Annotated in this window: 48 protein-coding genes and 1 riboswitch (2 of these 49 running past the window's edge); of the genes, 13 read left to right on the top strand and 35 right to left on the bottom strand. The window is 64.4% G+C overall.

Annotated elements, in window-relative coordinates; genetic code table 11:
* From GRI47_RS13465 to GRI47_RS13450, 4 genes are all read left to right on the top strand, one after another.
* On the top strand, window positions 1-205 hold the final stretch of the coding sequence (locus GRI47_RS13465; RefSeq protein ID WP_160661844.1) for a TonB-dependent receptor plug domain-containing protein. 1,727 nt of this gene lie to the left of the window's left edge; the window shows 205 of its 1,932 coding nt (coding positions 1,728-1,932); its start codon lies beyond the left edge, outside the window; the stop codon is at window positions 203-205.
* A gap of 11 nt (window positions 206-216) precedes the next feature.
* Window positions 217-771, top strand: a complete 555-nt coding sequence (locus GRI47_RS13460; RefSeq protein WP_051749615.1) for a hypothetical protein — start codon at window positions 217-219, stop codon at window positions 769-771.
* A 1-nt stretch (window position 772) separates the two neighbouring features.
* A complete protein-coding gene (locus GRI47_RS13455; RefSeq protein ID WP_037447548.1) occupies window positions 773-1,702 on the top strand; it encodes a cobalamin-binding protein in 930 nt (309 codons plus the stop codon).
* Window positions 1,703-1,805: 103 nt separating this feature from the next.
* Window positions 1,806-2,006, top strand: a riboswitch (cobalamin riboswitch).
* Window positions 2,007-2,188: 182 nt separating this feature from the next.
* Window positions 2,189-2,437: a hypothetical protein gene (locus tag GRI47_RS13450; protein ID WP_119587874.1), complete on the top strand. Its 249-nt coding sequence runs from the start codon at window positions 2,189-2,191 to the stop codon at window positions 2,435-2,437.
* Between the two features lie 367 nt (window positions 2,438-2,804).
* Here the strand turns inward: GRI47_RS13450 and GRI47_RS13445 are convergent, their stop codons facing one another.
* The 3 genes from GRI47_RS13445 to GRI47_RS13435 all read right to left on the bottom strand — a co-directional run bounded on the left by GRI47_RS13445 (window position 2,805) and on the right by GRI47_RS13435 (window position 7,376).
* Window positions 2,805-3,743, bottom strand: coding sequence for a HEPN domain-containing protein (locus GRI47_RS13445; RefSeq protein WP_119587875.1), 939 nt, complete (start codon window positions 3,741-3,743; stop codon window positions 2,805-2,807).
* A gap of 383 nt (window positions 3,744-4,126) precedes the next feature.
* Complete coding sequence (locus tag GRI47_RS13440; RefSeq protein WP_160661843.1) at window positions 4,127-5,419, bottom strand: tyrosine-type recombinase/integrase; 1,293 nt, start codon at window positions 5,417-5,419, stop codon at window positions 4,127-4,129.
* Window positions 5,420-5,825: 406 nt separating this feature from the next.
* On the bottom strand, window positions 5,826-7,376 hold the full coding sequence (locus GRI47_RS13435) for an SLC13 family permease (protein WP_337190699.1): 1,551 nt from the start codon (window positions 7,374-7,376) through the stop codon (window positions 5,826-5,828).
* 183 nt (window positions 7,377-7,559) lie between these two features.
* Between GRI47_RS13435 and GRI47_RS13430 the strand changes: the two genes are divergently transcribed.
* A complete protein-coding gene (locus tag GRI47_RS13430) occupies window positions 7,560-9,764 on the top strand; it encodes a TonB-dependent receptor (protein ID WP_160661842.1) in 2,205 nt (734 codons plus the stop codon).
* Between the two features lie 72 nt (window positions 9,765-9,836).
* On the opposite strand, the gene GRI47_RS13425 is transcribed toward GRI47_RS13430, so the two are convergent.
* The 8 genes from GRI47_RS13425 to acs all read right to left on the bottom strand — a co-directional run bounded on the left by GRI47_RS13425 (window position 9,837) and on the right by acs (window position 20,357).
* Window positions 9,837-10,295: a DoxX family protein gene (locus tag GRI47_RS13425; RefSeq protein ID WP_160661841.1), complete on the bottom strand. Its 459-nt coding sequence runs from the start codon at window positions 10,293-10,295 to the stop codon at window positions 9,837-9,839.
* Between the two features lie 45 nt (window positions 10,296-10,340).
* Entirely contained in the window at window positions 10,341-11,525 is a 1,185-nt protein-coding gene (locus tag GRI47_RS13420; RefSeq protein WP_160661905.1) for a saccharopine dehydrogenase family protein, read from the bottom strand.
* A gap of 59 nt (window positions 11,526-11,584) precedes the next feature.
* Window positions 11,585-12,139: a dCTP deaminase gene (gene dcd / locus GRI47_RS13415; protein WP_160661840.1), complete on the bottom strand. Its 555-nt coding sequence runs from the start codon at window positions 12,137-12,139 to the stop codon at window positions 11,585-11,587.
* Window positions 12,140-12,194: 55 nt separating this feature from the next.
* Window positions 12,195-12,722 carry a hypothetical protein gene (locus GRI47_RS13410; protein ID WP_160661839.1) on the bottom strand — a complete coding sequence of 176 codons (528 nt, stop codon included), beginning with the start codon at window positions 12,720-12,722 and terminating at the stop codon, window positions 12,195-12,197.
* 53 nt (window positions 12,723-12,775) lie between these two features.
* Window positions 12,776-15,943: a bifunctional proline dehydrogenase/L-glutamate gamma-semialdehyde dehydrogenase PutA gene (gene putA, locus GRI47_RS13405; protein ID WP_202387534.1), complete on the bottom strand. Its 3,168-nt coding sequence runs from the start codon at window positions 15,941-15,943 to the stop codon at window positions 12,776-12,778.
* A gap of 90 nt (window positions 15,944-16,033) precedes the next feature.
* On the bottom strand, window positions 16,034-17,527 hold the full coding sequence (glpD, locus tag GRI47_RS13400; RefSeq protein ID WP_160661837.1) for a glycerol-3-phosphate dehydrogenase: 1,494 nt from the start codon (window positions 17,525-17,527) through the stop codon (window positions 16,034-16,036).
* Between the two features lie 2 nt (window positions 17,528-17,529).
* On the bottom strand, window positions 17,530-18,411 hold the full coding sequence (mtnP, locus tag GRI47_RS13395) for an S-methyl-5'-thioadenosine phosphorylase (protein WP_160661836.1): 882 nt from the start codon (window positions 18,409-18,411) through the stop codon (window positions 17,530-17,532).
* Window positions 18,408-20,357, bottom strand: a complete 1,950-nt coding sequence (gene acs / locus GRI47_RS13390) for an acetate--CoA ligase (RefSeq protein ID WP_160661835.1) — start codon at window positions 20,355-20,357, stop codon at window positions 18,408-18,410. The genes mtnP and acs overlap by 4 nt, the downstream gene beginning before the upstream one ends.
* A 128-nt stretch (window positions 20,358-20,485) precedes the next feature.
* On the opposite strand from acs, the gene GRI47_RS13385 reads away from it, so the two are divergent.
* Entirely contained in the window at window positions 20,486-21,961 is a 1,476-nt protein-coding gene (locus GRI47_RS13385) for a helicase HerA domain-containing protein (protein WP_160661834.1), read from the top strand.
* 261 nt (window positions 21,962-22,222) lie between these two features.
* On the opposite strand, the gene GRI47_RS13380 is transcribed toward GRI47_RS13385, so the two are convergent.
* The 11 genes from GRI47_RS13380 to GRI47_RS13330 all read right to left on the bottom strand — a co-directional run bounded on the left by GRI47_RS13380 (window position 22,223) and on the right by GRI47_RS13330 (window position 36,800).
* Complete coding sequence (locus GRI47_RS13380) at window positions 22,223-23,758, bottom strand: hypothetical protein (RefSeq protein ID WP_067505644.1); 1,536 nt, start codon at window positions 23,756-23,758, stop codon at window positions 22,223-22,225.
* 146 nt (window positions 23,759-23,904) lie between these two features.
* Window positions 23,905-24,639 (bottom strand): nucleotidyl transferase AbiEii/AbiGii toxin family protein, encoded by a 735-nt coding sequence (locus GRI47_RS13375; RefSeq protein ID WP_067505642.1) that lies wholly within the window; start codon window positions 24,637-24,639, stop codon window positions 23,905-23,907.
* The gene (locus GRI47_RS13370) at window positions 24,620-24,958 is read right to left on the bottom strand and encodes a hypothetical protein (RefSeq protein ID WP_067500445.1); all 339 of its coding nucleotides are present in this window, start codon (window positions 24,956-24,958) and stop codon (window positions 24,620-24,622) included. Before GRI47_RS13370 ends, GRI47_RS13375 begins: the two co-directional genes overlap by 20 nt.
* 85 nt (window positions 24,959-25,043) lie before the next feature.
* The gene (locus GRI47_RS13365) at window positions 25,044-25,535 is read right to left on the bottom strand and encodes a hypothetical protein (RefSeq protein WP_067576217.1); all 492 of its coding nucleotides are present in this window, start codon (window positions 25,533-25,535) and stop codon (window positions 25,044-25,046) included.
* Entirely contained in the window at window positions 25,516-27,513 is a 1,998-nt protein-coding gene (locus GRI47_RS13360) for a hypothetical protein (protein WP_067505637.1), read from the bottom strand. Before GRI47_RS13360 ends, GRI47_RS13365 begins: the two co-directional genes overlap by 20 nt.
* Window positions 27,510-29,021: a hypothetical protein gene (locus GRI47_RS13355; RefSeq protein WP_067505634.1), complete on the bottom strand. Its 1,512-nt coding sequence runs from the start codon at window positions 29,019-29,021 to the stop codon at window positions 27,510-27,512. Before GRI47_RS13355 ends, GRI47_RS13360 begins: the two co-directional genes overlap by 4 nt.
* A 199-nt stretch (window positions 29,022-29,220) precedes the next feature.
* Complete coding sequence (locus tag GRI47_RS13350; protein WP_160661833.1) at window positions 29,221-30,492, bottom strand: tyrosine-type recombinase/integrase; 1,272 nt, start codon at window positions 30,490-30,492, stop codon at window positions 29,221-29,223.
* A 124-nt stretch (window positions 30,493-30,616) separates the two neighbouring features.
* Window positions 30,617-32,698: a ribonucleoside-diphosphate reductase subunit alpha gene (locus GRI47_RS13345; protein ID WP_160661832.1), complete on the bottom strand. Its 2,082-nt coding sequence runs from the start codon at window positions 32,696-32,698 to the stop codon at window positions 30,617-30,619.
* A gap of 470 nt (window positions 32,699-33,168) precedes the next feature.
* Window positions 33,169-34,068 (bottom strand): alpha/beta fold hydrolase, encoded by a 900-nt coding sequence (locus GRI47_RS13340; protein ID WP_160661831.1) that lies wholly within the window; start codon window positions 34,066-34,068, stop codon window positions 33,169-33,171.
* A 15-nt stretch (window positions 34,069-34,083) separates the two neighbouring features.
* Entirely contained in the window at window positions 34,084-35,676 is a 1,593-nt protein-coding gene (gene nadB / locus GRI47_RS13335; protein ID WP_160661830.1) for an L-aspartate oxidase, read from the bottom strand.
* 173 nt (window positions 35,677-35,849) lie between these two features.
* The gene (locus GRI47_RS13330) at window positions 35,850-36,800 is read right to left on the bottom strand and encodes an ABC transporter ATP-binding protein (RefSeq protein ID WP_160661829.1); all 951 of its coding nucleotides are present in this window, start codon (window positions 36,798-36,800) and stop codon (window positions 35,850-35,852) included.
* Window positions 36,801-36,875: 75 nt separating this feature from the next.
* Here GRI47_RS13330 and GRI47_RS13325 point away from each other — a divergent pair, with 75 nt between their 5' ends.
* From GRI47_RS13325 to GRI47_RS13310, 4 genes are all read left to right on the top strand, one after another.
* Entirely contained in the window at window positions 36,876-37,136 is a 261-nt protein-coding gene (locus GRI47_RS13325) for a zinc-finger domain-containing protein (RefSeq protein ID WP_160661828.1), read from the top strand.
* A 294-nt stretch (window positions 37,137-37,430) separates the two neighbouring features.
* Window positions 37,431-38,852 carry a metalloprotease TldD gene (tldD, locus tag GRI47_RS13320; protein WP_160661827.1) on the top strand — a complete coding sequence of 474 codons (1,422 nt, stop codon included), beginning with the start codon at window positions 37,431-37,433 and terminating at the stop codon, window positions 38,850-38,852.
* Between the two features lie 88 nt (window positions 38,853-38,940).
* Window positions 38,941-39,345 carry a hypothetical protein gene (locus GRI47_RS13315; protein ID WP_160661826.1) on the top strand — a complete coding sequence of 135 codons (405 nt, stop codon included), beginning with the start codon at window positions 38,941-38,943 and terminating at the stop codon, window positions 39,343-39,345.
* A gap of 6 nt (window positions 39,346-39,351) precedes the next feature.
* A complete protein-coding gene (locus GRI47_RS13310; RefSeq protein WP_160661825.1) occupies window positions 39,352-39,903 on the top strand; it encodes a DUF924 family protein in 552 nt (183 codons plus the stop codon).
* Here the strand turns inward: GRI47_RS13310 and GRI47_RS13305 are convergent.
* The 8 genes from GRI47_RS13305 to GRI47_RS13270 all read right to left on the bottom strand — a co-directional run bounded on the left by GRI47_RS13305 (window position 39,893) and on the right by GRI47_RS13270 (window position 48,344).
* Window positions 39,893-40,549, bottom strand: a complete 657-nt coding sequence (locus GRI47_RS13305; RefSeq protein WP_160661824.1) for an endonuclease III domain-containing protein — start codon at window positions 40,547-40,549, stop codon at window positions 39,893-39,895. The genes GRI47_RS13310 and GRI47_RS13305 overlap by 11 nt on opposite strands.
* Before the next feature lie 3 nt (window positions 40,550-40,552).
* Complete coding sequence (locus tag GRI47_RS13300) at window positions 40,553-41,686, bottom strand: alkene reductase (protein ID WP_160661823.1); 1,134 nt, start codon at window positions 41,684-41,686, stop codon at window positions 40,553-40,555.
* A gap of 58 nt (window positions 41,687-41,744) precedes the next feature.
* Window positions 41,745-42,389, bottom strand: coding sequence for an endonuclease III domain-containing protein (locus GRI47_RS13295; RefSeq protein WP_237452802.1), 645 nt, complete (start codon window positions 42,387-42,389; stop codon window positions 41,745-41,747).
* 62 nt (window positions 42,390-42,451) lie between these two features.
* A complete protein-coding gene (locus GRI47_RS13290) occupies window positions 42,452-42,676 on the bottom strand; it encodes a hypothetical protein (RefSeq protein ID WP_202387532.1) in 225 nt (74 codons plus the stop codon).
* A complete protein-coding gene (gene guaA / locus GRI47_RS13285) occupies window positions 42,667-44,241 on the bottom strand; it encodes a glutamine-hydrolyzing GMP synthase (protein ID WP_160661822.1) in 1,575 nt (524 codons plus the stop codon). The genes GRI47_RS13290 and guaA overlap by 10 nt, the downstream gene beginning before the upstream one ends.
* 389 nt (window positions 44,242-44,630) lie before the next feature.
* Window positions 44,631-46,187, bottom strand: coding sequence for a class I adenylate-forming enzyme family protein (locus GRI47_RS13280; protein WP_160661821.1), 1,557 nt, complete (start codon window positions 46,185-46,187; stop codon window positions 44,631-44,633).
* Window positions 46,188-46,263: 76 nt separating this feature from the next.
* On the bottom strand, window positions 46,264-46,965 hold the full coding sequence (locus GRI47_RS13275; RefSeq protein ID WP_160661820.1) for a ZIP family metal transporter: 702 nt from the start codon (window positions 46,963-46,965) through the stop codon (window positions 46,264-46,266).
* Window positions 46,959-48,344, bottom strand: a complete 1,386-nt coding sequence (locus tag GRI47_RS13270; protein ID WP_160661902.1) for an L-serine ammonia-lyase — start codon at window positions 48,342-48,344, stop codon at window positions 46,959-46,961. Before GRI47_RS13270 ends, GRI47_RS13275 begins: the two co-directional genes overlap by 7 nt.
* Before the next feature lie 122 nt (window positions 48,345-48,466).
* Here GRI47_RS13270 and gyrB point away from each other — a divergent pair, with 122 nt between their 5' ends.
* The gene (gyrB, locus tag GRI47_RS13265; RefSeq protein ID WP_160661819.1) at window positions 48,467-51,013 is read left to right on the top strand and encodes a DNA topoisomerase (ATP-hydrolyzing) subunit B; all 2,547 of its coding nucleotides are present in this window, start codon (window positions 48,467-48,469) and stop codon (window positions 51,011-51,013) included.
* A gap of 65 nt (window positions 51,014-51,078) precedes the next feature.
* Window positions 51,079-51,810, top strand: a complete 732-nt coding sequence (locus GRI47_RS13260; protein ID WP_160661818.1) for a M50 family metallopeptidase — start codon at window positions 51,079-51,081, stop codon at window positions 51,808-51,810.
* A 7-nt stretch (window positions 51,811-51,817) separates the two neighbouring features.
* Here the strand turns inward: GRI47_RS13260 and GRI47_RS13255 are convergent, their stop codons facing one another.
* From GRI47_RS13255 to GRI47_RS13235, 5 genes are all read right to left on the bottom strand, one after another.
* Complete coding sequence (locus GRI47_RS13255) at window positions 51,818-52,483, bottom strand: hypothetical protein (RefSeq protein WP_160661817.1); 666 nt, start codon at window positions 52,481-52,483, stop codon at window positions 51,818-51,820.
* A gap of 100 nt (window positions 52,484-52,583) precedes the next feature.
* The gene (locus tag GRI47_RS13250) at window positions 52,584-53,177 is read right to left on the bottom strand and encodes a DUF1295 domain-containing protein (protein WP_160661816.1); all 594 of its coding nucleotides are present in this window, start codon (window positions 53,175-53,177) and stop codon (window positions 52,584-52,586) included.
* Window positions 53,167-53,808, bottom strand: coding sequence for a lysophospholipid acyltransferase family protein (locus GRI47_RS13245; RefSeq protein ID WP_337190698.1), 642 nt, complete (start codon window positions 53,806-53,808; stop codon window positions 53,167-53,169). Before GRI47_RS13245 ends, GRI47_RS13250 begins: the two co-directional genes overlap by 11 nt.
* Window positions 53,809-53,840: 32 nt before the next feature.
* Window positions 53,841-55,448, bottom strand: a complete 1,608-nt coding sequence (locus GRI47_RS13240; RefSeq protein WP_160661815.1) for a carboxyl transferase domain-containing protein — start codon at window positions 55,446-55,448, stop codon at window positions 53,841-53,843.
* Window positions 55,445-56,614, bottom strand: coding sequence for an acyl-CoA dehydrogenase family protein (locus GRI47_RS13235; RefSeq protein ID WP_160661814.1), 1,170 nt, complete (start codon window positions 56,612-56,614; stop codon window positions 55,445-55,447). The genes GRI47_RS13240 and GRI47_RS13235 overlap by 4 nt, the downstream gene beginning before the upstream one ends.
* A 132-nt stretch (window positions 56,615-56,746) precedes the next feature.
* Between GRI47_RS13235 and GRI47_RS13230 the strand changes: the two genes are divergently transcribed.
* Window positions 56,747-57,671: the 5' portion of a sensor histidine kinase gene (locus GRI47_RS13230; protein ID WP_160661813.1), read on the top strand. The gene runs 614 nt beyond the window's last position; the window shows 925 of its 1,539 coding nt (coding positions 1-925); its start codon is at window positions 56,747-56,749; its stop codon lies beyond the right edge, outside the window.

The following is a 57,671-nucleotide window of genomic DNA, read 5'->3' as shown; positions in this document are numbered from 1 at the left end:
CGCTTTCATCGATCCCTCGTTCGTGCCGGTTCGCGTGCAACTGGACGACTACTTTCTGCTGAACGTCAACGCCGACGTGAGGGTGATGGATAATGTCGAGCTGTTCGGCCGAGTCGAGAATTTGACGGCCGCCGATTACGAGGATGTCTTCAGTTTCGCGACGCCCGGACGCTCGTTCGCCATTGGCGCGCACGCGCGTTTCTAAGGAGAATTTCGATGACGGATGAAATGATAGCAAAGTCCGACATTGCGAGGTTCGCATGGCCTGTCACACTTGCCTTGGCGACGGTGGGCGGATCGCTGGTTGCCGCCTGCATGATGCCGTTCGTGGCTGTTACGATCGTGACCGCCGCGACCATGCGCCGCTCGCTCGCGTTAACGACGATCCTCGCGATCTGGGCGACCAACCAGTTGCTGGGGTTCACCGTCCTCGGCTACCCGCACACGGGATATGCGTTCGCCTGGGGCGGTGCGCTGGGCATCGCATCTATTCTCGCCATGCTCGCCGGTGCCATCATCATGGGAGAACAAAACGAGCTGAGCACCCTTCGGACATTTGGCGCCTTTCTGATCGGCTTCGCTGTTTACGAGGCTGCGCTATTCGGGTTTGCTTTGGTGGTAGGCGGGACAGAGACTTTCACGATGGCGATCGTGGGACAGATCTTCGCGAACGATGCATTATGGTTCGCAGGACTGTTGTTGGCGTCCTGGCTCCTCGCCAGAGCCGCTCCCACGCTATTCGGACCTTCTCCGCGAATACGGTTCGCCTGACATGGCGCAGCCGCGCATCGTGTCCCTCCTGCCGAGCGCGACCGAAATCGCCGTCGCACTCGGATTGGGAGAGAGCCTCGTCGGTCGCTCGCACGAATGCGATTATCCGCTTTTCGTAAAGGCATTGCCGGTCGTCACGTCGACCAGACTCGAGAAAGGACTGACGTCGCGGCAGATCGACGACCGGATCCAGGAAATCGTGAGGCAAGGACTGTCGGTATACGAAGTCGATACCGCGCTTCTGCGGGACTTGCGGCCCGACCTCATCTTGACCCAATCGCAATGCGCGGTCTGCGCGGTCACCCCTGCCGATCTGGAAGAAGCACTCGGCGACTGGATCGGAACCGCCCCGACGCTGCTGTCGCTGGCACCCGATACATTGGAAGATGTATGGAGCGATTTCGCTAAGGTCGCCGAAGCGGCGGGAATTCCCGAGCGTGCATCATCGGTCGTCGGTGACTTGAAGGAGCGGATGTCAGGGCTATCCCGAAGTAGCGCGGAGAGGATGGATCGCCCGCGTGTCGCCGCGATCGAATGGATCGATCCGCTGATGGCCGCAGGAAACTGGGTACCCGAACTAATCGAGGCGGCCGGCGGTCACCCATTGTTCGCGCGAGCCGGAGAACATTCCTCGTGGCTGAATTGGGACGACTTGATTGCCGCCGATCCCGATCTGATCGTTGCGATGCCCTGCGGATATCTGTTGCCACAAACGCTCGCCGATCTGGGGTCGCTCGTCGACCACTTCGGTTGGAAAGACCTTACCGCGGTTCGCAAAGGGAAGGTCTTTGCCGTTGATGGCCACCATCTTTTCAATCGTCCTGGCCCACGACTCGTCGAGTCGGCTGAACTGATCGCGCAGTTGGTTGGGGCGACGCCAACACAGGCATTGGAGATGGGACGGGATTGGATCTCCATCGATGGGGTTTGACGATGTTTTTCGCGCTATTCGACGCGAAACGAGCGCATCAGCCCTTGTTTTCAAAGCTGCGTACCGATACTCAAAATCAGCTGCATGCAAAGTTGCGCGCATTCAGCTTCAAGTTCGCACCGCTAACGGGAACACAGTGAGGTCCTCCAAGGTCAAATCTGCGGCTGTCCCTGCAACTGTAAGCGGCGAGCGAGAAATACTGGCGGGTCACTCCGCAACCACTGGACTGATTGTTTGGTTCGGGAAGGTGTATTTCAAGTGATGACCCGCGAGCCAGGAGACCGACCGGGGCGAGTCGCTCTTGCCTGATTCATGGGATTGGTCGGGCGCGGAATCATTTTCGTCGGAGCGACGATAAGCGGCTTGGATTGCTCCGAGCACGCCCGGTCGGCGTATCGCGTCCGTTGACCAGGCTGCTCGGCCGAGGTCCGGAGATCCAAGCCACTATATCGGCGTGAAGGGCTCAGAGCCCACGGAGAAAATACCATGTTCAAAACTAAAACGAAGGTTCTGGCACTCTCGGCTGCAATCGCATTTGGCTCTTCTGCCGCGGTTGCTCAGCAAACGGATATCGGGCCATTTCTACCCGAAGTGGGACAGGCCATAGCTGCGGCCGAGCAAGGTGCGCAAAACATCTGTGCTTCGAATGGCGGTCTGGCATCTTTCAACGTCATTCGCATAATCCAGAACGCCGGTTATTTCGCGGCGCAATTTGAGTATTCATGCAACGGTTGATTCTCAGGCCACTTCGCATTGAATGAGAACGATGAACGGCGCTGGCTTAAACCCGGCGCCGTTTTCGACTGCGGTTCGCGACCGCCCTTTTGTCGACCGCTGACATTCTGAATTTTTCGCGACGATTTGTTGTGTCTCGGAGAGTGTAGCGCGTAGCTGCCGCTATACGATCAACTGTTTTTGGGCGTTCAGATCTCGTACCAGAATGGCTGGGATTGAGGCGCGTTACCAACGACAACCGGTTCTTCATGAACGACCGCTTTTGGCGATAGGTCGAATGCGCTGCTACCACCGAAATGGGGTCGATAGCCGAAGGTCTGCTTCCGGCAAGCCAGATCGATAAGCTGCCGGCCAATCAAATCGGCGTCTACTGCTTATCCGGGCACGATTTGGCATCGGCTTGAAGCTTTTCGAGGCGTTCTGTGCATACATCGTGGACGACGCGACCCAGCTCTTCGACTTGCTCACCGAGCCAATCGAGTTCTTCCTTGTTGATGCGGTAGTGCTTCGAGTAGCGCGCCTTCACGTAAGCTTCCTTGAGCTTCTCGAAGCGTGCGCGATCACGCTTCGTTTCACGCGGCCAGACGTAAGTAAGACGCGGGTCGATCCGTTCAGCCTGGGTGCGCAGGAATGCAAGATTGTGGTTATGCGGCGTATAGAAGGTGCAAACGAGCAGAACGCAGTGATAAAGGCGCTCAGCCGCTTGGTGCAGTTCAAACGCTGCTTTCTTGTTCCAGCCTCTTTTCGTGGCCTCGTTCCCCTGGATGAGAAACTGCTCGGCTGACGGCATCCACTCGTCAAAATACTCCTGAGCCATCGCCAGCGCCTGTTCCAGCGTCTTCGGCTTGGGCGTATGCAGGTCGGTGTCGTCGGATTGGTAGAGCGCAACCCCGTCCTCCTTCACATCCATGAAGAAGTAGCGCCCATGTGCCAGCCCGTTATTCACCTCTTGCAGGGTATGCACGATAAAATTGACCGGCGTCTGGAGCGTACCGGTAACGCCATATTCGCGCATTAGCCGGTCATCGAGCTTCGCCCAGTACTTCACCCTGTCAGTGAGTCGCTTGTCGTTGACGATGATCAGAAGATCAAAGTCGGAGCGGTATCCCTTGGCCGTGTGAGGCTCGTCGACCCAGGTCCCGCGAGCATAGCTGCCGTAAAGAATGACCTTAAGTATCCGCCCGGCCTTCTTCCACTCATGCTTAGCGAGCGCGAAGGCATCGTCGAATTCTTCGAAGATAAGCTGCACGACGCGCTCGATCTCGCGCTGCTTTTGCGGGGGAAGATGATCGAGGTCGGTCTTCATCGTTTAATCTCTAGCAAGCAGCCGCGAAGCTTGCACCTGCCGAGTGCATAAGGCGCGCAGTGACGGCGCACCCCAAAGCGCTGAGGAGCCGCGCGCCGCTGTGCCTAGTGTTAGCAACAATCCGAGAAGGATTGTCGTTAGCATTGTTAAGGGATGCTGGAGCCAAGCATTTCTGCGGGTTTGAGGCCTGTTTCGGTTCCTGATAGTCCGAGCTTTGGGTTCCTGATAGTCCGTGAATCCCGGTTCCTGATAGTCCGAACAGACCACAGGCTTATCCACAAGGCCCATCCCCATTTCTGGAGACGGGCTTTGATTTGGAGCGCTATCCACGAGCTACCGCAGTTTTTCAATCTGACTTTTGGGCAATCTTAGCCAAGTAGGCGTCATGCAACTGCACGCAAAGCTGCCAGTGTGCGCGCTTGCTTGATCTCCCGCACGCTCCGCAACTCGCCACCGTCCAATAGTCGCGCAATCTCTGCCGCCACTTGATCCGCCGCGATGATGAGCGCGGTATCCAGGTGCACATAGCGCTGGGTTACGCCGCGCGGGGCGTGACCGAGTAGGCCCGAGATGGTCAGTTCACTGAAACCTTGCGCCGCTGCCATGCTGGCAAAGCTGTGGCGCAGGGTGTGCGGTGTCACTTTGTCCAGGCCTGCACGCGCGCAGACTCGGCCCAGCACCCGAACGACGCCTACGAAATGCCCATCGCCCCAATCCGCCGGGAAGATGAAGGGCGAATGACTGGACAAAGCCTGAGCCTCCAGCACGTGCATTGCTGAGTCTCCGGCCACGCGGATCTGCGGACCGGACTTGGTATCCGGAAAACGGACGAGATTGTCGTCGGGCTGAACCCATGCCTTGCGCATTGCCAGCACTTCCATGCGGCGAAAACCGGTGAGAAGCATGACGCGGATCGCAGCGAGGCCGGCCGGGTGTTCGCCCTCGCGTTCCATCTGCGTCATCACCTTGCCAAGGTGACGGATTTCGCCAGCGCTCAGATATCGCTTCACCTTCTGCGAGGCCATGATGCGCACGCCTGTTGCCGGACTAACCTCAATAATGCCGAGGCGGCGGGCGTGATTGAGTAGAGCGCGAAGCGTGCTGATGGCGCGGGCAGCAACGCCTGAGCCGCCAGCCGTTTGCCCACCTCGGCTTGTGCGCCTCGCTCGGGCGGTTCGACCAGCCGCAATATCACCTTGCAAGCGTTCAATATCTGCCAATTTCAATTGGCTGACCACGCGATTGCCGATCAGCGGCTTAATGTGGAGTTCAATACGGCTTCGATCACCTGCGACCGATGACGCCTTGATGGGGCGGCGGTTTCGTCCGATCAGCCGACCGGCTTCGGCCTCGGCAAGATACCAATCGCAAACTGCTGCGATTGTCAGCCCCGTACGGACCGAGTGCCGTTCGGCGGATGGGTCGGCCCCGTCGATCACAGCGGCGAGCTTCTTTTGGGCGAGGTCGCGGGCTTGCTCGACAGTCAGAACACCATATTGGCCTATAACACAGCGACGGGTCCTCGCCTCTTGGTTTCGATATTGGATGATAAATGTTTTGGTGCCGCTGGGTTTAACGCGAACGCCAAAACCGCGCAGTTCGCTGTCCCAAAGAAAGGTGTCGCGCTCTCGGTTGGATTTGAGCGCCTCGACGGTGCGTTTAGTTAGTCTGGTCATGCGATTTGTCCTTGATTTGAGTTGTCATTCCTTTCGAAGTTGCTCCTGCGCTCCGGTGGCCCACGCGCTTGATATTTGCTTCCCCACACAGGTGCAGCATGGCCGGGGAAGCAGGGGGGAAGCAGTAGGAGGGAAACCGCCGGAAATCGCAGCGTACCAATGGGGACTCGATGTGAGAAACAAGCAATTGATATTGCCTGGAATATCGTAGATTTTACTGAATACGAAAACGATAGCGAAAATGCCGAGAGGCAGTTGCCAAGGTTGGGGTCGGGCGTTCGAATCGCCTCGCCCGCTCCATTTCCAGCATCATCGGATCAGCCAGCATCATCGGATCAGGACCTGATCGCCCGACGGGGCGGCGCCGATCGGCGCGCGCATCCCGTCAGGGCTCTCGATAGAATCCTCAATAGAGAAGGCCCATCGCCCATCCGCCGAGCAGATAGCAGACCATCGTAATCAGCAGGATGCCGACGATATTCAGCCAGATGCCGCCTTTGGCCATCTGCGCGATCGTGACCGATCCGGTGCCGAACACGATGGCGTTGGGCGGCGTTCCGACCGGCAGCATGAAGGCGCAGGTCGCCGCGAGAGCGACGGGGATGAGCAGGCTCATCTGATCCATGCCGATGCCCGCCGCCACGCCGCCCAGGATGGGCACGAAGGTGGCGGCCGTCGCGGTGTTGCTGGTCACCTCGGTCAGGAAGATGGTGAGAGCCACCACCGCACCCACGAGCAGAATGACGGGCAGCGGCTCCAGTCCAGCGACCTGCGTACCGACCCATCCGTCGAGCCCGGTCGCGGCCACGGCGCTCGCGAGGCTGAGGCCGCCGCCGAACAGGAGCAGCACGCCCCAGGGCAGGCCGTCCTCCGCGTCGCGCCAATCGAGCACCATTTCGGTCCGCCCGCGCGCGGGAATGATGAACAGGGCAATCCCCGCTCCGATGGCGATGGCGGTATCGTCCAGCTCGCCGATCCAGGGCACGGCGGCGGCAATGCTGGGAATATCCGCGAGAATGCCCGGAACGATCCACAGGAACGCCGCGGCGGCGAACACGAACAGGACCGCCTTCTCACCCTGCCCCATCGGGCCGAGCTTGCGCACTTCTTCCGCGATCATCTCACGCCCGCCGGGAATTTCCGCCAGAGTAAAGCGATAGAGGAACCGGGTCATCATCACCCATGCCACCAGGATGAAGACCAGCGCCAAGGGCGTGCCGATCCTCATCCATTCGAGAAATCCGATATCGCGGCCCAATTCGTCCGCCGCATAGCCCGCAACGATGGCGTTGGGCGGGCTGCCGAGAAGCGTGCCGAGTCCGCCAATGCTGGCAGCCCAGGCAATGGCCAGCATGAGGCAGATGCCGAAACGGCGGATATTCTCGTCAGGCAGGGCGGCGATTTCGCTGTGGCATTCGATCGGCGCGCAATCGTGCGGGCTGCTCTTCTCGACCAGCAGGGCCACGAGCGAAAGACCAATCGGCAGCATCATCAGCGTGGTCGCCGTGTTCGACACCCACATCGACAGAAAACCCGTCGCCAGCATCATGCCGAGCACGATGCGCCTTGGCTCCGCACCGACCCGTTTGAGCGTCAGCAGCGCGATACGGCGGTGCAACTGCCATTTCTCCATCGCGATGGCGATCAGGAACCCGCCAAGAAACAGGAAGACGATCGAACTGGCATAAGGCGCGGTCGCCTCTCCCACGCCGATTGCCGTCAGGGCGGGGATCAGCACGATGGGCAGGAGAGATGTCGCGGCGAGCGGAATCGCTTCCGTCATCCACCAGATCGCCATCAGCGTCGCCACGGCCGCGACGATACGGGCATCAGCGGGCAGACCCTCCGATCCGCCGAGCGCGAGCCAGACCAGGATCGCCGCCACCGGCCCAAGTGCCCGCAAACCCCACAGCAAGGCCGACGACCGCCCGTCGTTTTCCGTTACGTTTTCCGCCACGCAGTCTCTCCCTTGCCCGCATCTATGGCGCTGCTGCCCCGCATCGCAAAGCCTTTTTGAAAATCCGCCATGCCACAGATGGCGCGATCCGCGAGGCCCTATCAAAGTCGTTCGTCCGCGCCAAAAGACATTCCGGCGAAAGAACGCTTGCCCCGCGCGGAAGGATCGTTAGAGGGCCGCGTTATGTTGTATCATAAGCCTAGCTCGCCGCGCCGTGTCGCTTCTTCGCTCGTCGCTCTCGCCTTCTCCCTCGCTGCCGTGCCGGGCCTTGCCCAGTCGGCCCCGGATACCCCCGATCCCGACGCGGCCGACTCGACCCGGTCCCCGCAGATCGAGGACGATCTCCATAACCGGAACGTCGATGGCTCCGGCCTGATCGTCGTGACCGCTCCCGGTCTCGAACAGCTCGACGTCCTCGCCGGCACCTCACTGGTCGAAGGGCGCGAATTGCAGCGCGAGATGAACGGGCAGATCGGCGAGATTCTGGCCAAGCAGCCGGGCGTCTCGGCAACGAGCTTCTCGCCCGGCGCCTCGCGCCCGGTGCTGCGCGGCTTCGAAGGCGAGCGGGTCAAGGTTCTCATCGACGGGATCGGGGCGATCGACGTGTCGAATACGTCAGCCGACCACGCCGTCTCGGTCGAGCCGCTGACCGCCGAACGCATCGAGATCCTGCGCGGCCCTGCGGTCCTCCTTTACGGGAGCCAGGCCATCGGCGGTGCGGTGAACATCATCGACAAGCGCATTCCCACGCGCCGCCTCAACGAACCCTTCCATCTCGACGTGCTGGCCGAAGCGGACACCGCCTACGACTTGAGAAGCGGGGCCGCCTCGCTCGATCTGCCGCTGGGCGAGTATTTCGTCGCCCATGTCGACGGGTCGTATCGCAACACCAATGACATGGAAGTGCCCGGCCACACCCTGTCGCCCGCTCTGCGTGCGGACATCCTCGCCGATGTCGCGGAGGAGACCGCTGAAGGGAATCTCGACGAGGCGGCCGAATTGCAGGAAGCCGCCGATCAGCGCGGCGTCCTGCCCAACAGCGCGACCGAAACCTATTCCGTGAATGGCGGCCTCACCCTGTTCGCGGGGGACAGCAATCTCGGCTTCTCCGCCGGATATTACGACAGCGCCTATGGCGTTCCGGGCCGACCGGGAACGGGCCACGCGCATGGCGAGGAAGGGGGCGAGGAAGAAGGCGGCGAAGAGGGCGAGGAGCAGGTCTCGATCGGCCTCAAGCAATTCCGCGCCGACATGCGCGGCGAACTCGCGCTCGGTGACGGCTTCTTTTCCATGCTACGCACCCGCGTCGGCTATTCGGACTACACCCATACCGAATTCGAAGGCGAAGAGGTCGGCACCGTGTTCGACGTCTCCGGTATCGAAGCGCGCGCCGAACTGATTCAAAACGACACCGGTCGCCTCGGCGGCACGCTGGGCGTCCAGTATTACTACCGCGATTTCGAAGCGATCGGGGACGAGGCCTTCGTCGCGCCCAACCGCACCGATCAGTTCGCGATCTTCGCGCTCCAGGAATACGATCTCGACGTCTTCCAGATCGAAGGCGCCGCGCGCTACGAAATGGCGAATATCGAATCGGTCCCGCTGGGCGTCGAGCGCGATTTCGACCTGTTCTCGGGCGCGCTGTCGTTCATTTACGAGCCGGGTGGGGATGACCGCCTGCGCATCGGCATCACCGGATCGCGGGCCGAGCGCGCGCCGGGCGGCGAGGAATTGTTCGCCAACGGCCCCCACATCGCCACCCAGGCGTTCGAGATCGGCGATGTCGATCTGAACAAGGAAAGCGCCTGGGGCCTCGAAGGCTTCGTGCGCGGCGAGGTCGGCCCGGCGACGGTGTCGCTCTCGGTGTTCAAAAACTGGTTCGACGATTACATCTTCCTGCAAGCCACCGGCGCGGAAGAGGACGATCTGCCCGTCTTCCAGTATCTCCAGTCCGATGCCGATTATTTCGGGATCGAGGGAGAGGTGAAACTGCCGCTGGTCCAGTCCGATCGCTTCACGCTCGGCGCCGATCTGCGCGGATCGTATATCGAGGCCAAGCTCGACGACGGCACCCCGCTGCCGCGCATCCCGCCGTTCAGCGCGCTTGCCGCGCTCGATGCCGGGTTTGCCGGGATCGACGGGCGGTTCGAGGTCCAGTATTTCGGCGAACAGGACGAGATCGCTCCGTTCGAGACGACCACTGACGCCTTCACCTTCGTCAACGCCTCGCTGGCCTTCAGCCCCTTGCGCGGCAACGATCTGGTGCGGGTGATGGTGAAGGCGGACAATATCTTCGACGTCACCGGGCGCCGCCATGCCAGCTTCACCAAGGATTTCGTGCCGCTGGCAGGCCGCAATTTCAAGGTCAGCCTGCTCGCGAGCTTCTGACCGCTCTAGGCCGCACGATACCCGGCGCCGCCTCCCCGAACCGGGAGAGGCGGCGCCGGGTTCTTATTGCATTCAGTCGGTCGGGCGCTGGACCGCGCCTTCGGCCCGTCCTTCGGCACGGGCCGCCTTCAGCTCCGCTTCCATCCGTTTGTCACGCTCGCTCACCGCGCCGATCCGGCCGCGCACCTGCCCATAGGCGAACACCATCAGCAGCCCGCCGATGATGGCGAGGTTCTTGAGCGCCGCCTGCGCCTGCGCGGGATCGGTGACCTGGAAATGGAACAGCAGGATCGTCAGCACAGTGAAACCGGCCAGGACCGCGGCGGCGAGCCGGGTCATGAAACCGCTCGCCAGAATCAGACCTGCGACGATCTCGAACACGCCGGTCGGCATGGCGAGACTGCCGGGAAGGGTGGTCTGCGCCGTGATGTATTCGGCGGTCGAGGCCGGATCCATCACCTTGTTGAGGCCGGCCAGAATGAACAGCAGCGCGATACAGATGCGTCCGACGATCGCCGCGATGGTAGCCATGAAATCTCTCCCCGTTTGGTCTGGGGAACAGTCATGCCATCGGGATCAGCCTTTCTCCAACTGGAAAGTGAGCGCCGCATGGTCGCGCAGGCGCTCGACCAGCGCTTCGCCGAGGAAGCTGCCCGGCGTCCCGACTCCGCCCGGCTCGTCGCATTCGAGCAAGGCCATCCCGGTCTCGCCCAGCATCCGGCTGGTCGACCCGTAACCGGGATCGTAGCGGCCCTTGACCGCGTAATGCATCCGCTTCCCGTCGGGCCATTCGCCGACGAAGACGAGGTCGTAGAAGCCGTTCTCGCGCTCCTCCGCGCTCGGCCCCTCGCCGGGCTTGGGCGGTTTCGCGCCGAAGGGATTCTTGAGCATCTTGGTCACCGCGTCGGCGGCGGCCTTGCCCGCCTCGCCGGGGCTGGTCAGCATCATCTCGTCATACCGGAAGTCCTTCCCATAGGGATGGCCGCGCAGGTAATTGGTGCGGTGGACGTTCTTCGTGTTGATCGACGCCATGATGAAGGGCGCGGCCCATTTGCCCAGCTCGTCCTCGTAATGGGGAATCAGTCCGTTGGGCTGGTCCGGCCCTTCGAATCCGGGCGTCAGGGCGAAGGGATCGTTCAGAATCTTGATCAGGGACGGCTTCTTCGCCGCCGCCTTCATCGTCGCGCCGAGGCTGGCGGCGGTCCCGCCCGAAAACGTCCCCTGCATCGCGCGGACCCGCCCCTTTACGCGCGGCGCGGGGCTTCCGTTCTGCGCTCTGCCTTCCTTCTGGAGCATCAGCACGCCGAGATCGAAGGGGATCGAATCGAAACCGCTCGAAAAACAGATGCGCGCACCGCTCTGCTTCGCGGCCTCGTGATGGAGCGCGATCTGTTCGTGCATCCATGCAGGTTCGCCGCACAGATCGGCATAATCGGTGCCCGCCCTGACGCAGGCCGCGACGAGGGCATCGCCATAGAGCTGGTAGGGGCCGACCGTGGAGAGGACGACGCGCGTACGCTCGCACATCGCGTCGAGCGAGGCGGTGTCATCGGCATCGGCGACGATCAGCGGGGTGGAGGACGGCGCGCCGATCTCGTCGCGCACCCGCTCGAGCTTGCCCGGATCGCGGCCCGCCATCGCCCATTTCGGCGCATCGGCCGCGCTGCCATATTCGCAGACGAAATGTTCGGCGACGAGGCGACCCGTGTAACCGGTCGCCCCATAGACCACGATATCGAATTCGCGTGCGGATTTGCTCATCATCGTTCTCCCTGTCGCGCCTGAATGCGCGCGGGGAGCTTTCGAGTCAAAGCCCGACCTTACAGTCTCGGCAAGGTCACCCCGCGCTGGCCCATATATTTGCCCGCCCGGTCGTTATAGGTGACCTCCGGCCGTTCATTGCCTTGCAGGAAAAGGAACTGGCACGCGCCCTCATTGGCGTAGATTTTCGCGGGCAGCGGCGTGGTGTTCGAAAATTCGAGCGTCACATGCCCTTCCCAGCCCGGCTCCAGCGGCGTGACGTTCACGATGATCCCGCACCGCGCATAGGTGCTCTTGCCGAGGCAGATCACCAGCACGTCTTCCGGCACGCGGAAATATTCGACCGTGCGGGCAAGCGCGAAGCTGTTGGGCGGGATCACGCAGACATCGGTCTCGCGGTCGACGAAGCTGTTGGCGGCGAAATCCTTGGGATCGACCACCGCGCTGTCGACATTGGTGAAGATCTTGAATTCGGGCGCGACCCGCGCGTCGTAACCGAACGAGCTGAGCCCGTAGGAAATGCAGCCGTCGCGCCGCTGCGCTTCCACGAAGGGCTCGATCATGCCCTCGTTCAGCGCCTTGTCGCGGATCCATTTGTCGGAGAGAATCGCCATAGGGGCGTGATTGCCGATGGCGGGCCAGCGGGCAAGCGCTGGCCATCAGTTTCCCTCAGTCGATCTGGGCGGCACCCAGTTGGGGATTCATCGCGGTCACGTGATTGAGCCAGGCCTTGGGACGCCGCAGCATCTTTTCGGGATAGTCCACCTTCACGCCGACCATCTCGGCGATCGCCCCGACGAAATGGATGCAATTGCGCGTGTCGAGATCGTAATATTTCCCCGGCGCGTCGCGCCAGCGGAAGACCTCGCGCCGGATGTCGTGATATTTCGCATCGTCCACCGCCACGGTGAAATGGCGGTTGGTCGAGCGGACATATTTGTCCTTCTCAGTCATCACGATGTGTTTGACCGGTCCGGCGAGCACGGCAGGGCCGGCGCTCTTGGCCGAGAAACCGTAATTCTCCTTCACCGGCGTCCCATCCTCCAGCGTGCCCTCCATCGAAATGAAGGTGTGGGGATAGCGCCCGAACAGCACCGATCCGTCGAAACTGTGGAAGGTCACCCGCACCTCGGCCTGCGCGGCGGCGGCCCAGAACAGGGCGGTGAGAGCAAGAACGAATTGGGTCAGGATACGCATGATGCGCGTCCTAACCCGTTCCTTGTTGAACCGTCCATGAAAAGCGCCGCTTCTCAGAGAGATGCGAGCAGCGTCGCGTTGCCACCCGCCGCCGTGGTGTCGATGCAGACCACGCGTTCGGTCGCGAAGCGCGCGACGTAATGCGGGCCACCCGCCTTGGGGCCGCTCCCCGACATGCCCTCGCCACCGAAGGGCTGGCTTTCCACGACCGCGCCGATCTGGTTGCGGTTGACGTAGAAATTGCCGACCCGCGCCCGCGCCTCGACGAATTCGCGCGTCGCTTCGAGGCGGCTGTGAAGGCCCATCGTCAGCCCGTATCCGGTCGAATTGATATCCTCGACCACCTGGCCGAGCTGGTCGGCGCGGAAGCGGACGACGTGTAGGATCGGCCCGAAATTCTCGCGCTTCAGGTCGAGGATCGAGTCCATCTCGATGATGGTCGGCGCGACGAAGCAGCCTGCCGCGAGCCCCTTGTTGAGCTTGCGCCGCCAGACCTGCCGTCCGTTCTTCTTGCGCCGGGCGACATGGCGTTCGAGCGCGGCCTTGGCGTCCGGATCGATCACCGGGCCGACATCGGTGGCGAGGTCCTGCGGATCGCCGATCGTCAGCGCTTCGAACGCGCCGCGGATCATCGTCAGCATCTCGTCCGCGACGTCTTCCTGGATATAGAGCGTGCGCAGGGCCGAACAGCGTTGGCCCGCGCTCTGGAACGCGCTCGCGACGACATCGCGCGTGACCTGTTCGGGCAGGGCGGTCGAATCGATAATCATCGCGTTCTGCCCGCCGGTTTCCGCGATCAGCGTGGCGATCGGCCCCTCGCGCGCGGCGAGGCCGCGATTGATCGCCTGCGCGGTGGCGGTCGATCCGGTGAAGGCAACACCCGCAAGGCGCGGGTCGGAGGTGATCATCTCGCCGACTTCGCCCGCGCCGGGCAAGAGTTGGAAGACTTCGGGCGGGATGCCCGCCTCGTGGCACAGCCTTACCGCGAAAGCGGCGATCAGCGGCGTCTGCGGGGCGGGCTTGGCGACGACGGTGTTGCCCGCCGCCAGCGCGGCGGCGGCGGGGCCGATGAAGATAGCGAGCGGGAAATTCCACGGGCTGATCGTGGCGAACACGCCGCGCCCTGCCATGGTCAGCCGGTTCTCTTCCCCGGTAGGTCCGGGCAGCATGATCGGTTCGGCGAACTGGCGCCGCGCCTCGACTGCGTAATAGCGCAGGAAATCGACCGCCTCACGCAGTTCGAGCACGGCGTCGGGCAGGGTCTTGCCCGCCTCGCGCTGGCAGAGCGAGAGGAACTCGTCGGTGTGCGCCTCGAACAGGTCGGCCGCTTCCTCGAGCAGGAGCGCACGCCGCTCGCCCCCGAAGGCGTTCCAGCGCGGCTGGATTTCGCGCGCGCGGGTGATCGCATCCTCGACCTCGTGCGGCAGCGCATCGCGCCGCGTCCCGACCTCGTCATTCAGATCGTGCGGCTTGTCGATCGGGGCGATCTCGCCCTCCTCGTCGCTCATGAAGGTGGGCTGCGCGTGCCAATGCTTCTCGTCGAGCGCTTCGAGCCGTTCCAAGAGCGGCTCGCGCACCAGCGGATCGGCGAGGTCGATCCCGGCGCTGTTCCGGCGATTGGGGAAGATATCCTTGGGCAGCGGGATATCGGGATTGCGGCGCGGCGCGAGCGCGGCCAGCTCCGCGACCGGATCGGTGGCGAGGTCCTCGGCAGGGACATCGACATCCGCCATGCGATTGACGAAGCTGGAATTGGCCCCGTTCTCGAGCAGGCGCCGCACCAGATAGGCGAGCAGGTCCTTGTGCGTACCGACCGGCGCATAGATCCGCACCGGCGTGCGCGCATTGCCTTCTTCCTGGGCCAAGGCGCCGTAAATGTCCTCGCCCATGCCGTGGAGGCGCTGGAACTCAAATTTTCCCATTCTCTGCTCACGCTCCGCCAGCGACACGATCGAGGCGACCGTATACGCATTGTGCGTGGCGAAAGCGGGATAGACCAGATCGCCTGCCGCCAGCAGCCGTTCGGCGCAGGCGAGATAGGACACGTCGGTCGCGATCTTGCGCGTGAAGACGGGGAAATCCTTGTATCCGCCGACCTGGCTGAGTTTGACCTCGGTATCCCAGTAAGCACCCTTGACCAGGCGCACGAACAGCTTGCGCCCGTGGCGCCGCGCCAGCTTCGCGGTCCAGTCGCACAAGGGAACGCCGCGCTTCTGATAGGCCTGGATGGCGAGGCCGAACCCGGTCCAGCCGCCCGCCGTCCCGTTGGCGAACAGGCTGTCATCGGCGACCAGCGCTTCGAACACGTCGAGCGAGAGGTCGAGCCGTTCGGCTTCCTCCGCGTCGATGGTGAAATGCATGTCCGCATCGCGCGCCCGGCTCGCGAGAGCGTGCACGATCGGCACCAGCGCGGCAACGGCGGCGTCGGCGTGCATGAAGTCGTATTTGGGATAGAGCGCCGACAGCTTTACCGAAATCCCCGGCGATGCCGTGAGGCCCGCCCCGGTCTCGCGCGAAAGGCGGTCGATCGCCTGTTCGTAGGATACGCGATAGCGTTCGGCATCGGCGAAGGTCATCGCCGCTTCGCCGAGCATGTCGAAACTGTGGGTGAGGCCGCGCGCGCGTTCGGGCTGGGCGCGCTTCAGCGCCTCGTCGATGGTGCGGCCGAACACGAACTGGCCGCCGAGGATGCGCATCGCCTGAAGCGTGGCCTTGCGGATCACCGGCTCGCCCAGGCGATTGACGGTCGCCTTAAGCGTACGCCGCATCCCCTTCTGGCTTTCCAGCGGGCGCTCCAGCACCTCGCCCGTCAGCATCAGCGAGAAGGTAGCGGCGTTGACGAAGGTCGAGCTGCTTTCGCCGAGATGTTCGCGCCAGTCGATATCGCCGATCTTGTCGCGGATCAGCGCATCGGCGGTCTGCGCATCGGGGACGCGCAGCAGCGCTTCGGCGAGGCACATCAGCGCGATGCCCTCTTCGGTGGCGAGGCCGAATTGCTGCAGGAAGGCGTCGATCCCGCTCGCCTTGCGCTTGCGCGCGCCTTCGACCAGCCGGACCGCGAGCTTGGCCGATTTCGCGTGCGCCTGGCTTACCGCCCGCGCCTGATCGAGTCGCTCGGCAATGCAGGCCTCTTCCTCCATCCGGTAGGCCTGTCGCAACGTCGTCCTGTCGAGAGGATCAGCGGCGATCGCGCGGGTGGAGGCGGCGGGGGAGGCGGACATGGGTTGCGAATGGGCGTTCATTCAGGGGCATGTGGACCCCTTGGCAGGCGCATTCAAGCGAAGTCGACTCGCTCAGTCCTAGTTGTCCGCCTAAGCCGCCGACCCGCCTGCAATCCCGGCCGCAAACCACGCGTCGATCCGCGATGCCGCAGCGTCCGGGAGATGCAGGCCGAGCTTGCCGCGCCGCCACAGCACGTCCTCGGCGCACTGCGCGAATTCCTCGCGGGCGAGATAGCGCAATTCCGCCTCGTAGAGGTCGCCGCCGAAATGTTCGCCCAGCCGGTCCATCCCGTCCGCCGTGCCGATCACCCGGTCGATCCGCGTCCCATAGGCGCGGCAGAGGCGGCGCAGCAATCGGGGCGGCAGCCATGAATACCGCTCGCCCGCGCGTTTCACGAAGCCTTCGAAATCCGCCATGTCGCCACCGGGCAGCGGCGCGTCCTTCGTCCAGGCTTCGCGCATCGGCAGGTGATCCGACAGTTTTTCGAGCGCGTGTTCGGCAAGCTTGCGGAAGGTGGTGATCTTGCCGCCATAGATCGACAGGATCGGCGCGGCGCCATCATCGGCGTCCAGTTCGAACACGTAATCGCGGGTGACGGTGGAATTGCTGGCGGCATGATCGTCATAGAGCGGCCGCACGCCCGCATAGGTCGAGACGATATCCTCCTCCGCGATGCCCGTGCGGAAATACCCGCCGACCGCATCGCGCAAATAGGCGCGCTCTTCGGGCGAGATCGCGACCGTCCCCGGATCGCCTTCGAACAGCTCGTCCGTCGTTCCGATCAGCGTGAAGTCGTGCTCGTAAGGTATCGCGAACACGATCCGCCCGTCCTCCTGCTGGAAGATATAGGCATGGTCGCCCTGATAAAGGCGCGGCACGATGATGTGGCTGCCCTTGACCAGCCTCAGCCGCGCGGGCGTTCCCCTGCCGAGAGCGAGGCCCGCGATCCCGTCCACCCAAGGCCCTGCGGCATTGACCACGGCGCGCGCTTCGACCACGCGCTCGCTGCCGTCCGGCTGGCGCAAGGCGGCGATCCAGCCATCCGCGGTCCGTTCCAGCCCGATACATTCGGTGCGCGTCAAAATTTCCGCGCCCAGCTCGCGCGCATCCATTGCGGCCAGCACGGTCATTCGCGAATCCTCGACCCAGCAGTCCGAATATTCGAACCCGCGAGTCAGCCGGTCCTTGAGGATCGCGCGATGCGGCGGTTTGCGAAGGTCGACGCCATGGCTCCCCGGCAGGGTGCGCCGCCCGCCGATCCGGTCATAGAGGAACAGGCCCAGCCGCAGCATCCAGCGCGGGCGCAGATTCCTGTCATGCGGCAACACGAAGCGCAGCGGCCAAACGATATGGGGCGCGGCCTTCAGCAGCACCTCGCGCTCGCGCAAGGCCTCGGCGACAAGGCGGAATTCGTAGGTCTCGAGATAGCGCAGCCCGCCATGGACCAGCTTGGTGCTGGCGGACGAGGTATGGGCGGCGAGATCGTCCTTCTCGCACAAGGTCACCGACAGGCCGCGCCCGGCGGCGTCGCGGGCGATGCCCGCGCCGTTGATCCCGCCGCCGATGACAAGCAGATCGCGCAAGGCTAGCTTTGTCCCCCGTTCAGCACGCGGCCCGCCACCGCATCGAGCCGCGCCATCACCGCGCGATCGCGCTGTTCGGGCGCGGTGATTATGGCGTGTTCGAGCGCGGTATCGATCGGCGACGCTTCGCGGCGTTCGGGGAGGAGGGCGCACAGTTTCTCGACCGCCTTCCTCGCGATCTCGCCATTGGCGTGCATGGTTTCGAGGATGTCGGAGACATCGACCGCCGCCTCCTTGTCCCGCCAGCTGTCATAATCGGTGACCATGGCCATCAGGGCATAGGGCAGCTCCGCCTCGCGGGCGAGCCTGGCCTCGGGCATTCCCGTCATGCCGATCACCTCCGCGCCCCAGCTTCTGTAGAGCTTGCTTTCGGCGCGGGTGGAGAATTGCGGGCCCTCCATCGCCAGATAGGTGGCGCCGCGCCGCACCGTGCCGCCCGCCCGCTCGACCGCATCGGCGGCGTATCCCGACAGGCGCGGGCAGACCGGATCGCCCATCGAGACATGGGCGACGAGGCCGTTATCGAAAAAGGTCGAGGCGCGGCCCTGGGTCCTGTCGATGAACTGGTCGACCGCCGCGAAATGGCCGGGCGCGAGCGGTTCCGACAAAGACCCGACCGCCGAGATGGCGAGCAGATCGGTGCAGCCGGCGCGCTTCATCGCATCGATATTCGCGCGCGCATTCAACTGGCCGGGAAGGATGCGATGCCCGCGCCCGTGGCGGGGGAGGAAGCGCACCTTCACGCCCGCGATCCGCCCGCACAGGATCGCGTCGGACGGTTCCCCGAACGAGGACTTCACCTCGATCCACTGCTCGTCCTCCAACGCATCCATGGCGTAAAGGCCCGATCCGCCGATGATTCCGAGGACCCATTCCCCGCTCATCGCGCCGCGTTACCTTTCCGCGTTTCGATCAGCGCGTCGACGATTCCCGGATCGGCCAGAGTCGAGGTGTCTCCCAGCGAGCCGTATTCCTGCTCCGCGATCTTCCTCAGGATGCGTCGCATGATCTTGCCGCTGCGCGTCTTGGGCAGAGCGGGGGTGAAATGGAGATGGTCGGGCGTGGCGATCGGGCCGATCTCCTTACGCACCCATTGGCGCAATTCCGCTTCGAGATCGCCGTCCGGCTCCTCGCCCGCGTTCAGAGTCACGTAGCAATAGATCCCCTGCCCCTTGATATCGTGCGGATAGCCGACGACGGCGGCTTCGGACACTTTGGGATGCAGGACCAGCGCGCTCTCGACCTCGGCGGTGCCCATGCGGTGGCCCGAGACGTTGATGACATCGTCCACCCGCCCCGTGATCCAGTAATAGCCGTCTTCATCGCGGCGGCATCCGTCGCCGGTGAAATATTTGCCCGGATAGGTGCTGAAATAGGTCTGCACGAAACGGTCGTGATCGCCATAGACGGTGCGCGCCTGGCCGGGCCAGCTCCTCGCGATGCAGAGATTCCCCTCGGCCTTGCCCTCCAAAACCACACCGTCGTTCTCGACCAGTTCGGGCACGATCCCGAAAAAGGGCTTGCCCGCGCTGCCCGGCTTCATGTCGTGCGCACCGGGAAGCGTGGTGATCATGATCCCGCCCGTCTCGGTCTGCCACCAGGTGTCGACGATCGGCGCTTCGCCGCGGCCGACATGATCGTGATACCAGCGCCAGGCTTCGGGATTGATCGGCTCGCCCACACTACCGAGCAGGCGGAGCGAAGAGAGATCGTGCTTCGCGACATGGCCCGCCCCTTCGCGCATCAGGGCGCGGATCGCGGTGGGGGCGGTGTAGAAGATGTTGACCCGATGCTTCTCGCACACCGCCCAGAACCGGTCGTGATCGGGGTAATTCGGCACCCCTTCGAACATCAGCGCGGTCGCCCGGTTCAAGAGCGGACCGTAAACGATATAGCTGTGCCCGGTGACCCAGCCGATATCGGCGGTGCACCAATAGACCTCGCCCGGCCGGTAATCGAAGACGTAGCGGAAAGTCGTCTCGGTCCAGACGGCATAACCGCCGGTCGTGTGCAGCACCCCCTTTGGCTTGCCGGTGGAACCGCTGGTATAAAGGATGAAGAGCGGGTCTTCGGCGTCCATCGGCTCGCAGGGACAGCTGTCGGAAACGCCCTCCGACAGTTCGTGATACCAGTGATCGCGCCCCTCGCTCATCGCGATATCGCCGCCGGTATGGCGCAGCACCAGAACCGCCTTCACCGAAACTTTTTCGAGCGCCTTGTCGACATTGGCCTTCAATGGGATCCGCTTACCGCCGCGCAGGCCCTCGTCGGCGGTGACGATCCAGTCGCTCTCGCAGTCCTCGACCCGTCCCGCGATCGCTTCGGGCGAGAAACCGCCGAAGATCACCGAATGCACCGCCCCGATCCGCGCGCAGGCCAGCATGGCGAAGGCGCCTTCGGGCACCATCGGCATATAGATCGTGACCCGGTCGCCCTTTTCGACGCCCATAGTCTTGAGCGTGTTCGCCATCTTGACGACCTCGCGCTGCAGATCGGCATAGGTGATCTGGCGCGCATCGCTTTTCGGATCGTCGGGCTCGAAGATCAGCGCGATCGCATCGCCATGGCCGTTCTCGACATGGCGATCGACGGCGCTGTGGCAGATGTTGAGCCTGCCATCGGAAAACCACTTGATAGCGACCGGATCGAACGACCAGTCCGCGATGGTCGACGGTTTGGCGATCCAGTCGAGCCGCTCGGCCTGTTCGGCCCAGAACCCGTCCGCATCCTTCAGGCTGCGCGCATAGAGCGCGTCATATTCGGTTTCGGTGCACCGCGCCGCCGCGATCGCCGCTTCGGGCCGCTTCACCCATTCCGCCTGATCCGCCATCGCTCTCTCCATCGTGTCATCTTCTCGGCTTCGGGAAGGGGGAACCGCAATCCGCTGGTCGGGTCAAGCACTGGATAAATCCGCATCCTCCCTTTGCCTCGCGCGCGCAGGCCTCTATCCGGTATCGCGTGAGGGCGCAGATCGAAATCGGCAGGCAGGCGGGCGGGCAAACCGTGCCCGTGGACGTGGAGGAACTCCTCGCCACGCGCCTGCTCGTCCAGGGCAATTCGGGCTCGGGCAAGTCGCACCTTCTGCGCCGCCTCCTCGAACAGAGCGCTGGCCTCGTCCAGCAGGTGGTGATCGACCCCGAAGGCGATTTCACCAGCCTTGCCGACGAATTCGGCCATATCGTGATCGACGGCGGCGCGCACACCTCGCGCGAGATCGAGACGCTGGCCGCGCGCATCCGCCAGCACCGCGCCTCGGTCGTCCTGGCGCTGGACGAGCTGGAGGTCGAACAGCAGATCCGCTGCGCCGCCCTGTTCCTGACCGCTTTGTTCGATGCCCCGCGCGAACACTGGTATCCCGCGCTCGTGGTGGTGGACGAGGCGCAGATGTTCGCGCCCGCCGCCGCTGGCGAGATGGCGGAAGATACGCGGCGGATGACCCTGTCCGCCATGACGAACCTGATGTGCCGGGGCAGGAAGCGCGGCCTTGCCGGGATCGTCGCGACGCAGCGGCTGGCGAAGCTCGCCAAGAACGTAGCCGCCGAAGCGTCGAACTTCCTGATGGGCCGCACCTTCCTCGACATCGACATGCAGCGCGCCGCCGACCTTCTCGGCATGGACCGTAGGCAGGCCGAACGCATCCGCGACTTGCAGCGCGGCCATTTCCTCGGCCTCGGCCCCGCGATCAGCCGCAGCCCGGTCGCGGTCGAAATCGGATCGGTCAGGACCGGCGGCAAGAACGCGTCCGAAGGGCTGATGCCTTTGCCCGATGCGAGCGGGGGCGAGCTGGAAGCGCTGCTCCACACCGATCTCGCCCAGGCCGCCGCCGAACCCGCGCCGCCGCCGCGCCCGGCCCCCGCGCCCCGGCCATCGGCTGAGATCGAACAGGCGATCGCGGCGAGCGCAGCCGTCGAGCGACCGGCACCCGGCGATGACGAGACGCCGGATGCCGCATCCGCAGCCCCGGCCCCGTCGAGGGAAGATGCGGAGGAAGGGCTAGAGCGAATCGTGCGCGAGTTGGCGATGGAGGACGGAGCGACCTTCCAGTCGCAGACTTCGCTGTTCCGCAATTTCGCGGTCCGCTGCCGCCAGGCGGGCGTGCCGAGCGCGCATGTCGACATGATGCAGTTCCGCCGCCTGTTCGCCTATGCCAGCAGCGGGCTCGACCGGCTTGAGCCGGGCAAGCGCGAGACGATCGAGGAATTGGCCCAAGCCGTGCCCGAAGACGTCCTCGCGCCCTATCTGACGCTGGCGGTCAACGCGGCGCTCGGCCGCACCGCGCCCGACGAGGACGAACTCGCCCGCGCCTATGGCAGCTCCTCGCCCAGCCGCATCCGCCGCCTGCTCGACCATCTCGAAAGGCAGGGCCTGATCGTGGTGCGCGAGGATTTCGGCGGCGAGCGCACGGTGACGGTGGCGGGGCTGGAAACCGTCTGAGCGCGACAAACAAAATGGCCGGAAGCGCGAACGCTCCCGGCCATGTGTTTCTATTCCGAAATCGACCGCCTTACTGGCATGCCTTAGTTAGAATGTGAGGGTGTCTCACTGCGCAATTGCGCACCTGCCAGATGCATTTGTGCAACGTGGTGTTCATTGGTTCTTCTCCTGTCATTCGGTCGGTTGGGAGGAGAATGACGTTCATCCTGATTCTAGGACAAGGTCGCCAGTTCTCCAAGGTTAAATCATGGCTTGTCTGTCTCACTCCGCTCTTCGGAATTCGTCGGGAAACGGCAGTGAAGTGGGACGGGAGCGGAGGTAGAGAACGCTTCTCCCGTCCGCATCGGTCATGATGTCGTCGACGATCACATCGTGGATATCGGCCAGATCGGGTTGATCGAGGACTTCTGCGATGGGCCGGTCCAACGCGTCTCGGCCGATGGCACGAGGCGTCCGGATGGTTTGCGTCCGTCCGTCGTCCTCGAACAGTAACGCTCCATCGCGCGGGCAAGGCAGCCAATGGCGCAGTATATGCACTCTCCGGTCAGTGGCCCTGAGGCCGATGGAACGGACGTTCTTTTCGGAGATCGGGGTCGGATCCTCTTTTCCTTCGTCACCCCACCTCCACCGGACATCGTGGATGAGATCGATTCCCCGTAGGTGGGCGATGCGTCTCGTCAGGCTGTCCACCCGCAGGTCACGGGGATCGACATGCTCCCAATCCTCGATCCTGAGCCCTTCGACGTCGATGCGCTTACCGGCTTCAATGGCGCGCTTCATGAGTCTGCCCAGCGCCTCGATGTCCTCGGTCCTGACCGAACCGTCAAGACCGACGAGGACCGTGCAGGAATCGGCGTCCTCAGGCTTGATGGTGATCAGGGTGGGGCGGCTCACCCGCACGAGCCATCCGTTTCTCGTATTGGCGTCTACGGTCGCGCGGATGGCCGGTCCGAAGTAGCTGCTCGACCGTCGTTCGGGATCGAAACTGGTCACCGCATCGATGTCGTGACCACCCGCCGCGAGCCCTGCAGTGATCGCGTCCAGGATCATGATCAGTTCGTCGCGCGGGAGGCTGGAGAGCGCGACCCTTATTGTATTCTCACGTGCGCCGTCAGGTGATCCGCTCGTCACTGGCCTGGTCCGCGCACCGAATGCGAGATCGAATTCACCGGGCAGGCCGATGGCCAGCTCCTCGCGGGCGGGAATGCGGACGCCTTCAGCGGTCTTGACGAGATACCTGATGCGGGCCGCCAGGACGCTTTGGAATATGCCGGCATGTTCGCGTGCGAGCGCATCGGCGAGGCGTTCCGATGCCAGTCCGCCGAGGTCGAACCGGTCCTCCATGAGGAAAACCGGCCGCCTGTCCTGGCGAGGCGGATCGATCGCATGTGCTTCGAGGATCGCCATGGCCATCCTGCCCGCCGCCTGCAGGCTGTCGTCGTGGTCGTCGTAGCCGGCAGCGGTCGCGGCGATCATCACGGCAGCGACCAGCTCCGGGTTCCCGCCGGTCTCGCCGAGTGCGCGGAGCACCTCGTTCGCGTCATGCAAGCGGTCGCGCTGACTTTCCAGCGAAAGCAGGTGGAAGGCGGGAATGGGACGGTCATAAAGGCTCGAGCCGCGATCGATCCACATGTGACGCAGGCCCGAGACGGTCCGCAGTTCGGACAGATCGTCGCATACGACGTCGACCACGGTCGTCAGCCCTTCTTCGAGGTTGACGCCGTGGCGTTCCATCGCTCCGGTCCATCGCTGCAGCAGCGTGGACCAATGCGGCATTCGCGACCAGACATTGCTCATGATGGCCTCCTTCCTCGAGGTGGACACGTCGAAGCACCGCGGAGGCAAAGCCTCCACGGGTAGACGCGATGTGTTTTGATGTGGTGGTTAGTTCCGATCCTCGCGCAGAGGATCAGCTGGCGGCGGTCAGCCGGATTCTGGGCGTATCAGTCCCCGATGCCGCGATCCGGCGGCGGGAATCGACGTGGATCATGTGACGTCTGCCGCGAGGTCCGGTCCGCCATGCCCATGGCTTCGCCGACAGTCGCCTTGGCGACGCGGAACGCGTCGTGGAGGATCGCCCGCCCCTTAGCTGTTGGCGTGACGTAGGAGGACAGATCGGTCCCGCCCTTGGCCTCCAATATGCGCAGCGACTCCTTGAGGCGCGGCAGGGCGTCGGATGTCTCTTCCGACATGATCGTGGCGAGGGCGGTCCTTTCCTGGGAAACGGCTGCCAGATCGTAGACGTCACGAGGCGTGAACTTGGCTGATCGATATCGGATTTTCTTGATGATCACTTCCTCGGGTGTCTCGAGGGCGATCCGCCGATCCCCGTATCTGGCCCACTCGAAGCCCGGTTCGGTCTGCAGGGGTGGGGAGAGGAAGTCGATCTCTCCCTCGTCGAGCTCGAACTTCAGGTAGTGACCCGGCCACTGGAAGCGTTCGGAAATGCCGCGTGAGGCAGGATTGTTCGCGGGCACGAAGTTCCTGAGCGCAGTGCCCGGCACGAAGATGTCGATGTCGTAGGATATGCGATGGTCGATCTGGATGGCGATCGCGGTGCCACCCCCGAGCGTCCAGTCGGGGCTATCCGTCTTCTCCGGTTGCGCGCCGAACACGTGATCCAGCGCCGGAAGCGCCTTGTCGAGGAGCTTTCGCCATTCAGAGGCCCTTGCGGTCATCGAGCCACCTCCTCGTCTCGTGTCCGGAAGGCAGGTGCAGCGAGGCAGCATCGGCGAGCTGGTCGTAGCTGATGGCCCCCGATGTCACGAGGTCGGACAGCGTCTCGAGTTCGGCCTCGTTGAGGAATTCCCTGACGCAGACCCTGTCGATGGAGAATGGCTGGATGTCGAGTAGCGAGCAGAGCAGCTCCCGCTCGCTCACATTGTGGGGAAGGGACACGTTCAGATGACCGATCGCCACCCGCAGGGAACGCCTTGCGCCTGGAAGAGCCATGGCGGTTTCGAGCCGGTCGTCGGCAATGGTCACTGCATGCGTCATCTGCTTTTTCCCTTCTCTTCAACCTCATCAGGATAGGCGTTTCCTACCCGTTTTCCATCACCAGCGACATTTCCTTAGCTACGATCTACTCGGGCGGGTTGCTGAGTTCGATCATTCGCGGCAGCGAATCTTCTCCCATCGCCGAAGCCACCAGTAGGGATAGTGCGTGGATGCGCTCCACGAGGACGGCTTCGGCATTGCGGTGTCGCGCGCGTTCCGCCTTCGCGGCTTCGCGTTCTGCTGCCAATTCGCTCCGTAGGCGTTTCAGCTCTTCGCGCGCGCCGCCGTGCGGAGCCGATGCGCCAAGATTCTGGAAGAGTTCGAGTTCGCGCTTGTAACGATAGAGCGTCGGCCGCGGGACGCCGGTCTCCTCGACCAGGTTGACGACCGTCCAGGAGCCGTCCGTCTGCGTGGTCCCGCGGCAGAAGCGGTCGATTCCGGCCCGGATCGTCCTTTCGGTCGTTTCCGTTCCGCGAAGGTCGCCTCCTCCCGCCAGCACGTCGAGTTCGTGAAGGCGGTCCGCATTGTCCTTTCTGAGTTCCTCGAAGGAGGTCTGGTCAATCTTTTCCATTTCCACCTCCCTGTGCCTTGGCGATCACCCCTTCGTATCTCTCGGCGGCGGTCCGGAGTGACTGTTTCTGCGGTCCGCTCCGGGCGGTTCCGGATAGTCTCCGGACCTCGTCGAGCAGGCCCTGCCACTTGGGAACGTGGCAGGGCGCTATCACCGAATTGGCGCACTTGTCCGGAGAGCACATGCTTATCGCCGGGGACGCGCCCGGTGAGGACTTTTCCTGTTCCGTCAAGCAGAGCGCGTTGCTCACGTTGAACACGCAGTAGCTCAGGCTACCGACATGGACCGTCTGAACGAGCTTGCGCACGCTGTTGTCGAGCACCGCTCCTTTCGAGGACGTGTCGACCACGGCCGATGCGAGGCCCACTTCACGCACGTTCTCCCATTCAGCCAGAACACGGCTGGCACCTGGCCCAGCCCGCCAGCCTGCCCGGGCATCACTCCTCATCTCCTCGAGGATGTCGATGCCCGCGAGTATGCGCTCGTCTTCGACATCGAGAGCGAAGGTGTCGGAGATGGAGCCGGCGTATCCTTCGAAGACGGCCGTCGAGACATGATGATATTGGAGGCGTCCGGCGATGATGCCGAAAGGCTGCCTCGCGATGAACCTCGCGAGCGTGCGCCTGAACTGGCTCGGCTTGATGTGATAATCGGGCGCCTGGGTGAGACTCGGGTCTGTCTGGGCGATCGCGTCCCGCTGCCATCTCGCCCGTTCGTAGAACAGGTTGATCAGGCTTCCGATGGAGGTGACGGACAGTGGATAGCCGGTCTTCGATGAACGCAGCAGCTTCCTGTCTCGCGACTTGGGCTTGCGCAGGGCATCCTTGCTCAGCATGAGCAGATCCGACCCGTGCATCGCGCGGTATGGTGCCAGAAGCTTCTGCAGCATCTGCACGGCCTGGGCGACGATATCCGGGACCACCCATTCCACGGGTGGAGGCTTGCCCTCCTTGCCCTTGCCGCGTTTTTTGAGCGGTATGCCGCTTATGCGCCAGCGGTCGCGGAGGCCTGTAGCCCTGTCGACGGGACGGTCGAGGCAGTCGGAACCGAGGTTACTGGCCTCCCCTGACCTCATTCCGGAAAGGTAGAGGATCACGATGAGGCAGGCGGCGACAAGATGGCCGAGTTCCTCGCGATAGAGATGGTGCGCCGCCTTCTTGCGGTCCGGCATCCAGGTGATGCCCGTCTCGGGGCAGGTGCCAGGTGATGTCTTCCAACCGGGAAAATCAGCCCTGCCATCGTCCCAGAATTCGTGCATCTCTTCCCGCATCGCAAGCACGGTGGGTGCATAGTGCTCGATATAGCGTCGCGCACAGTCGATAAGCGTCGCGATGACCTCGTCCGGCAGGGGTTCGGTCGCGTTCTCCTCATTGGCCTCGCCGGCGCCGAGCATCTTTGCGGTCAGGTTGCCGTCGTAGGGGGAGAATGGCAGTGGGGAATTCAGGCGTTCACGGAAGACGTCGAGCGCCTTTATCGGGAGGAGATAGCTCCAGACCGTCTGCGGGCTGCAGGAGGAACCCGTCCGCACATTCGCGCCGGAGGCATTGACTGCATCTTCCGGGCCATGGTTCTCCAGCCATACGCGATATTCGTGGACGTGCCGCTGGCGGAGGTCCAGAGGACCCGCGACATCGGGGTGCTTGACGTCCAGCCAACGCAGGAACCGCTTCATCCTCAGCTGCTCGCGTGAGGCATGGTAGCTGCCGATCGTCTTCTGGGTCGCCAGCGGCGTGTTCAACCGGTGCCAGCACAGTTCCTTGCAGATGGAGAGCCAGCCCGGGTGGTTCGCGGCGACGTCGTTCCAGTCGATCCGGCAGATCGATTCGACACGGCCGGAATGGTGATCCGTCTCCGTCAGATCCCAGACCATCGCGTCGAACCGACCCTTGAGGTCGGGACGACGCAGCAGGATGGGCGATTCGCCGTGGGGCGACCGCTGGCTGCGCTCATCTTGAGCCCGGATATGGCCGGCATGCGCGTTCATTGCAGCATCTCGGGAGGGAGATGCATGTCCAGCCCCCTGGCGATCGTTTCCGCCTCTGCGACGGTGCGTTGGTCGAACTGGGGGAGGATGGCATGGGTGATCTCACGCCACGCAGCGCCGTAGAGGGCCTCCCACTCGGGTGACCCCATCTCGTCGCGGCGCCGCTCGACATGCGCCCGGAAGCCGAGGATCGCGGGCAGGGATCGACGCGTGATCAGAGCGTTGGGACAGACCACGCAGCCGAAGAAGGCCTTCGAACAGGGTGTGCCCGGCTTGTCGAACGGGGAATTCGTGAAGTCGCGGCAGCTGGCGAGCCACAGGTCCTGCTCGCCGGACAGCGCGGTCGCGATGTCGTTCTCGGCGACTTCGGCCTTTTGTGCGGCTGCCGATACCTGATCGTCGGATGCGTCGTTCGGAAGATCGACGATCCGCCTGGAGAGCGCATGGTTCCAGGCCTGGGCCTGCGCGTCGAGGACCGCATTCTCGAGAAAGGGTCGGATACGGTCGTTGTCGAGATAGTGCTTGGCGCGCACGTCGGCCGAGTTGTCCGACCTGTCGATTGACAGTCGGCCTCCATGCCTGATCGTGCGCTGGGTCCGCCAGGTCGGGCGCAGCCTGTTCCTGACGATCGGCAATCGCCCGCCGTGATCATCTCGTAGGCCGCTCTCGTTGAGATGGTCGCTGAATGCCCTGAAGGCATCGGCGGCGCAGTGGAACGTGAACAGCGGTGTCGCATCGTCGGCTCCGCCATCCTGGTCCTGCCTCTCTCTGGCTCGATCCCGCAGGAGAGCGAGGGCCCCGGCGGCTTCCCGGAACGAGGTCCCGTCCGCGATGGCCTCCTCCTCGGTGTCGATGCCGCAGTCGCTCGGGTTGGTGGTTCGGCTCTTGCGAAATCCGTTTCCGCCACCGCCGCGCCGCTTGATGTAGCGCACCTTGATGCGCCGCCCATCGGGCCTGAGATTCGCCAGCGTGAGCACGGGAAGGCATTCGGGCTCGATCCCGAGCTTCAGGCCGATGATGACAAAGGCGGCGATCTCCATGACCGCCCTGTCCCCGGGGTCGCCACTATCGTGCGTCCGGTGCAGTATGGCCGCACAGGCGGAGATGATGCGCTGCGATTCGGCGAGCGAATAGGGTGCGTTGGGCTTCGTATCGTCGATCCGCTCGCCGGGAAGGAAGTCCTCGTCACGCCAACTCGGGCCCAATACCGCCGCGTCCTCGAGATACAGCTGTCGCAGGATTCTCAGCGGCGCGGCCTTGTAGGCATAGGCGGTGGTGCCGGTGACTTCTCCCAGCGTCGCACGCAGGTCCATGGCTATGCGGAAGTCCTCGACGATCTGAGGATCGAGGATGGTGTCTTCCTTGCCGGGCTCCTGACCTCGCGCGTCCTTTTCCGTTTCTGCCAGCCAGAGGAAAAAGGGCTTGCTCTGTGTCTGGTAGGCCAAGGCCGTCGATCCGGTGGCGATGGCCTTGCCGGGTCCCGACATCCTGTGGACCGCATCGAGCATGGCCCTCCCGAGGGCAGGACGCACCGAAGCGAAGTCCCAGTTCAGGGGGTTCTTGCGTTCGAAATGGCGATGCCGCCAATCCTTCGGATTCGACCGGGTGGGGAACTGGAGAACGCCTCCCCGGTCGAGGCTCGGGACTTTTCGCCGCGGCCGCCCCCGCCTCGGCGGGAGACGGTCATTGGACGCATCCTTCCTGTTCTCAGCGGATGAGGTCAAGGTAGTCCTCCTCCGATCCCAGGGTATCCTCGAAGATCCGCAGCGCCTCGTCGATGACGAAATCGTCTGCGCTGAGGATGTCGAGGTAGATGAAGGTCGTTTCGTAGTGCTTGTGACCCAGGAGACGCTGGAGGGCGCGGAGGGGGTCGCCGAAGATCGTAGCGTAGACGTCACCGCGACCGCCTTCCGTGAGGCGTCTGACATCGTCCTTGATCTTCATGCTGTCGTGATGCCGACGCAGGAGCGCGCAGAGCATGTAGACCGCGAAGGTGTGCCTGAGGGTATGCGGCGTCACCTTGACACCCGATCGCTCGGATGCGTTCTCGAAGACCTTTTCCCAGCCGCCGATCCCCATGAGGTCGCCGGATTGGTTGATCCACAGCGGAGCTGGGGACGCCGAAAGCCCCTTGCGTTCGAGCGCCGGCAGTCGCTCGAGTTGCTGATATGCTTGGAGGCGACGGAACGCGTGGATGCCGACGGGGACTTTCCGGGCGCGATAGCCTTTTCCATCGATCGCAGGGACTGGATAGGTGAACGCTCGACCACCGGTGCTTTCGGAGCGAGAGGGAACGGCCGATGGCGGCATCCTGCTGCTTTCGTAGAGACGCATGCCGGACGTCAGGATGGTTTCGGCGAAGGCGGCGTTGCGCAACGGCGATTTGGTCACCATCAGCCCGTCGTCCCGGAAGATACGGAAGCGGTCGAGTGTGATGAACTTGGGCTCTTCGGATGAAGCTGCGGCGCCCTTGAAGGACCACTGCAGTGCCGGATGTTCGGTCGGGTTGTCGGGGCGTAGACGCAGGAGGACGGCCGCATCGAACATCGTCTTCAGCGCGGCGGCTTCGGAGTTCCAGGAGACAGGATCCAGGGGCTTTCCCTGAGGTGTCGTGCTCGCCAGGCGACGAGCCCGGTATTGGGAAAGGTATCCCGGCTCGACGGTCGTCAGGTCATGGCCATCCTCCATTAGCGTGGCGACGAACCTGAGGACGTGCTGACCATAGGTCCGCATGGTGGTCCGCCCGGGCACCTGCTCGGTCATCTTGCGCAGGACGCTGGAGGACTGAGGATGGATTTGAGGAGGATTTGAATTCTGATCGAGGACGAAGGGGGCTCGTCCGGTGATCCCGATCCTGGAGTAGAGCGACTTCGCCAACGGGCCGGCTCGCTCGTGCCAGAACCGTTCGAGCTCTCTCGGCATGAGGGTTTCGTCGACCGGCTGGTCGAGAAGATCAGGATTGACGAAAGCCAGACGCAAGACGGTGTGCCCTCATGGGTTACGGGGTTTCCCGGTCCATGAGGGCACACCTTCTCACTTTTTCAAGTCATTTATTGACTGCAGTCCCATCCTGTTCCATAGAATGAGACACAGCACAACATTACTATTGACAGGCGAGACATTCCTCGTAATCGGTCTGCTCGCCCGCGCCCGCCGACAGCTCGTATTTCGCGGCATCGGCGGTGTTGTCGGTCTCGACCCCGCCCGCGAAGCCAGCGCGCTGCACGCTCTTCGAGCGCAGGTAATAGAGCGACTTGATGCCCTTCTCCCACGCCTGGAAGTGCAGCATCATCAGGTCCCATTTGTCGACATCGGCAGGGATGAACAGGTTCAGCGACTGCGCCTGGTCGATGAAGGGCGCGCGGTCGGCGGCGAATTCGAGCAGCCAGCGCTGATCGATTTCGAAGCTGGTCTTGTAGGTCGCCTTCTCTTCCGCGCTCAGGAAGTCGAGATGCTGGACCGACCCGCCCTTCTCCAGGATCGAATTCCACACATTGGTCGAATCCTTCGATTTCTCGCGCAGCAGCTTTTCGAGATACGGGTTCTTGACCACGAAGCTGCCCGACAGGGTCTTGTGGGTGTAGATATTGGCCGGGATCGGCTCGATGCAGGCGCTGGTGCCGCCGCAGATGATCGAGATCGACGCGGTCGGCGCGATCGCCATCTTGCAGCTGAAGCGCTCCATCGCGCCCATTTCTTCCGCATCCGGGCAGGGGCCGCGTTCCTTGGCTAGGACCATGCTGGCCTCTTCCGCCTTGGCGCTGACATGCTTGAACATCTTCAGGTTCCAGACCTTGGCCATCGGGCTTTCGAAGCCAATGCCCTTCTGCTGGAGGAAGGAGTGGTAACCCATGACGCCGAGGCCGACGCTGCGTTCGCGGCTGGCGGAATATTTGGCGCGCGCCATTTCGTCCGGCGCGCGGTCGATATAGTCCTGAAGCACGTTGTCGAGGAAGCGCATCACATCCTCGATGAACTGCTTGTCGCCGTTCCACTCGTCCCATTTTTCAAGGTTGAGCGAGCTGAGGCAGCAGACCGCGGTCCGATCATTGCCGAGATGGTCGCGGCCGGTCGGCAGCGTGATTTCCGAACACAGGTTCGAGGTCGAGACCTTGAGGCCGAGATCGCGGTGATGCTTGGGCATCATCCGGTTCACCGTGTCGGAGAAGACGATATAGGGCTCGCCCGTCGCGAGGCGGGTTTCGACCAGCTTCTGAAACAGCGAGCGCGCATCCACCGTCTTGCGGACCGATCCGTCCTTGGGGCTGACGAGGTCGAAGGATTCGCCCGCGCGCACCGCTTCCATGAACTCGTCGGTCAGCAGCACGCCGTGGTGCAGGTTCAAGGCCTTGCGGTTGAAATCGCCCGAAGGTTTGCGGATTTCGAGGAATTCCTCGATCTCGGGGTGCGACACGTCGAGATAGCAGGCCGCCGAACCGCGCCGCAGCGAGCCTTGCGAGATCGCGAGCGTCAGCGAATCCATCACGCGCACGAAGGGGATGATGCCGCTGGTCTTGCCGTTGAGGCCCACCGGCTCGCCGATGCCGCGTACCTGGCCCCAATAGGTGCCGATGCCGCCGCCGCGCGATGCCAGCCAGACATTCTCGTTCCAGGTGCCGACGATGCCTTCGAGGCTGTCTTCGACGCTGTTGAGATAGCACGAGATCGGCAGGCCGCGATTGGTGCCGCCATTCGACAGGACGGGGGTGGCGGGCATGAACCACAGCTTCGAAATCGCGTCGTAGAGCCGCTGGGCGTGGCCCTGATCGTCGGCATAGGCATCCGCCACGCGGGCGAACAGATCCTGGAAGTCCTCTCCGGGCAGGAGATAGCGATCGATCAGCGTTTCCTTGCCGAATTCGGTCAGCAGGTCGTCACGGCTTGTGTCGGTGACGACCTGGAAGCGGCGATCGTTGATCTTCTTGGAATCGTCGGCAGGCGCCGCCGAAGCCTTTACCGCTTCCATCATCGCACCGGCGAGCGCGGCATCGGCCTTTTCGGAGATCGCGGATTCGCTGACCAGCTCGTCGCTGCCGCTGTCGCCTGCCTGCATGTCGATTGCCTTTCCGCCCGTTTTCTCGGGCGACTTGTTGGGCGCGGGGCTGGAGGCGGGCGCGTCCGAGACAGTCGCCGTATCGTCCTGCGTCATGTCCAGTTCCATCGCGTCCTCGTTCCTGAAATCCATCGCTCGTCCTCGCCGTTCGTCTCGTGTCGCGTCCGATCGGATATGAGCCGATGTTCCGCATGTGTTCGATTCGGCGAGCTACCCCCGCCTAGCAATATTCGGGGGCGTAAGGGGCATGAAACTTATCCCCTTTTTGCCCACAGGGCCCAGCCAGGACCGAACGGAATCACCACCTGCCCCATATGGGTCCGGCGGCGATAATCGCTAGGTCTAGTGGGTCCCCCCAGGTGCCCGACTACCAGATACTGAATCAGACCGGGTCGGGGCGCAAGAGGGTGAAGAGTGTTTTAACGCGTCCCGGCCCCGCCCAATGGCGGTGTGTCATCCGACTGCAACGCAGCGACGCGTGGACCAAGCTGGACTTGTGATGAGCGCAAGAGCGAAAATGAATCCGTGAAAAAATTTTTGCGGGCAAAAGCGGCGCACTGGCGGTTGCGCAGCGATCGAATCCGCGCCCGCAATTATCGAATCTAGGCGGGCACTCCGGTGGCCTCATGCGCGTGTCCGGCGATCGCATCGGCAAGCTCGTCGACCAGTTCCAGCGGGAGGTCGTGGCCCCACCCCGGCAGGGTGCGAATCATGGCACCGGGAATGCAGGCGGCGGTGTCGCGCCCGCCCTCGCAGGGCACCAGCGGATCGTCCTCGCCATGCAGGACGAGTGTCGGCACGGTGATGCCGCGCACGATCTCGCGCCGGTCCCCGTCCGCCAGAATCGCGGCGAGATGGCGGGTGCCGCCTTCAGGGTAGAAGCTGCGGCGGATGCTCGCCTCGACCCTTTCGCGCAGGCGCTCTTCCTCTGCCGGGTAGGCAGGGCTGCCGATCGTGCGCGCCAGATACATCCCGTGGGCGACGAGCGCGGCCTCTTCGGTGCTGTCGGGCCGCTTGACCAGCGCCTGCAACGCCTCCTTGCGTGCGGCCGGGAGTTTCGGATTGCCGGTGGTCGAGAAGACCTGCGTGAAGCTGAGGCAGCGATCCGCATGTTTCGCCGCGACATGCTGCGCGATCATCCCGCCCATGCTCGCCCCGACGACATGCGCCCGCTCGATCTCGAGCGCATCCATCAGCCCGACCGCATCCTCGGCCATATCGGCGAGAGTATACGGGACCTTGGGCGTCAGCCCGATCTTCTTGAGCAGCGTCAGTTTGACCGGACCCGGCGCCTTCTGGCCGGTGAATTTCTGGCTGAGACCGACATCGCGATTGTCGTAGCGGATCACCCGGAACCCATGCCCGACCAGCGCCTCGACCAGCTCGTCCGGCCAAAGGGTCAATTGCGCGCCGAACCCCATGATGAGCAGCATGGCGGGATCGCTCGGATTGCCGTGATCCTCGTAATGGATCGTGACGCCGTTGGCGGTGGTTTGGGGCATTCGCTCTCTCCTGCGTTACGGCACCAGCACCGTATCCTTCGCCACCGGATCGGTCTCGGGGTAATCCAACGTGAAATGCAGGCCCCGGCTTTCGTGGCGTTTCAGCGCGCTCTTCACGATCAGTTCCGATGCCTGCAACAGATTGCGCAGTTCGATGAGATCGGTCGTCACGCGGAAGGCGCCGTAATAATCCTCGACTTCCTGCTTCAGCATGGCGATGCGGTTCTGCGCGCGTTCGAGGCGTTTCGTGGTGCGCACGATGCCGACATAATTCCACATGAAGCGGCGGATTTCGGTCCAGTTCTGCTTGATGACGACCTCTTCGTCCGAATCGGCGACCTGCGTATCGTCCCATTCGCGGATCGCGGGCGGTTCTTCGAGCGTGTCCCACCTTTCGAGGATGTCGCGCGCCGCCGCCTCGCCGAAGACGAAGCATTCGAGCAGGGAGTTCGAAGCCAGCCGGTTCGCGCCGTGCAAGCCGCTCTCAGTGCATTCCCCCGCCGCCCACAGGCCCGGCAGGTCGGTGCGCGCGTCCAGATCCACGACCACGCCGCCGCAGGTGTAATGCTGTGCCGGCACGACCGGGATCGGCTGCATGGTCATGTCGATGCCGAGGCCGGACAGCTTCTCGTCGATGGTGGGGAAATGTTCGCGCACGAATTCGGGCGGCATATGGCTGATGTCGAGATGAACATAGTCGAGCCCGAAGCGCTTGATCTCGGCATCGATCGCTCTCGCCACCACGTCGCGCGGGGCCAGTTCCATCCGTTCGGGGTCGTAGAATTCCATGAAGCGCTTCTTGGTGCGCGGATTGATCAGCCTTCCGCCCTCGCCCCTGACCGCTTCGGTGATGAGGAAGTTCTTGACCTCGAGATTATAGAGGCAGGTCGGGTGGAACTGCATCATCTCCATGTTGGAGACGCGGGCACCCGCGCGCCAGGCCATGGCGATCCCGTCACCCGTGGCGCCGCGCGGCGCGGTGGAGAAGAGGTAACAGCGCCCCGCCCCGCCCGCGGCCAGAACGGTGGCGCGCGCGACATGGCGTTCGACCGCGCCCGTCTCCTCGTTCAGCGCATAGGCGCCCCAGACCCGCCCGCCGCCGGAGAATTTTTCGGCATTGCGGCCGGTGATGAAGTCGATGCAGCTGCGCCCCGGCAGCAGGGTGATGTTGGGGTTGGCCTTCGCCGCGTTCAATAAGGCTTCCTGAACCGCCCAGCCGGTCGCATCGTCGACATGGACGATGCGGCGGTGGCTATGCCCGCCTTCGCGCGTCAGATGGAGGTGGTCGCTTTCGCGGTTGAAGGGGACGCCCAGTTCGCTCAGCCGGTCGATGCTGGCGGGCGCGCGCTCGATCACGAATTCGACCGTCTCGCGATCGTTCAGCCCTGCGCCCGCGATCATCGTGTCGCGCACGTGGTTTTCGAACGTGTCGCCCGCATCGAGGACAGCGGCGATGCCGCCCTGCGCCCAGGCGGTCGACCCGCCGGTGAGCGAGCCCTTGGCCAGCACCACCACCTTGCGGGTTTCGGCAAGCGCAAGCGCGGCGGTCAGACCGGCGGCGCCGGACCCGATGACGAGGATATCGTGCTGATAAGGATGCGTGGCCATATCCCGCGCTTGAACACGCGGCGCGCCATCGCGCAAGGGCGCAACGGTGCCAGCCCAGGGGGGTGGGGGTAGATGCTGCCCTATGAAACCGCGCTTCGTGCCGGTTTCCGCATCGGAGCCGGACACTGCGAGTCTAGGCTACACCACGCTTACATGCGTGGTTTGTGAAAAGCTCAGACCGCTGCCGTCAGCTGGACGAATACGTCTTCGAGATCCGCCTCGCGCGTGGTCACGTCTTCGATGGCATAGCCATGCTGCTGGATCAGCGAGAGAACCTGCCCCGCCGTGGTCGCGTCGCGATCATAGGTCACGTCGAGCCGGCGCGGATCGACCACCTCGGATTTGACGAAGGCTTCCTCCATGATCGGCCCCGCGAGATCCTTGTCGACCGAAACCGACACGATCTTCTCGCGCGCCATCCCGATCAATTCGCGCGTGGGCTTGTTGGCGATCAGTTCGCCGTGATTGATGATCGCGATCCGCTCGCACAATTCCTCGGCTTCTTCGAGGTAGTGGGTAGTGAGGACGATGGTAACGCCCTGTTCGTTGAGTTCGGTGACCAGTTCCCACAATTGGCGGCGCAGTTCGACATCGACCCCCGCAGTCGGCTCGTCCAGCACCAGGATCGGGGGGGAATGCACCATGGCCTTGGCGATCAGAAGCCGCCGCTTCATGCCCCCCGACAGGGTGCGGGCATAGGCATCGCGCTTGTCCGACAGGCGCACCGCTTCCAGCAATTCCTCGCTGCGCCGCTCCGCCTTGGGGATGCCGTAGAAGCCCGCCTGGTTCTCCAGCACCTCGAAGGGGGTGAAGAAGGGATCGAAGACGATTTCCTGCGGCACGATCCCGATCGAGCGTTTCGCGTTGCGGCGATTGCGGTCGATATCGAAGCCCCAGATCTCGGCGCTGCCATCGGTCTTGTCGACCAGCCCGGCGAGAATGTTGATCAGCGTCGACTTGCCCGCCCCGTTGGGGCCGAGCAGGCCGAAGATCCCGCCCTGGGGCACGTCGAAGCTGACGCCCTTCAGGGCCAGCTTCCCGCCGCCGTCTCCGTCCTTGGCGCCGTAACGCTTGAGGAGGTTGTCGATGCGGATTGCGGGTTGGGTGTCCGGTTGGATGTCCATGGGGGGGCACATAAGCGCCCCTGCCCGTTCGCGCCACCTTGCGCACGGGGAGGCGAGCATTTATCGGCAGTCACCATGAACACCGCGCCCCCCGAGATCGTGAAAGTCGAAACCAAGCGCGTCTGGTGCGACGGCGCCAGCGACATTCGCGGCGGCCCGAACTACCGCCCGGCGGCGCTCGGCCATCCCAAGGTCTATCTCGAGATCGACGAGCACGGCTATGTCGATTGCGGCTATTGCGACCGGCGCTTCGTCATGATCGGCGGCCCGGCGGACGGGGTCGATCCGGCGAGCCTCAGGGATATTTCCGAAGGCGCCGATCCGGGGCATCGCTGAGGCGTTTGCGTCAGTGCGGGGAGCCCAAGGCTGAGTCGCCCTGGATTGCCTCGCTTCGCTCGCAATGACGAGGAAAGGGCGGCTTGAGCGGCGGGTCACGCAGGGCACTGCCGAGAACGGACCTCGCTCCGATACTTCGTCATTGCGAGCACGCGAAGGCGACGCGGCAATCCACTGCGCGACGTATGGAAGCTTCCCCGGCTCGAGGCCGGGTCGCAAGGACGAGCGTGTCGCGGCCGACACGATTCCGACACGACAGGTGACGCGGCGGCGCGGACTTCCTATCCAGTCGGGATGACGACCACAACCGACCCGCACGCGCTTCTCTATCGCCAGATCGATCCCGACGCGGCGCTGCGCCTGACATCGGATCTGCTGGGCGCCTGCGACGATGGGGAGCTTTATCTCCAGTTCCTCGCTTCCGAAGCCTTTGCCTTCGATGACGGACGGTTGAAGACAGCCGATTACAGCCGCGATTCGGGTTTCGGCCTGCGCGGGGTTTCGGGGGAGACCACCGGCTTCGCCCATGCCAACGAGATCAGCCACAAAGCGATCGCGCGGGCGGGCGAGACGCTGCAAGTGCTCGATCCGGGCCGGCAGACGGGCATCGTCCCGCCCGAGCGCACCAATCGCCACCTCTACACCGATCTGTGCCCGCTCGACCTCGTGCCTTTTGCCGAAAAGGTCGCGCTCCTCGAAAAGATCGACGCGGTCGCCCGCGTGAAGGACCCGCGCGTCGCGCAGGTCAGCGCAAGCCTGCTGGCGAGCTGGAGCGTCGTGGACATCCTGCGCCCCGATGGCTTTACCGCGCGCGATATCCGCCCGCTGGTGCGGCTCAATATCGGGATCGTCGCCGAAGCCAACGGACGGCGCGAAAGCGGCAGTTTCGGAATGGGCGGACGCTATCTCTACGATCGCCTGTTCGATGAAGGACAGTGGATGCGCGGCGTGGACGAGGCGGTGCGCCAGGCGCTCGTCAATCTCGAAAGCGTGGCGGCGCCTGCGGGCGAGACCACGGTGCTGCTCGGCCCCGGCTGGCCGGGCGTGCTGCTACACGAGGCGGTCGGCCACGGCCTCGAAGGCGATTTCAACCGCAAGGGCACCAGCGCCTTTTCGGGCCGCATCGGCGAGCGGGTCGCCGCGCCCGGCGTCACCGTGGTGGACGATGGCAGCATCGCCGAGCGGCGCGGCTCGCTCTCGATCGACGACGAGGGCACGCCGACGCGCGAGACCGTGCTGATCGAGGACGGTATCCTGAAGGGCTATATGCAGGACCGGCTGAACGCCCGCCTGATGGGCGTGGAGCCGACCGGAAACGGCCGCCGCCAAAGCTATGAACACGCGCCCATGCCGCGCATGACCAACACCTTCATGCGCAGCGGCGAGGACGATCCCGCAGAGCTGCTCTCCCGCGTGAAGGAAGGCATCTACGCCACCAGCTTCGGCGGCGGGCAGGTCGATATCGTCAGCGGCAAATTCGTGTTCGCCTGCACCGAAGCCTACAAGGTCGAGAACGGCAAGGTGGTCGCCCCGATCAAGGGTGCGACGCTGATCGGCGACGGGCCGAGCGTCCTCACCCGCGTATCGGGCATCGGCAACGACATGACGCTGGACGAAGGCGTCGGCATATGCGGCAAAGGCGGGCAGAGCGTGCCTGCTGGCGTGGGCCAGCCGACACTGCTGATCGACCGCCTGACGGTGGGCGGAACGGGGTGACGCCTGCCAAGCGAAGCCCTTCGATGAGGAAACTCAGCCCGGGTTCAGATGTTTTGTGATATACATCGCTTCCATAGGAGAACCGATCATGCCCCGTCTTTCCTCGCTCGCCACCGCCGCTGCCGCAATCACCCTCGTCGCATCGCCCGCATCCGCCGAACGCAAGTCCGGCGAAGAGAAGCTGGCCGAAATGATCGACGGCCGGGTCGCAGGCGAACCGCAGAGCTGCATCAACACTTTCAACAGCCGTCCCCTGACCGTGATCGACGACACTGCGATCGTCTATCGCAGTGGCGATACGGTGTACGTGAACCGCACGCGGGCACCCCAGACGCTCGACAATGACGACGTTCTGGTGATTCGCAAATTCGGAAGTGGCAGCCGCCTCTGCCGCCTTGACCAGGTCAGCACGCGCGACCGGTTCAACGGTTTCTACACCGGCAATATCTTTCTGACCGACTTCGTTCCCTATCGCCGCGTCGGGACCGACTGACCGGCGATGGCGGCTGCGGTGCAGCCCTGGGCGCGCGAATTATTGCATGTCTGGTTCGAACGCCTCGGCCCCGCGGACTGGTTCGGCGGGGGTGAGCGTGTCGATGCGCTCCTGAGGCGGCGTTTCGAAGATACGCTTCATGCGATGGGCGACAGACCGCCCGATGAATTTTTGACCGACCGCAAGACCGCGCGTGCAGCCATCCTTCTCTTCGATCAGGTCCCCCGCAACCTCTACCGCGACAGCGCGCAGGCATTCGCTTGGGACGGGTTGGCGCTGGCGTTGACGCATGGTGTCCTCGACCGCGACTGGCTGACCGGGTTGTCGCGCCCTCAGAAGCAATTCGTCCTCATGCCGCTGATGCATAGCGAAGCGATAGCGGATCAGGACTTGAGCCTGCGCCTCTTCGCGCGCCACGCACCCGGATCGCTGGGTTTCGCGCGCAGCCATCACCGCATGATCGCGCGCTTCGGTCGCTTCCCGCATCGCAACGACACATTGGGGCGGAAAAGCTCCGAGGCGGAAAAGCGCGCCGTCGCAAACGGGTTCAGCTGGTAGAGCGCGTCGCCGCGTAGAATTCGCAACACCCGTTGACCGGGCAGGTCGGGCACTTGGGCGCCCGTGCGGTGCAGACGCGCTTCCCGAACTGGATCAGCCAGAAATGCCCGTCGCGCAGCGCCCATTCGGGCGTCCGCTCCTCCAATTGCTGCGCGGTCCGGTCCGCCGTCTTCGCATCGGTCAGGCCGATCCGGTTGCAGACCCGGTGCACATGCGTGTCGACCGCGATCACGTCCTTTCCGAAAGTGAAGCTCATCACGATATCGGCGCATTTGCGGCCGATGCCGGGCAGGCTCATCAACCCTTCGCGTGTGTCGGGCACCACGCCGCCATGCTCCGCCAGTAGAGCCTCGCAGAATTTGCGGATCGAGCGGGTCTTGTTGTTGTAGAGCCCGCACGGCTTGATCGCGGCGGCGATGGCGCGATCGTCCAGCTCGAGCATCTTTTCCGGCGTCGTGGCCAGAGCGAACAGCGCCCGGCTCGCCTTGGCGGTGTTGCGATCGAGCGACTGGGCCGAAAGCATACACGAGACGCACGACCGGAACGCGTCGGGCTGCCCCTTGGGCCCCTTCGCGTCCGGCGTGCGCCCCGGCATCTCACGCGCAAGGATGCGGTAGACGCGCTCGACCGCCTCATCGCTCAGCATGTCTCAGGCCGGGATCGGATCGTCGACCTGCTTGAGGCTCGGATAATCCGTGTACCCCTCGGCCCCGCCGCCATAGAAGGTGCTTTCGTCGGGTTCGTTATAGGGTCCATCCTGCGCGATCCGCTCGGGCAGGTCGGGATTGGCGAGGAACAGGCGCCCGAAGGCGACCGCATCGGCATGGCCTTTCTCGATCCATTCGGCGGCTTCGGCAGGCTCGAAATTCCCGTTGGCGATGAACGTCCCGTCGAAGGCGTCGCGCATCGTATGGAGGATTTTGTCGCCGCTCTGGTCCTTGCCCTCGCCGGTATGCGAATTGGGGCGGATGACGTGGAGATAGGCGAGCCCTCTTCCGGCCAGCGCCTTCGCGGCGGCGGGATAGGTCTCGTCCGGGTTCGCATCCTCGGTCCCGCCGGGGCCGCCCTGCGGCGACAGGCGCACGCCCACGCGGTCTGCGGGCAATTCCTCGCACACTGCCGCGACCACTTCGCGCATCAGGCGCAGGCGATTGTCGAGGCTGCCGCCATACTCGTCGTCGCGGTTATTGGTTTCGGAGCGGATGAACTGGTCGATCAGGTAATTGTTGGCGCAGTGCACCTCCACCCCGTCGAACCCCGCCTTGGCGGCGCAGCGGGCGGCGTGGCGGTAATCCTCGATCAGGCCGGGGATTTCGTCGGTGCGCAGGGCACGCGCCTCCTCGAAGGGGACCTGCGGCCCATCCTCGTGGCGATCGCCCACGAAAGCCTCGCCCTCGGGCGTCCATGCGGTGGCGGAGACGGGCTGGCCATGATCGGGCTGGAACACCGAATGGCTGATCGCGCCGACATGCCATAATTGGCAGAATATCCGTCCGCCCGCCTCGTGCACCGCGTCGGTCACCACCTTCCAGCTTTCGACCTGGCCATCGGTGAAGATGCCCGGCGTCCAGGCATAGCCCTGACCCTGCTGGCTGATCTGGGTGGCTTCGCTCACGATCAGACCCGCACCTGCGCGCTGCGCGTAATAGAGCGCGTGGAGGCCGGTCTGCTCGTTGGTCTTCGCTTCGGACCGGCTGCGGGTGAGCGGCGCCATCACGATGCGGTTCGGCGCTTCGAAGGCGCCGACATTCACAGGGTCGAAAAGGGGGGCATTGCTGGGCATGGGAACTCCGTTGTTCGTCAGCCTCCCAACGGCGGGATCGCCCAGAGCGTTCCGGCGCTCAGGTCCGGGCCTGCCCCGTCGCGCAGAGCGAGGCGGCGGGGCAATCCTCGCATCGGGGCGCGCTGGGCCTGCACCATGTCTGGCCGAGCTTCTTCATCAGCAGGTGATGCTCGTCGAAATCGGCGCCTGACCACTCGTCCGGCATGGCGGGCATGATCGCATCGAAAGCCCGCGCGGTGCTCGCCTTGGGCGGCACGAGGCCCATGCGCTGCAGGATGCGGGTATGGTGCGAATCTAGCACGATCGCCCGCCGGTCGAGCGTGCTGGCATTCATGACCCCCGCCGCGATCTTGCGCCCGATGCCCGGCAGGCGTTCGAGCCAGTCCATCGCCTCGCCGGTTTTCATATCCGCGAGATGCGACAGGTCGACCGCGCCACGCCGTTCGATCAGCGCGGTGAGGCTAGCCTTAAGGCGCTCCGCCGCGATATTGGGATAGGTCTGCGTCGAGAGTTCGGCCCGCAAGTCATCGAGCGGGGCCTCGGCCACCTTTTCCCACGAAGCGTAGCGCGTCAGCAGGCGGTCGGTCGCGGCGTTCGAGACCGGCGATTTCGTCCGCGCGCCGATCACGCCCTGCACCAGCACCCATTCCGGCGCGCGCCACGCCGCCGCCGCCCGCTCGATCCGCCCGAAGCGCTGGATCAATAGCGCCTGGAGGCGGCGCAGCGTCTCGGTGCGAGAGTCGGCACCGAGAGGGAGTTCGCCTGTCAGGGCTGGCCTCGGAAACGCGCTTCGAACACCGCCTCCCGCTCGGCCTTTTTCATGCCAGCCGTTTCCTCGACGAAGCGGTTACGGTCTTCGCGGGTTTCGAACACCCACACGCAGACGCTGTCGGGCCCGTGATAGATCGCCTTCAACTCGTCGTCGATGGCGCAGAGATCCTCCGGCATGGCGACCGGGATGCAGAGCGAGGTGGGAGGCGTCACTCCCATTCGATCGTGCCCGGCGGTTTCGAGGTGTAGTCGTAGGTGACCCGGTTGATGCCCTTCACCTCGTTGACGATCCGGGTCGCGCATTGGGTGAGGAAACCGGCGTCGAAGGGGTAGACGTCCGCCGTCATCCCGTCCGTGCTGGTCACCGCGCGCAGGGCGCAGACGCTGTCATAGGTGCGGTGGTCGCCCATCACGCCCACGGTCCTGACCGGGAGCAGGACGGCGAAGGCCTGCCAGATCGCGTCGTAGAGCCCGGCCTTGCGGATCTCGTCGAGATAGATCGCGTCGGCCTTCCTCAGGATGTCGCAGCGTTCCTTGGTCACCTCGCCAGGAATGCGGATGGCGAGGCCGGGGCCGGGGAAGGGATGGCGGCCGACGAAGATCTCGGGCAGGCCCAGCTCTCGGCCCAGTTCGCGCACCTCGTCCTTGAACAATTCGCGCAAGGGTTCGACCAGCTTCATGTTCATCCGCTCGGGCAGGCCGCCGACATTGTGGTGCGACTTGATCGTGACCGAAGGGCCGCCGGTGAAGCTGACGCTTTCGATGACGTCGGGGTAAAGCGTCCCCTGCGCAAGGAAATCCGCGCCGCCGATCTTCTTCGCCTCCGCCTCGAACAGGTCGATGAAGGCGCCGCCGATGAATTTGCGCTTTTTCTCCGGGTCGGTCTGGCCCGCGAGGCCGGAGAGGAACAACTCCTCCGCGTCCACATGGACGAGAGGGATGTTGTAATGATCGCGGAACAGGGTGACGACCTGTTCGGCCTCGTTCATCCGCATCAGGCCGTGGTCGACGAAGACGCAGGTCAGCTGGTCGCCGATCGCTTCGTGGATCAGCACCGCGGCGACGGCGCTATCGACCCCGCCCGACAGGCCGCAGATGACCTTGCCGTCCCCCACCTGTTCGCGGATTTCGGCGATCTTGGTGGCGCGGAATTCAGCCATCGTCCAGTCGCCCGCCATGCCGCAGACATGGCGCGCGAAATTGGCGATCAGCTTCGCGCCATCGGGCGTGTGGACGACTTCGGGATGGAACTGGACGCCGTAATATTTGCGCGCCTCGTCCGCGATCACGGCGAAGGGCGCGCCGTCGCTGGTGGCGACGATCTCGAACCCGTCGGCAAAGCGCGTGACCTTGTCGCCATGGCTCATCCAGACCTGGTGCCGCTCGCCGACTTCCCACAACCCGTCGAACAGGGCGCAGGGTTTGGTGACGGTCAGAAAGGCGCGGCCGAATTCGCCGCCTTCTCCCGTTTCATGGCCGGGCCGGACCTCGCCGCCCAATTGGTGCGTCATCACCTGCTGGCCATAGCAGATGCCGAGGATCGGCAGGCCGCTGTCGAAGAGGCATTGCGGTGCGCGCGGGCTCCCATCCTCGGGCACGCTGGCGGGCGATCCCGACAGGATGATGCCCTTGGGCCGCATCCGCTGGAACGCTTCCTCGGCCATCGTATAGGGCGCGATTTCGGAATAGACCCCCGCCTCGCGCACCCGGCGCGCGATCAGCTGGGTGACCTGACTGCCGAAATCGACGATGAGGATGGAGTCGGGGAGATGCTCTTTGTCCATGCGCGGAGCCGTTACCGCCAAGGCGATGGCCGGTCCAGAGCGGCTGGCGAGCGGAGCAGAGATGCCGACCTTTTACCGTTGCGTAAAACGCAACCCAGCTTGGCGTTTTCTCACTTTCGTTCGCCGCGCCGCAACATTATTTCGGGCCTCAGACGCCGATCCGGTCCTCCCACCGCATCGGTCGACGCAGGAAATGCCGCTTCCGGTGCATCGCGCCGACGGCATCCTGGCCCTCCCTTGCGGGGCATTCACGGTCGGAGCGCTCCTCTCCCCCTGATGCCCGACCGGCCCTGCAAGGCGCTAGGCAGCGAGTAGAGACGCGGCCGCCGAAACCTCTCCCCCCCCCTACCCTATCGGCGCCGCGTCTCGAAAGCCCGCCGCCCCTTCTTTCAGTCGGGGAGACCACGCCGTTCGGCTTCTTCGCGCAGATCGGTCTTCAGCAATTTGCCGATATGGCTGCGCGGCATCTGTTCGATTGCGTGCAACTGTGCCAGCCGCTGCGTCTTGCCGAGGCGGGCGTTGACGGCGGCGAGAATCATATCGGTGCTCGCGCCCTCTCTCGTCAGCCGCACGAAGCCCACCGGCGTCTCCCCCCATTTGCGCGAGGGCACGCCGATGACGGCAGCCTCCGCCACGCCGGCTTCCTTTTCCAGCTCGGTTTCGAGATCGACCGGATAGATGTTGAACCCGCCCGAGATGATCATGTCCTTCGCACGGCCCACCAATTCGACGAACCCGTCTTCGTCGACGCGCCCGATATCGCCCATCCTCTGCCAGACGTCGCCCGTTTCCGGGTCGGTCCAGTACCCCTCGCGCGTCTGCTCGGGGCGATTGTGGTAGCCGTTCATCATCGTGCCGCTGCGGCCCACCAGATGGCCTGCCGCGCCCGGCGGCACTTCGCGATCCTCGTCGTTGAGCACCTTGAGCTCGCTGCCCAGCGCGGGGCGGCCGACCGTGTGCAGCTTGTCGGGAAATTCATGGGCGGGCAGCAGGCATACGACCCCGCCCTCGGTCATCGAATAGATCTCCACCAGCGCGCCCGGCATCCGCGCCAGCACCTCGTGTTTGAGCGCCGGGGAGAAGGGGGCCGAGGTGCAGAATTTGAGCCGCAGGGCGGACAGATCCGCATCGTCGAGTTCGTCCGCATCCATCAGCCGCTGGTACTGGACCGGCACCAGCATGGTCAGCGTGGTCCGGTCCGCCTGGGCGTGATCGAGCCAGCGCGCCGCATCGAACTTGCCCATGATCCGCACGCTGCCACCGGCCAGCAGCGGCGCGAGGAAGGCGCGCATGGTGGTGTTGGAATAGAGCGGGGTCGAGGCGAGCGCGCGCACCGGCATTCCCTTGTCGACCGGGCTGGCGGCGGGCGCGGCGAACTGGGTCCAGCGCATGCCGTGGGAATGGACGATGCCCTTGGGCGTGCCGGTGGTGCCGCTGGAATAGATGATGTTGAAGGGATCGCCACGCTCGGGCGTGAAATCGGGCGCGCGGGTTCCGGCGGGGGCCATCCATGCGTCAATTTCCTCGTCGAGGACGATCTTGGTGAGGCGGGAGAAACAATCCTCGCCCATTTCGGTCAGTTTCGCGCGGGCGATAAAGATATGATCCGCCCCCGAATCGCGCGCCATTTCCTTCAGCTGATCGGCGCTGGCGCTGGTGGTGAGCGGCGCGGCGACGCCGCCTGCGCGCACCGCGGCGAGGAAGACCAACGCATAGGGGATGGAGGAGGCGCCGAGGATCGCGACCGCCTGCCCGCGCTCTAGCCCGTCCTCGACCAGCCGGGCCGCGATCCGCTCGATCCGGTCGGCCATCTCGGCCCATGTCAGGGCGCCCGTTTCGTCGCGCAGGGCGATCGCGTCGGGTTGCGCCTCGGCCCAGGCGGCAAGCGTTGCGGAGAAATCGCCATAGGGTTCGGCGAGGCGGTCGGCGATGTCGCTGGCGTCCATCGCGCCACCCTAGATGCGCCGCGCGCAATGTCGAGAGTTGGGTCGAGAGTTGGGTCGAGAGTGGTGTCGAGAGCGATCAGCCGCCGAGATCGCCGAGCACGAAGGCGAGGATCACGCCGAGCGCGGTCGCGATCCCGCTCAGATAGTGATCGTCCCTGTAGGCCTTGGGGAAGACTTCGGTGGCGAGGCTGGCGACCACGGCGCCTGCGGCGAAGCAGCGGATTATGGCCAGCGTTCCCTCGCCAACCCCGGCCAGCAGGAGATTGCCCGCGATCGCCGCTGCCGAAAGCAAGCCGGCAGTCCCGGCCCACAGCAGCATGACCTGCGCTTTCGATCGCCCGCCGCTCGCCATGCTGCGCGCGCCGCCCGCCGCTTCGGGAAGGTTCGATAGCAGGATCGATCCGGCCAGCGCCGCCACCTCCAGTCCTCCCGCCCCGATCAGCGCCACGCCGAGCGCCAGATTTTCCGGTATCCCGTCGAGCGTGATCGCCGCGAGCAGGCCGCCGCCCGAATTCGAACCCCATTTCTCGTCGATCAGATAATCGAGCCCGCAGAACACGATCGCGCCAGCCGCCACGCCGAGCATGGCGTGGAACACGCTGCTCTTGTCGATCGAGGGTTGGATCAGCTCGGTCGTGACCGACAGCAGCAGCGCCCCTCCGGCCAGCGCCACGAGGAAGCCTTCCAGCCGGTCGGGCAGCCTGCCGTAGATGCCCCATGCGGCCCCGGCGACCAGCGCACCCGAGACCACCAGCACCACGGCAAACAGCATCAGCATTCGATGACGTTCACCGCCAGCCCGCCCTGGCTGGTCTCCTTGTATTTGGTCGACATGTCGAGCCCGGTCTGGCGCATGGTCTCGATCACCTGGTCGAGCGTCACGCAGCTTTCCGCCGCCGTGCGATGGAGCGCGAGCCGCGCAGCATTGACCGCCTTGACCGCGCCGATCGCGTTTCGCTCGATACAGGGCACCTGCACCAACCCGCCCACCGGGTCGCAGGTCAGCCCCAGATTGTGCTCCATCCCGATTTCCGCCGCGCTGGCGACCTGTTCGGGATTGCCGCCCCACAGAGCCGCCAATCCGCCCGCCGCCATCGAGCAGGCCACGCCGACCTCGCCCTGACAGCCCATTTCCGCGCCCGAAATGCTGGCGCGCTGTTTGTAGAGCAGGCCGATCGCGCCCGAGGTCAGCAGGAAGGTGCGGCGGCTTTCCTTGCAGTCCTCCTCGTCGGCGGTCTTGCAATAGAAGCGCATCACCGCCGGGATGATCCCCGCCGCGCCATTCGTGGGCGCGGTGACGACGCGGCCCCCGGCGGCATTTTCCTCGTTCACCGCCATGGCGTAGCAATTGAGCCAGTCGAACAGGGATTCGCGCTCGTTCGACTGGGGCTGGGCGGAGAGTTTGTCCCAAAGATCGGGCGCGCGGCGGCGCACCTTGAGGCCACCGGGCAGGATGCCGCGCTGCGACAGGCCGCGATCGATACACCCATCCATCGCCTCGGAAATCCGATCGAGCCCCGCCATGGTCTCGTCGCGCGGGCGCATCGCGTCCTCGTTGGCGAGGACGAGGTCGGCGATCGACAGGGCGTGCCCCTCGCAGAGCGCCAGCAATTCCGCCGCCGATCCGAAAGGGTGGGGCACGGGCGATCCGGTGCGGACGCGATCGTCCTTGGGCTTGCGCGCGAGCTGGGCCGCGCTCGCCACGAAACCGCCCCCGGTCGAATAATAGGTCCGCTCGAGCAGGACACTGCCCTCCCCATCGCGGGCGACGAGATGCATCCCGTTGGGGTGGAGATCGGGAATGATGTGCCCGGCCAGGTCGATATCGCGCGCCTTGTCGAAGGCGATTGCGTGCTGGCCCGACAATTCGAGCCGCCCGGTTTCCTGTATCCGTGCCAGCGCCTTGGCGGCATCGTCGGGATCGGTGCGATCGGGGCGGAACCCGGCGAGGCCGAGAATCGTCGCATCGACCGTGCCGTGCCCCACCCCGGTCAGCGCCAGCGAACCTTGCAGCTCGACCGCCATCCTTGCCGTCCGCTCCAGCGCGCCCGCCTTGTTCAGCGCGCGCACGAAGCGCACCGCGATCCGCATCGGGCCTACCGTGTGCGAACTGGAGGGGCCGATGCCGATGCGAAAGATGTCGAGAATGGACAGCATACCGTAGCGGCACGTGGCCGCGCGGACGCGCCCGGTCAAGCGATCCCGTCCTTGGTGCGGCAAGATGGGGAAAAGGCCCGTGAAACTTTGTCAAAGGCGCTGCGTGCGCCTATATACTCGCCATGGACGAGAACATCCCAGCGACGCCGGAAAACGGCGCGACAGCAAGCCCCAATTCCGCGAAACGCAACGGCGAATACGGCGCCGATTCCATCAAGGTCCTGAAAGGCCTCGATGCGGTGCGCAAGCGCCCCGGCATGTATATCGGCGATACCGACGACGGATCGGGCCTCCACCACATGGTGTTCGAGGTGTCGGACAACGCGATCGACGAGGCGCTGGCGGGTCATTGCGATCTCGTCCTGATCGAGCTGAACGCGGACGGATCGGTCAGCGTCGAGGATAACGGCCGCGGCATTCCGGTCGACATGCACAAGGAAGAAGGCGTTTCCGCCGCCGAGGTCATCATGACCCAGCTCCATGCGGGCGGCAAGTTCGAGAACACCAGCGACGACAACGCCTACAAGGTGTCGGGCGGCCTCCACGGCGTCGGCGTCTCGGTGGTCAACGCGCTGTCGGAATGGCTCGAACTCGTCATCTGGCGCGACGGCAAGGAACACTGGATGCGCTTCGAGCATGGCGATGCGGTCGAAGCCCTGCGCATCGTGGGCGATGCCCCGCCGGTCGAATCGAATGGCGACGACAACGGCCTCAAGAAAGGCACGCGCGTGACCTTCAAGGCGAGCGAGGACACGTTCAAGAACGTCATCGAATTCGATTTCGACAAGTTGGAACACCGCTATCGCGAGCTGGCCTTCCTGAATTCGGGCGTGCGCATCAAATTGCGCGACAAGCGGCACGAGGAACCGCTGGAGCACGACCTGTTCTATGAAGGCGGGATCGCGGCCTTCGTCAGATATCTCGACCGCAACAAGCAGCCGCTGATCGCGGACCCCATCGCCGTGTCCGCCGAAAAGGACGGGATCGGGATCGACGTCGCGCTGCAGTGGAACGACAGCTATTACGAGAACGTCCTCACCTTCACCAACAACATCCCCCAGCGCGACGGCGGCACCCACCTCGCCGCCTTCCGCGCCGCGCTGACGCGAACGCTCAACAATTACGCGACCGCCTCGGGCCTGATGAAGAAGGAGAAGGTCAGCCTTTCGGGCGAGGATATGCGCGAGGGGCTGACGGCCATCGTCAGCGTCAAGCTGCCCGATCCCAAGTTCGGATCGCAGACCAAGGACAAGCTGGTCTCCTCCGAAGTCCGCCAGCCTTTGGAATCGCTGATGGGCGAGAAGATGGGCGAATGGCTGGAGGAAAATCCGAACGACGCCAAGGCGATCATCCAGAAGATCATCGACGCCGCCGCCGCGCGCGAGGCCGCGCGCCGTGCCCGCGAGATGAGCCGCAAGGGCGCGATGAGCGTCGCCTCGCTTCCCGGCAAGCTCGCCGACTGTCAGGATCGCGATCCGGCGAATTGCGAACTCTTCCTGGTCGAGGGTGATTCGGCGGGCGGCTCGGCCAAGCAGGGTCGTGATCGCAAAACGCAGGCTATCCTGCCGCTGAAGGGCAAGATCCTGAATGTCGAACGCGCGCGGTTCGACCGGATCATCTCGTCGAAGGAGGTCGGCACGCTGATCCAGGCGATGGGCACGGGCCTGCGCGACGAATTCACGCTCGACAAATTGCGCTATCACAAGATCGTCATCATGACCGACGCCGATGTCGACGGCGCGCATATCCGCACCCTGCTGCTGACCTTCTTCCACCGCCAGATGCCCGAGATCGTGAAAGCCGGGCACCTCTTCATCGCGCAGCCGCCGCTCTACAAGGTGACGCGCGGCAAGTCGGAAGTCTATCTGAAGGATCAGGCCGCCTATGATCGGTATCTGACCGAACAGGGCCTGCAAGGTCGGGTGCTGGAGACGGCGGGCGGCACGCGCGGGGCGGGCGAATTGTCCGAACTGGTGGCGCATGGCCTCAGGATGCGGAACCTGCTCGGCTTCGTGCCGCGCAAATACGATACCGACCTGATCGAGGCGATGGCGCTGGCAGGCGCGCTCGATCCCGAATTGTCCGATCGCAGCGAAGCGCTCAGCCGCGCCGCTGCGCATCTCCAATTGGGCGATCCTGAAGCCGACTGGTCCGCCGACCGGCTCGATAACGGCACGGTGCGCTTCCATCGCCTGTGGCGCGGCGTGACCGACGTGCACGAGATCGAAGGCAAGTTCCTCGACAGCGCGGAAGCGCGCAAGCTCCACCGCGTGGCGGGCGAGCAGGCCGAGGTCTATACCGCGCCGGTGCGCCTGGTGAAGGGGGCCGAGGAAACCGCCGAGACCGAAGCACAAGAGAACGACGAAATCGAAACCGTGTCGGTCGCAGAGGAAGGCGCGATCATCCTGCCGACGCAATTGCTGGAAGCGGTGCTGACCGCGGGCCGCAAGGGGCAGAAGATCCAGCGCTATAAGGGGCTGGGCGAAATGAACGCGGAGCAGCTGTGGGAGACTACGCTCGACCCGGACAATCGCGCGCTTCTGCAGGTCAAGGTCGAGGATGCGGACGTCACCGACGAGATCTTCACCCGCCTGATGGGCGACGTGGTCGAACCGCGCCGCGAATTCATTCAGGACAATGCTCTCAATGTCGCGAACCTCGATGTCTGACCCTGTCAGCCATCGAGAACCGCTTTGGGCTTTGAACGTCGCGAATCTCGACGTCTGATCGCGATGTGAAGAACCCGATCGCGCCCGGATCGCAGGCCGAACAGGTCGGGCGGTTGATGCTGGCGGGCGCGCTCGTCCTGTTCCTGCCCCTGCTGCCGTTCGGGACTTTCCTGCTCTACCCCTTCGTCATCCTGACGACGTGGTTCCACGAGATGGCGCATGGGCTGGCCGCGCTGCTGGTCGGGTGGGATTTCCAGCGGCTGGTGATCTTTCCCGATGGATCGGGCTTTGCGGAAAGCCTGTCTCCGATCGATGCAAGCCCGTTAAAGCGCGCTTTCGTCGCCGCCGCCGGACCGCTGGGGCCGACGCTGGTCGGATCGCTGCTCATTCTCGCATCGGGCCGCAGGCGGAGCTGGCGACCGGCGCTGTATGCGCTCGCCGTCGCCCTGATCCTGTCGACGCTGATCTGGGTGCGCAGCCCGGTGGGCGTGGTGGTGCTGCCGCTCGTCGCGCTGATCCTGATAGTGATCGCGCGCAGTAATCGGCCCGATCTCGAACGCTTCGCCCTGCAATTCCTCGGCATCCTCGCCGCGCTCAGCATGTTGCGGGACTGGAATTATCTCTTCACCGAGAGCGCCGTCATCGGAGGCCGACGCGTCCTGTCCGACACCGGCGCGATCGAGGCGGCGCTAATCCTGCCGCACTGGATCTGGGCGGGCCTCATCACCATTCTCTCCGCCCTCGCGATCGGCGCGAGCCTGAAACGCGCGCTCAACCGCGACGGACGAACCCGCTGATAAGCGCTCAGTCGGGGCGGACGGGACGGCCGTTGGATGTCATGCTGACCGTATCGGCGTCCCCGAAACTTGTGCCGTCATGGTCGCCCGCATCGTCCAGCCGGACGCCGGGAACGAACCCATCGGTTGAGTCGGCTTCACCGGTCTCGCTCACCAATTCCTCGAACAGCTTTTCGTAGTGATTGATCGCGCGGCGCATTTCCTCGGTGGTCGCGTCCCCGCGCTTTTCGGCGATGTCGTGCGCGTCGCGATAATGCTTCGCCACGGCACCGTGATCGACCGTCAGATCCTCGTAACGGCGGTCGAAATCGCCGACCGGAAACCCGCGCGCTTCCATCATCGTGCCGAGCAGGCGGTCCGCGCGCAGCACCGCTTCGGGCGGACTGTCGACGAACAGCATCTTCACTTCGCGCCACTCGTCGCCAAAGCGGTCACGCTCCGCCGGGGTGAGAGGCCGGATATCGAATTCGGCCACCCGCCGCTCGCGCTCCTCGAGATTGCGTTCGGCGCTGCTACGCCCGCCGGTGCTGTCGACGGTGCGGTCATATTCCTCGCCGAACTTGTCGCGCAGATGCGCGGTCTTGCGGCGGCGCATCACGAACCAGACCACGGCGAACAGCGCGATCACCACGGCGATCACGACGAGCAGCTGGATCAGCTGGGCTTCCTGCATGGCATTTCTCCTCGCGCGGGGCGGTCCGCCTATCCGCGCCTGGGAGCAATACGCGCGATCGGGGCGCAGCGTTCCGCCATCCCCGCTTGACCCTTACCAATCAGCGGCGGCGCAGGGCCAGCCAGGTCGCCAGAATGGGGCCGATCACGGTCCACGCGACCACCCACCAGCCGGCGCTGGCGGCGGCGATCCACAGTCCCCACCAGACCAGCGCCATGCCCCAGCGGGCACCGGCTTTGCGGACACGCAGCGCGTCCAAGAGGAAACCGAGCACATAGACGCCCAGCCCGACGAGCGAGAGCCCGCTGACCGGCTCGACCGAGGAAGCCTGGAGCACGCCGTACTGGATCGGGCTGGCGACGAGGAACAGGAGCAGAGCGCCTCCCAAGACGCGCAGAACCGCCTGCACCATGGGCAGATCCGCGCGCGATGCGGTGAAGTCGGACGCGGCGGATGCCCGGCTTGCGAGGCGGGACGAGACCATGACCCACAGGCCCCAGGCCACTCCCATCCCGCCGATCTGGTTCGCGAGCGGCGCGGGCGCGGCCAGCTGGAGCCAGCTCGCCAGGGTCAGCACGACGATCCCGGCGCCCCAGGCCAGCTTCCCGCTCGCGATCCGCGGCGCGAACACGCCGAGGATCAGCGCCAGCCCGAACAGGATCGCCGCATTCGCAGCCACGGATTCAACTATCATCTGCCCCACCCCCACCGGTTCCGGCCGTCAGTTCGCCGACCGTGCGCGTGGTCGCTTCCAGAGCGACGAATCGTGCGCAGTCGGGCCGCTTCTCTCTGTAGAATGCTGCCAGTTTTGCAAGGTCGGCGCGATAATCGCCGCTCGGCCATAACGGCTCGCCAATGCCGCCGCGCATTCTTTCGTGATCGACCCAGGCGGGGATGATCGGGACCTTTGCCGCCATCGCGATATGGTAGAAGCCGCTCTTCCATTCACCCGATCCGCTGCGCGACCCTTCGGGCGCGATCACCAGCGCCAGTTCCTCGGCCCGGTCGAAGGCATCGGCGATCTGCTGGACGTAATTCGCGTCGCGCTTGCGCCGGTCGATCGAAATCCCGCCCATATCGCGCATGAAGCCGCCCATCGGCCATTTGAACAGCGTATGCTTGCCGATGAAGCCGGGTGGTATCCCGATCCTGTGCGCCGCGCCGAGCACGAAGACGAAATCCCAGTTCGAGGTATGCGGCGCCCCGAGGATGACGCATTTGCGCACATCCGGCATCGCCCCTTCGAACCGCCAGCCCTTCCAGCGATAAAGACCAAGAAGAATGCGCCAGACAAGCCGGGAAAGGAGCGAGGGTTTGCGGGTCACAAAGGCGGCCCGGCGTTGCGGTCCATCCGCGCCTACATCCTGAACACGCCGAAGGCCGGGCGGTCGGCGATCGGGGCTTCGAGGCTGGCGGCGAGCGCTAGGCCGAGGACGTCGCGAGTCTGGGCGGGGTCGATCACGCCATCATCCCACAGGCGGGCGGTGGCGTAATAGGGATTGCCCTCATCCTCGTATTTCTGGCGGATCGGCGCCTTGAACGCCTCCGCCTCCTCGTCAGACCAGCTATCGGCATCGCGGTGGACGGTGGCCAGCACGCTCGCCGCCTGTTCGCCGCCCATCACCGAGATGCGGGCATTGGGCCAGGTGAAGAGGAAACGCGGGGAATAGGCGCGGCCGCACATGCCGTAATTGCCCGCGCCGAACGATCCGCCGATCACGACGGTCAGTTTCGGCACGGTGGCGGTGGCGACCGCGGTGACGAGCTTGGCACCGTGCTTGGCGATGCCTTCCGCCTCGTATTTGCCGCCGACCATGAAGCCGCTGATATTCTGAAGGAACAGCAGGGGGATGCGCCGCTGGCAGGCCAGCTCGATAAAATGCGCGCCCTTCTGCGCGCTCTCGCTGAACAGCACGCCGTTATTGGCGAGGATCGCGACCGGCATCCCCCATATATGCGCGAAGCCGCAGACCAGCGTGGAGCCGTATTGCGCCTTGAATTCGTGGAATTCGCTGCCGTCCACCAGCCGCGCGATGACTTCGTGCACATCGTAGGGTGCGCGCACGTCTTCGGGGATCAGGGCATAGAGATCCTCGGCATCGAATTTGGGCGGGCGCGGCTCCTTCAGCGTCACATCCTTTGCCGCAGCGGTATTCGCGCCGAGATGGGACACGATATCGCGCACGATGGTGAGCGCGTGCTCGTCGTTTTCGGCAAGGTGATCGACCACGCCGCTCTTTTTCGCGTGGAGGTCCCCGCCGCCCAGATCCTCGGCGCTGATTTCCTCGCCGGTCGCGGCTTTCACCAGAGGCGGCCCGGCGAGGAAGATGGTGCCCTGTTCGCGCACGATCACGGTCTCGTCGCTCATCGCGGGCACATAGGCCCCGCCCGCCGTGCACGATCCCATGACGCAGGCGATCTGCGGAATGCCGAGCGCCGACATATTCGCCTGGTTGAAGAAGATGCGCCCGAAATGGTCGCGGTCGGGAAAGACCTCGGCCTGATAGGGCAGGTTCGCGCCGCCGCTGTCGACGAGATAGATGCAGGGCAGGCGGTTCTGTTCGGCAATCTCCTGCGCGCGGAGATGCTTCTTGACCGTCATCGGGTAATAGCTGCCGCCTTTGACCGTCGGATCGTTGCAGACGATCATCACCTGCCGACCGGAAACGCGCCCGATCCCGCAAATCATCGAGGCGCCGGACACATCGCCCTCATACATCCCGTTCGCGGCCAACTGCCCGATTTCGAGGAAGGGCGAGCCGGGATCGAGCAGCCGTTCCACCCGCTCGCGCGGAAGCAGCTTGCCGCGCGAGACATGCCGCTCGCGATGCCGCTCGGACCCGCCCAGCGCCGCCTCGGCGACCTTCGCGCGCAGATCTTCGGCGAGCGCGCGATTGTGATCGAACCGCGCCGTGGCATCGGGCGCCTCGCGGTCGAGCTTGGTGTTGAGAGTGGGTGCGGTCATCCCGCCGCTCCGATCAGTTCGCGCCCGATCAGCATCCGCCTGATCTCGTTCGTGCCCGCGCCGATGTCGAGCAACTTGGCATCGCGCATATAGCGTTCGACCGGCCAGTCGAGCGTATAGCCCGCGCCGCCCAGCGCTTGGACGCTTTCGGCGGCCACGCGGAAGGCATTCTCGCTCGCCAGCAGGATCGCGCCTGCCGCATCGAAGCGCGTGGTCTTTTCGGCGTCGCAATTCTTGGCGACGGCATATGTGTAGGCGCGCGCCGACTGGAGGGCGACGTACATGTCCGCGACCTTGGCCTGCATCAGCTGGAACGATCCGAGCGGCTTTCCGAACTGGGTGCGTTCGCGCAGATACGGGATCACCGTGTCGAGACACGCCTGCATCACGCCCAATTGCAATCCGGCGAGCACGACGCGCTCGTAATCCAGCCCGCTCATCAACACGCCGACGCCGCCGTTTTCCGGGCCCATCACGTTTGCGTCGGGAACGAAGCAATCATCGAACACGAGTTCGCTCGTCGGCGAGCCGCGCATTCCGACCTTTTCGATCTTCTGCCCGATCGAGAAGCCTTCGAAGTGCTTTTCGATCAGGAAGGTGGTGATGCCCCGGCTGCCCGCATCGGGATTGGTCTTGCCATAGACGACCAAAGTATCGGCATAGGGTGCGTTGGTGATCCAGAACTTGGTGCCGTTGAGCACGTAGCCCCCGTCGACCTTCTCGGCCTTCATCTTCATCGAGACGACGTCCGACCCCGCGCTCGCCTCGCTCATCGCGAGCGATCCGACATTTTCGCCGCTGATCAGCTTGGGCAGGTATTTCGCCTTCTGCTCTTCATTGCCCCAGCGCGCGATCTGGTTGATGCAGAGATTGGAATGCGCGCCATAGCTCAATCCGACGGACGCGCTCGCCCGGCTGACTTCCTCCACCGCAATGACATGTTCGAGATAGCCGAGGCCTAATCCGCCATCTTCCTCTTTCACCGTGATTCCGTGCAGGCCCAGTTCGCCCATCGCGGTCCACAGCTCCTCGCGCGGAAACCAGTCCTCGCGGTCGACCTTTTCGGCCAGCGGCGCGATCTGTTCGTCGGCGAAGCGCGCGACGGTGTCGCGGATCATCTCGCCGCTTTCGCCGAGCTGGAAATCGAAATCGGGGGTGGCGCGCATGGTCTCTCCTGACGCAAGGTCTCTCTGGCGGCGGGTGCACCGCCCTTGTTTGGTCGGAGCCGATAGCCGAGCCGCGCATGGCGGGCAAACCCCTTGCGAAGTCACGCCCTTAGTCTAAGTCGTGCACCCACGATGAAGCTCAGCCGCTATCCCCTCTGGCCCGCGCACCGGGCCGCCGATCCCTCGCTCACCGACGAGGGGCTGCGCAGCCGCGTGATCGCCGCCTATGGCGCGGATGCGGTGCAGGACGATCGCGAACTGACCCAGATCGTGGAATTCGCCGCGCGCCTGTGCGACGTGCCCGTGGCTCTGGTCACGCTGGTCGAGGAACACCGCCAGCGTTTCGTGGCGCGCAAGGGTCTCGCGAAGGAGGAGACGCCTCGCTCCACCAGCCTGTGCTCCCATGCGATGTCCGGCCGGGGCCCGATGGTCGTCCCCGATGCCAGCGCGGACGAGCGATTCGCCGAGATGGAACTGGTGGCGGGCGAAAACGGCATTCGTTTCTACGCAGGCCATCCCCTCGTCTCCAGCGAAGGGGTGCCCCTGGGCGCGCTGTGCGTCATCGATCGCGAGGCCCGGCCGGAAGGGCTGAACGCATTGCAGCGCGAAGGGCTGGAGGTTCTGAGCCGCGCGGTCATGCGCAGGCTCACTTCGGAACGCGATGCGGCCTATGCCGAAAACAAGATCGAGGTCAGCGAGCTGCGAACGCGCCAGCTTGCGGAAAACTTGCCCGTCTATGCCTGGGCCGCGAACACGGAAGGCGTGGTCGAATACGCCAATCCCGCGCTCTACGACTTCGTCGGTGCCGATGACCTTTCCGAGTTCGATTTCGACAGACTGGTGCATCCCGACGATGCCGAAGAGCTGAGCGCGGCGCGCAAGGCCTCGCGCGACGACAAGCAACGCTGGGAAGCCAAGGCGCGGCTGAAGCGCAAGGACGGGGTCTATCGCTGGATGATCCTGCGCGCCTGGCCCTTCGTGATGGGTGACGAGGAGCCGGAGACATGGTTCGGCGCAGCCGTCGATATCGACGATCTGCAGACCGTTTCGGATTCGC

It is taken from the genome of Qipengyuania pelagi (assembly GCF_009827295.1).
GTDB lineage: Bacteria > Pseudomonadota > Alphaproteobacteria > Sphingomonadales > Sphingomonadaceae > Qipengyuania > Qipengyuania pelagi.
The sequence above is the reverse complement of the archived record's forward strand: the minus strand, read 5'-3'. Positions and strand labels throughout refer to the sequence as shown.

What these genes read in the sequence shown, in the direction of transcription:
- GRI47_RS13450 (WP_119587874.1), top strand. Translation starts at nt 2,189, where the DNA reads ATGTTCAAAACTAAAACGAAGGTTCTGGCACTCTCGGCTGCAATCGCA.
- gyrB (WP_160661819.1), top strand. Translation starts at nt 48,467, where the DNA reads ATGGACGAGAACATCCCAGCGACGCCGGAAAACGGCGCGACAGCAAGC.
- mtnP (WP_160661836.1), bottom strand. Translation starts at nt 18,411, where the DNA reads ATGAGCGGGGAATGGGTCCTCGGAATCATCGGCGGATCGGGCCTTTAC.
- nadB (WP_160661830.1), bottom strand. Translation starts at nt 35,676, where the DNA reads ATGGCCACGCATCCTTATCAGCACGATATCCTCGTCATCGGGTCCGGC.
- GRI47_RS13340 (WP_160661831.1), bottom strand. Translation starts at nt 34,068, where the DNA reads ATGCCCCAAACCACCGCCAACGGCGTCACGATCCATTACGAGGATCAC.
- tldD (WP_160661827.1), top strand. Translation starts at nt 37,431, where the DNA reads ATGACGACCACAACCGACCCGCACGCGCTTCTCTATCGCCAGATCGAT.
- GRI47_RS13275 (WP_160661820.1), bottom strand. Translation starts at nt 46,965, where the DNA reads ATGCTGATGCTGTTTGCCGTGGTGCTGGTGGTCTCGGGTGCGCTGGTC.
- GRI47_RS13425 (WP_160661841.1), bottom strand. Translation starts at nt 10,295, where the DNA reads ATGGCTACCATCGCGGCGATCGTCGGACGCATCTGTATCGCGCTGCTG.
- GRI47_RS13380 (WP_067505644.1), bottom strand. Translation starts at nt 23,758, where the DNA reads ATGAGCAATGTCTGGTCGCGAATGCCGCATTGGTCCACGCTGCTGCAG.
- GRI47_RS13235 (WP_160661814.1), bottom strand. Translation starts at nt 56,614, where the DNA reads ATGCGCGCCACCCCCGATTTCGATTTCCAGCTCGGCGAAAGCGGCGAG.
- GRI47_RS13370 (WP_067500445.1), bottom strand. Translation starts at nt 24,958, where the DNA reads ATGACGCATGCAGTGACCATTGCCGACGACCGGCTCGAAACCGCCATG.
- acs (WP_160661835.1), bottom strand. Translation starts at nt 20,357, where the DNA reads ATGGCGGATCAGGCGGAATGGGTGAAGCGGCCCGAAGCGGCGATCGCG.
- GRI47_RS13330 (WP_160661829.1), bottom strand. Translation starts at nt 36,800, where the DNA reads ATGGACATCCAACCGGACACCCAACCCGCAATCCGCATCGACAACCTC.
- GRI47_RS13305 (WP_160661824.1), bottom strand. Translation starts at nt 40,549, where the DNA reads ATGCTGAGCGATGAGGCGGTCGAGCGCGTCTACCGCATCCTTGCGCGT.
- GRI47_RS13240 (WP_160661815.1), bottom strand. Translation starts at nt 55,448, where the DNA reads ATGACCGCACCCACTCTCAACACCAAGCTCGACCGCGAGGCGCCCGAT.
- GRI47_RS13420 (WP_160661905.1), bottom strand. Translation starts at nt 11,525, where the DNA reads ATGAGCAAATCCGCACGCGAATTCGATATCGTGGTCTATGGGGCGACC.
- GRI47_RS13360 (WP_067505637.1), bottom strand. Translation starts at nt 27,513, where the DNA reads ATGAACGCGCATGCCGGCCATATCCGGGCTCAAGATGAGCGCAGCCAG.
- GRI47_RS13440 (WP_160661843.1), bottom strand. Translation starts at nt 5,419, where the DNA reads ATGACCAGACTAACTAAACGCACCGTCGAGGCGCTCAAATCCAACCGA.
- GRI47_RS13460 (WP_051749615.1), top strand. Translation starts at nt 217, where the DNA reads ATGACGGATGAAATGATAGCAAAGTCCGACATTGCGAGGTTCGCATGG.
- GRI47_RS13455 (WP_037447548.1), top strand. Translation starts at nt 773, where the DNA reads ATGGCGCAGCCGCGCATCGTGTCCCTCCTGCCGAGCGCGACCGAAATC.
- GRI47_RS13250 (WP_160661816.1), bottom strand. Translation starts at nt 53,177, where the DNA reads ATGATAGTTGAATCCGTGGCTGCGAATGCGGCGATCCTGTTCGGGCTG.
- putA (WP_202387534.1), bottom strand. Translation starts at nt 15,943, where the DNA reads ATGTCCGCCTCCCCCGCCGCCTCCACCCGCGCGATCGCCGCTGATCCT.
- GRI47_RS13345 (WP_160661832.1), bottom strand. Translation starts at nt 32,698, where the DNA reads ATGGATTTCAGGAACGAGGACGCGATGGAACTGGACATGACGCAGGAC.
- GRI47_RS13280 (WP_160661821.1), bottom strand. Translation starts at nt 46,187, where the DNA reads ATGGACGCCAGCGACATCGCCGACCGCCTCGCCGAACCCTATGGCGAT.
- guaA (WP_160661822.1), bottom strand. Translation starts at nt 44,241, where the DNA reads ATGGACAAAGAGCATCTCCCCGACTCCATCCTCATCGTCGATTTCGGC.
- GRI47_RS13315 (WP_160661826.1), top strand. Translation starts at nt 38,941, where the DNA reads ATGCCCCGTCTTTCCTCGCTCGCCACCGCCGCTGCCGCAATCACCCTC.
- GRI47_RS13355 (WP_067505634.1), bottom strand. Translation starts at nt 29,021, where the DNA reads ATGCTCGATGCGGTCCACAGGATGTCGGGACCCGGCAAGGCCATCGCC.
- GRI47_RS13430 (WP_160661842.1), top strand. Translation starts at nt 7,560, where the DNA reads ATGTTGTATCATAAGCCTAGCTCGCCGCGCCGTGTCGCTTCTTCGCTC.
- GRI47_RS13255 (WP_160661817.1), bottom strand. Translation starts at nt 52,483, where the DNA reads ATGCAGGAAGCCCAGCTGATCCAGCTGCTCGTCGTGATCGCCGTGGTG.
- GRI47_RS13310 (WP_160661825.1), top strand. Translation starts at nt 39,352, where the DNA reads ATGGCGGCTGCGGTGCAGCCCTGGGCGCGCGAATTATTGCATGTCTGG.
- GRI47_RS13445 (WP_119587875.1), bottom strand. Translation starts at nt 3,743, where the DNA reads ATGAAGACCGACCTCGATCATCTTCCCCCGCAAAAGCAGCGCGAGATC.
- GRI47_RS13325 (WP_160661828.1), top strand. Translation starts at nt 36,876, where the DNA reads ATGAACACCGCGCCCCCCGAGATCGTGAAAGTCGAAACCAAGCGCGTC.
- dcd (WP_160661840.1), bottom strand. Translation starts at nt 12,139, where the DNA reads ATGGCGATTCTCTCCGACAAATGGATCCGCGACAAGGCGCTGAACGAG.
- GRI47_RS13410 (WP_160661839.1), bottom strand. Translation starts at nt 12,722, where the DNA reads ATGCGTATCCTGACCCAATTCGTTCTTGCTCTCACCGCCCTGTTCTGG.
- GRI47_RS13300 (WP_160661823.1), bottom strand. Translation starts at nt 41,686, where the DNA reads ATGCCCAGCAATGCCCCCCTTTTCGACCCTGTGAATGTCGGCGCCTTC.
- GRI47_RS13270 (WP_160661902.1), bottom strand. Translation starts at nt 48,344, where the DNA reads ATGCTGTCCATTCTCGACATCTTTCGCATCGGCATCGGCCCCTCCAGT.
- GRI47_RS13290 (WP_202387532.1), bottom strand. Translation starts at nt 42,676, where the DNA reads ATGGGAGTGACGCCTCCCACCTCGCTCTGCATCCCGGTCGCCATGCCG.
- GRI47_RS13375 (WP_067505642.1), bottom strand. Translation starts at nt 24,639, where the DNA reads ATGACCGCAAGGGCCTCTGAATGGCGAAAGCTCCTCGACAAGGCGCTT.